The organism is Sinorhizobium fredii USDA 205 (assembly GCF_001461695.1).
Lineage (GTDB): Bacteria > Pseudomonadota > Alphaproteobacteria > Rhizobiales > Rhizobiaceae > Sinorhizobium > Sinorhizobium fredii.
This window is the reverse complement of sequence record NZ_AUTC01000158.1, coordinates 1-44893: the sequence shown is the minus strand read 5'-3', so window position 1 is coordinate 44893 and position 44893 is coordinate 1. Positions and strand designations below refer to the sequence as shown.

Below are 44893 nucleotides of genomic sequence, written 5' to 3'. Positions count from 1 at the left end.
TCCACTCTATGCGCCCCCGAAATTACACCACCTTCCCGGACGCTATCAGCCGGGGGGCTTGAAACCGGCGCCCCAACCTATCGTCGGGGCTTCCCCCCATCTCTTCTACTGTATCTGTATCGACGAGATGACAGGGCGCGCCGCCGTGGCAGAAGACGCAGGTGGTGGTCCCGCGCCGCGCCCTCTCTGAAATCTGCACCTGTCTGGTCAAGTCTCAATCTTTCCCGCCCGGTCTATGATGCGCAACGGCAGGGGCACGCCTGCCGAGCGGGCAATCGCCCCGAATACAGCCCGCACGAGAACGGGCGCGTCTATGCGTCGCGCGCATGCGTCCCCTTATGGCATGAAGGGATGATTTTCCGGCCCCCGCGCCGCGGCGTTTTACGCTCGTGGGACGCCTGATCACAGAACGCATATGCCGCCGACAGCATGTTTCGTGATTTTCCAGATGGCGACGGGTTCCGCTAACCGAAACCGAGGTGAACGGCGGAATATCGGAGCAATGTCGGGTCTTTGATCGTGGACAAAGCTGGAGCGGCCTTCATGCGCGATGATTAGCGAGCTTGATTTAAGTCTGCGTTCGAAGGTCTGGTTATGAAGACTGCCCTCCTGTTGATCCTTGCATGCGCCGCCCTGACAGGATGCACCAAACCAGCCGCTATGTCAGTCTGCCGGGCTATGCGTACAAAACCGATCCGGCCTGCGAGCGGACCCAGCCGCCGTCGCAATTTGATGAACGTTGCGATTGTCCGAAGCTCGGATTCAAAGGCTTTACGCCGCCTGCCACTTGCGGTGGCGGCATTTGAACTCCTGCGCAACAGCAGGCCCTTTGATCAAAATCAATGTCAGGTCATGCAAGAAGGGAAATGCTTTAAGAGCGCATGCAGCGAAATTGGGGGGAGCCAATGCCTTATACTTCCAACGCCGACCTGCCGCCGGCCGTCAGGCAATCCTTGCCCCGGCACGCACAGGACATTTACCGTGAAGCGTTCAATCACGCATTTGCCGCCCATGTCGGCGATCCGCGTCAGGAAGAGGCATCGCGCCGGATCGCCTGGGCGGCGGTGAAACGCTCTTATTCGAAGATCGGGAACGAATGGGTTGCCTCGGATGGCTGACCAACAGGAGTGGTGAACTATGGCAAGTCGTTTCTTGGCTAAGCCCGAATGGCATTTCTACTTCGAACGGATCGCGGGCGCCCTGGAAGGCAAGCGCGCGCAAGTCGAAGTGACGGGGCTCCGGCTCGGCGACCAGATCGAGGCGAAGTGGGTCCCGCTGCTTGGCATTACCTATGACCAGAAGAATGATCTCGTGGAAATAGCTCTGGAGGGCCTCGATCATCTCGTTCGCAAGCCGAACAGCATAGCCGTTGACGAAGGGCCTGACGGCCTGAATGGCCTGGAGATTGTCGATGCCGATCAGTACCGCCAGATCGTCACATTGGCGAGCCCGCTGAGACTTCCGGCGCCGGACGTTGAGCGCAGTTGAAGGGCCGCCGACAGGCCCGGCCAGCTAGAAGCCTCAAAGTCAGCGACCTGCGTCTCAACCTTGAGCTGCTGAGGCATCATGCCGGGGCGGCGAAGTGGGGCTAAGGCCCGGCCATAGATTTGCTCGCGGGAGTCCTCTCTCCGGTCCTTCCGGAGTCTTGCCGATGAATGTGTTTCGCGCCATTAGCGAAGAAGTCCTCGAGAGCCTCGGGACCAGCGGAGCCGGCCTTTCTTCGAAAGAGGCCGCGAGGCGCTTGGCGGAGTACGGGCCCAACGCCGTCGAAAGGATCCGCGGCAAACCTCTCCACAAGCGTGCCATCGAAACCCTCACGCATCTGTTGGCGCTTTTGCTGTGGTTTGCCGCGGCGATCGCTTTCATCGGGCACCTGATCGAGCCAAACCTCGGAATGGCGACGCTGGGCTATGCGATCGTTGGCGTCATCCTCGTGAACGGGCTCTTTGCCTTTTGGCAAGAATTTCGAGCCGAGCGGACTCTAGCCGAGTTGGCGAAGCTGCTGCCCTCGCAGGTCAAGGTAGTGCGCGGGGAAAGTGTCGCCACTGTCCCCGGCGATGAACTGGTGCCTGGGGGATGTCATCCTGCTGGGGCAGGGTGACATGGTGCCGGCAGATTGCCGTCTGATCGAGGCGTTCGCACTGCGTGTCAGCAATGCCACGGTGACCGGCGAGGCGATGCCGATCGACCGTTCCGCCGCCCCATCCGATGCATCGGATATCCTGCGCAGCACCAACGCCCTGCTTGCCGGCACGTCCGTGCTTGCCGGTGACGGCGTCGCCGTCGTCTTCGCCACGGGCTCGCACACCGAGTTCGGCAAGATCGCGCGACTGGCGCAGAGCGGCACAGAAGTCCGTTCGCCGCTGCTGAACGAAGTCGCCTCCCTCAGCCGCGTCATCGCCGTGCTTGCTTTCGGTCTCGGCCTGGCTTTCTTCGCCATCGGATTTGAGGCAGGACTGTCGATCTGGCAGGCATCGATGTTCGGCATAGGAACGATTGTCGCGAATGTCCCCGAAGGGCTCCTGCCGACGATAACGCTCACATTGGCCATGGGAGCCCGGCGCATGGCGCGCCGCAAGGTTCTTGTCCGCCATCTACCAGCCGCCGAGACCCTCGGTTCGGTCACGGTCATCTGCACCGACAAGACAGGAACACTGACTGAAAATCGCATGGCCATTAGAGAACTCTTTCTGTCGCGCACTTTGGCGCCCGCCTATCCGGCGGACCTCAAGCCGGAGGTGAACAAAGCCGACCGGCGGCTCTGCGAAGTCGCACGATGGTGCCAGACGGTCCAGCGAGCGAAGGACGGCGGGTGGCTGGGCGACCCCATGGAGATGGCTCTGGTCGAGATGGCGGGGCGGGCAGGACTTGCCTCGGCCAGCGTTCAGCTCGTCAGCGAAATTCCCTTCGATGCCGATCGGAAGCGCATGTCGACCCTTCACGAGACCGTAGAGGGGAGGGCTATGTATACAAAGGGCGCACCCGAAACGGTGATCCCCCTCTGCACGGACCTGGAGGCCAATAAAGGGGTTGCGCCTTTGACGCGGAAATTGCGCCAGCGCCTCAAGGAAGCGGAGGAAGCCTTTGCGAAAAAGGGCTTGCGCGTGCTCGCCCTTGCCTACCGGCGCCTGGAGCCAGAGGCGCCCCTGCCGACGAGTGAGGTGGGCCTCGTCTTTCTCGGGCTGGTCGCTTTCGAAGATCCCCCGCGCGAGGGTGTCGCTGAAGCGGTGCGAAGCGCTCGACAGGCAGGCATCAAGATTGTCATCGCGACAGGCGATCATCCCGATACCACCATCGCTATCGGCCGTCAGATCGGGCTGGTCAGGGAAGAGGAGATGCCGCAGGTGGTGACAGGCGAGCGTCTACACGATCTGTCCGACTCACAACTGCGGACCGCTCTCGATGCGCCCTGTCCGATCTTCGCACGCCTCGCTGCCGATCAGAAATTGCGCATTGTTCGCGCTCTGAGAGCCAAGGGGCATGTCACTGCAGTGACCGGCCACGGCGTGAACGACGCGCCGGCGCTCAAGGAGGCGGACATCGGCATTGCCATGGGCAGGACCGGAAGCGATGTCGCCCGCGCAGCAGCCGACATGGTCCTTGTCGACGATAACTTCGTCAGCATTGTCGATGGTATCGAGGAGGGCCGCGCAGTCTTCGACAATGTCCGCAAATTCTTGACCTATGTACTCACCTCGAACGTCGCCGAATTCGTCCCCTATCTCGCCTTCGTTCTCTTTGGCATTCCGCTGCCGCTGACCATCATCCAGATACTCGCCGTCGATCTGGGCACCGATTTGTTGCCTGCACTTGCGCTGGGAGCGGAAAAGCCGCACCCTGATATAATGGCGAGACCGCCGCGCCCCCGTACGGAACGGCTGTTGGATCATCGCTTGCTTCTGCGGGCCTACGGATTCCTGGGCCTGTTCGAGGCGGCGGCGGGAATGACGGCGTACTCCTTTGTCCTCTGGCAAGGAGGTTGGGCGTTTGGCGAGCCGCTGGCAGCTCACGCGGCTCTCTACCTGCAGGCAACGACTGCATGCCTGGTGGCCATCGTCCTTCTACAGATCGTTAACGTGTTTCTCTGTCGGGATGAACGGATCTCGCTGTTTGCACAAACGTCTTTGGGCAATCCGCTGATCTTCGTCGGGATCGCCTTCGAGATCGGGATGATCCTCGCAGTCGTGTACACGCAGCCGGGCAATGCCCTCTTCGGCACTGCGCCTTTGGGATGGCAGGCATGGTTGTTTGTAGGACCGTTTGCGGCGGCCATGCTGGTCAGTGAGGAGGCGCGAAAATGGATTGCTCGATCCCGATCCTCCAGAAAACCATCAGAGAAGGGATAACATAAATGAATAAGTCTCGATCGCGGCGCGCGTAACTCATCCCAATAGCTACGAAACGCCTCTCAGCATGTTTCAATGTTTTGCCTGCATCTTGCGCATCGGATTTGTCTGGACGGGGCCGCCACAAATCGGACGCGGATAGCATTCCTGGATGAATGGCGGCTTCCTCCATGCACGTCCGTGCTTGATTTCCTGTCATCCACCGCGAAACGGGCGCCAGCGCAATTGTTCCTGACTAGAAATAGGACCGAGCGAGCGGCCCGATGTATTCGGTTCTGAAGCCATGCGTCCGCGCCTTCCGGATAAAGGCATTCGCCCCGGCAAGATTTGTCTCGAGGATGCGGGCGTTTTGGCTATCACCAGCGAAATTTGCCTCGAACCAATGGCTCGCGCGTGCAGAGAGCAGGCAGATCCGCCAGTTTTGCGCCTCCTTTCTCTCGACGCGGAAATCCGCATCGCTAGAGGCTGGCTCGCTTAGTTCCACGGTATTTGCCGTGGCAGGCGCAAAAGCTCGATCTGCATGGGCCATATTCACGCTCCTCCTGATTTGTAACCGATTAGAGACTGGTGGTCAGATGTTCCCTTGCCCGAAGGCGCTTGCAGGACGCGGCAAGCCGTGCTTCTTCGAGTATCTCAAAGCGCCGCGGCGTAAGGGCACGGATGATGCCCTCCTCCTGTAACGCCAGAAGCAGATGGGCAAGGCTCGTCGTCGTGATGCCGATGTGTGCTGCCAATGCAGTGCGATTTATCGTCACGACAGCAATCGGATTGCGCTTTATCGAGACGACCGTTCGATCGTGGTCGAACGGACGATAGATGACACGCAGGAGAAAAAAGCCGAGACGATCGATCGGGCGCTCGCTCATGCAAGCGATCTGGTGGAGGCAGCATTGCAACTGCGAGGTTGCGGCGTTCAAAATGGCGTTCGCCAGCTCCGGATCGTTTCGGAGCGCAGCTGTCAGTTGCGCCGGATCGATGCAACGGACTGTCGCCGGGGTCAGCGTCTCGAATTCAATGTCCGGGTGGCGGGAAACCGTTGGATAGACGATGTCATTGGGTCCGAGGATTTGCAGAATGCGGTTGTTGCCGTCTCTGCCTAGCCGACGGATCGCCACCACGCCGTCGACTATTCCGAGGAAGAAGGGCCTCTTGCCATTCCCGGAAAGCACGGAGGCAGCCCCGAAGCGCTTGACGCGCCCGAAGCCCCGCAAATGCCGTTCTATATCAATCGCTGCCAGGTCGGAGCCCAGCGGACTAAATGAAGGGCAATGATTGCGTCTTGCCGCAAAGTTCTTTGTTGCCATGGAACGACCTCGGCTCATCGAAAAATGCAGGTGAATTGATTCCGTGTGAGTCGATGGCCGTCTTTGATGTGAATCAAAGAAGAGAAATAAATATAAGAAATGCTTCGTACTATCGAAGATGTATAGGGGTAATGTCGCCCGTTTGGAGAGTATTTGCCGCCGCCACTCGAGTTCCGGCGTTCACTGTTACAAACTGTTACAATTTCTTAAACACTGTTACTGTGTAGTTATTCTGCAGTCACGCATAGGCGGTCAACTTACCCATTAACCCTAGGGGGAGAGTTACCATGAGCCTTCAGCTAGTTGTCGGTCAGTCGACTAACCCAGCGGCAGCAGCGTCAACCGCGGCAGACAAACCGACACTTTCGTCGCTTTTCTGCAGGCAGTCGATCGAGAGAATCGCTCCGGGTTCCGCCGTTTTCTGGGAGGGCGACGCAGCTAAAAACATCTTTGAGGTCGTTGAAGGCACGCTCAGGGCTTACAGGATTCTCAACGACGGCCGCCGCGTCATTCTCGGTTTCGTCCGCGCGGGTGATCTGCTCGGCGTTTCGCTGAGGGGGCATTACCTTTACACAGTTGAGGCGATCACGCCCGTCGAAGTCCGTCGCCTACCGAAACACCGCTTCGACAGCCTGAGCGAGCGCGAACCGCACCTCAATGAGCAGCTCTTCTCGAAACTCTGCGACGAGATGGCTGCGGCCCAGGATCAGATGGTGCTGCTTTCGCGAAGGAGTGCAGAGGAAAAGCTAGCCGGCTTTTTCTTGCTGATGGCGCGCGGCCAAGTGCAGAAGCGCGGCATGATCATCGAACTACCGATGACGAGGCTGGATATAGCCGACTATCTCGGCATGACGATCGAGACCGTCTCACGGACCATCACCAAGCTCGCTGGCTGCGGTGTTATCGCGACGGTCGGGCGTCATTCCATTGCTCTCCTGACCATGAACGCGCTGGTCGCGCTTGCCGGTGGCGAACTGGAGAACCCGTCGTTTCAGGAAGCGTACCGCCGTCGCCACGCCATGGCGTAACGACTGCGACTTTCACGTCTCGGGCCTCTGCTAGCGGGGCCGGCGGGGACACGTGTCTTGGAGCGTTCTCATTTGCATAATCGTACGAACAAGGCCGAGCTTGGTGGTGGAACGCGGAGCCTGTCGCCGAGACCACGCACGATGGATTTACACCAGATTGCCCATTCTCCGGGAGCGTCTATGACGGCGGTAATGGAACTGCCGTTTTCCCGGCATCGAATCCGGCGCCCTATGATGTCCTGTGGCTCGGCGCCGCCTCAAAGGAGCAAGCCATGGAATTGAGGATCCCTGAACCGCTCAAGACGGAGCACTCGGCACTTCACTCGGAACTGGTCGACGCGACAAAACAAGGCGGCCGTGTCGGGGCGGCGGCAAAAGAAGTCGCAAGACTCTTGCACCCGCATTTCATTCGCGAAGAAGAATTCGCACTCCCACCGCTCAGCCTGCTTGGAGCGTTGGCGAAGGGAACGTTAATTCCCGGGATGACTGACGTCGTCACTCTGACGGACAGGCTGGAGGCCGAACTGCCATCAATGCTGGCCGAGCACCAGCAGATCGTAGCAGCGCTCGGCGAGCTGGTCGCGGCGGCGAAGGCCGAAAACAAGCCGAAATATGTGGACTTCGCCGAGAAGCTGATCCTGCACGCCAGGACTGAAGAGGAAGTCCTCTATCCGGCCGCGCTTATCGTCGGGCGCTATATCAAGCTGTTGCTTGGCAAATAGCCTCGGATGGCAGGACCTTTCTTGCGTCCGAACGGATCAGCATCTATCCGGTGGCCAAGTGGCATGTGCATATTGAGGCGCCGAATGACGGTCTTGCGCGACATCAATTTCGACAGACGATTTTTCGGCTAAAGGAATGGAGCGCTAACGTCGCGCGTGGCGGAAGGTCTTCATTATGAACAAATCCGAGCTGAAACGCGCCATCGCGACCGGTGTCTATCGTTCACCCGTTGCGCGCTTCGTTTCGATCCTGGGGCGGGAAAGGCCCGCTTCCGCCTTCTTTCTGATCTTCGCGGCGGCTCTCGTGCTCCCGGTCTTGCTGTTCGGTACCCTGACCGCCTGGACGTATGTGCAGGCCGAAAAAGAGCGGGCCGTCGAGAGGGCGCAGGCACTGGCGCACGAACTGTCGGCTGCGGTCGACCGCGAACTGGCCGGACCACGCCTGGTTATGGAAGCATTGGCTACCTCGGAGGAGCTGCGAAGAGGAGATTTGCAGGCATTCCACCCTACCGCAGCAGCCGTTGCCGACTCGCTTGGCCTCACGATCGTCGTGCGGGCTCCTGGACAGCCGCGACAGCTGCTCAATACTTCCGTGCCCTGGGGAACGCCATTGCCGCGCCCGAATCCTGCGATCGCTGAATTCGATCAGCGGGTGCCTCAGCAAAAAAGGCCCGTCATAACGAACATCATCGTGGGCCAGCAGAAGCGTCTGCTTGCCACGGTGATTGTACCAGTCTTGCGAGAAGACGAGGTGATCTATCTGCTCGCCGTCGGCATACCGGTCGAAAGACTGCAACCCGTGTTCAGCGATGTGAGCCTTGACGAGGGATGGCTGGCAGCCATTGTCGACTCGAGGGGTATGATTGCAGCACGTTCGGTTGACCCAGAGGCTTTTGTCGGGAAACAGGCACCCTCCGATTGGATATCGCAGGTTACCGGCCCGGAAGGCCTTTGGCGAGGCCACAACCTGCAGAACGTTGAGGTCGTTGCTGCCTACGCCCGCCCCGGCGACACGAATTGGTTCGCCACCGTGACAGTCCCTATTTCGCTTCTTAACGCGCCGATCTGGAAGGCGCTTGCAACGCTTTCGGCGATTGGGGTCCTACTTCTGTCTTTATCGGTCGCTCTCGCATCTTGGGCGGCGTCTCATCTCACGCGCGCCGTCGGCGCCCTCCAAAACGCCGGCCTCGAACTCGAGAAAAATGAACATGTCTCGCCCGTGGCCACGCCGGTACGCGAGATCAACTCGGTCGGGCGAGTTCTCGCGGCAGCAGCCACCGAGGCGCAGCGGCGTGAGGCTCACCTACGCTCCATTCTGGCAACCGTGCCAAGCGCAATGGTGGTGATCGACAGCCGAGGAAGAATACAGTCGTTCAGCGCCACGGCGGAGAAGCTCTTTGGTTTCACCGCGAGTGAAGTCTCCGGGAAGAACGTCAACGTTCTGATGCCGGAGCCGGACCGAAGCGCTCATGACAGTTACCTACGGCACTACCTCGACACCGGGGAGCGGCGCATCATTGGAAAAGGACGCGTCGACGGTAAAGGCCGTAACCGGTGGGACCCGCCTCATAGCCGATCCTCCAACCGTCAGTCATTGAGGAATATCAAGGCGGCGGACGGTGTCCTCAGCCGAGAGACCGAGCGGCCGCGAGCCCTTGGGCAGTATGGAGTTTCTGCAATCAGCTTCCGCATCCGAGGCTCCTTGCCAGCACTCGGCACGCATCAACCGGGTTTCCGAGCTGAGAGCGCGCGTGACCGTTCTTCCATGCCCTGCAGTATAGCGGTGGGCACACATGGAGACAGCGGAGCGGCCGACTCTTTTCCGGCAGGGGTACGCCTGCCGAGCGGGCGATCACCCGTATGCAGCGCTCAGCCACGCACGTATTGCACGAGTTGCTCGATGTCGAATTCCCGATCAGCGATCACAGATTTCGTAAGGTCGCCGATGGAGATAATGCCGACCAGGCATCCGTTTTCCAGGACAGGCAGGTGCCTGATATGTTTCTCGGTCATAAGCGCCATACAAGACGTCCGCCGTTTGAACCATTATTCAACCGCAAAAAGCACCTGTCGTTGCGCGGGGTCAATGCGGCGCCGGTCAACTGCAGGCAGGCTTGTGGTTGGAATAAACTTTAAGGGCAGGAACCATGGAAATCATCCCTCAAATCCGGTTTCGCGGAATGGAACCATCCGCCTCGGTGGAGGCTGCGGTGCGCGAGCGGATCGCGCGGCTCGAGCGTTTCCACAAAAGAATCACCTCCTGCAACGTGATCGTCGAGGCACCCCATCGCCACGGCCGCAAAGGCTCCATCTACCATGTCCGCGTCGACATCACCGTGCCAGGACGCGAGATCGTCGTCGGGCGAGAGCGGGAGGAAAATCACGCCCATGAAGATGTGCTCGTGGCGATCCGCGACAGTTTCAACGCTGCGCAACGGCGGCTTGAGGATGCCGTGCGCGAGATGAGCGGCTACCGGGTGAAACCGCATCCGGAGACGCTCCACGGCGAGGTCGCGCGGCTCGTGCCCGAGGAAGGCTTCGGTTTCATCACGACAGCGGACGGGCGCGAGTTCTTCTTCCGCCGCGAAGGCATGGGGTCCGACGATCAGTGGAAGCAGTTGAAAGTCGGGACGGAGGTGCGCTTTGCCGAGCACGAAGGCGAGAAAGGGCCCTATGCCTCTGGGGTGTCTATCGCCTGATGCCTTGGCGATCGCGTGGCTTAGAGCGAGATGGAGTGTGCGATTTTCCGTCCCATCTTCAACTGCGGAATCTAGAGGCGGACCATCTCATATTCCTGGCAGGACTCGCCGAATTGTGCCATGGCTTCCTCCAGATAGTCCGCCAATAAAGGTGTACCGAGCAGGTATGACGTGGTCCGGTCATTGTGGGCAGCAGCGGCTTCGGCGCGAATGCTCTCCCAGTCGTCGACGTTGCCATCGCCACGGCCGAGCCAGGACAGCGCCACGAGGTCGATCTGCTCGTCCTCGTTCAGGTCCGAGATCAGGCTCTCGAGCTCAACTTCCACAGGGTCGTCCGGCTGATCTTCAAGCACCGATACCATCATGTCGTCGCTGGCATTGGATGCCGGATCGGGCTCCGTGACCGCATCTTTGGCATCGAACTCGCGTGCCTTGATGATGAGGTAGCATACTTTCTCGGGCGAGATCGACAGGTTCCAAGCCTCACTCATCTCGGTTCTCCAGATTCCATTGGTTCGCTCTGCGGGACCATTCGGAAAGTCGCGCACCCGCGATCATACCAACATCTGTGTCGATACTCGTTGATTCGCATCAATGAGGTCCTACCCGATGGATGGAATTCATCATGTTTGAGGTCTGCAGCGGAGGCAGGTGGACGAATGCGTGCGACATTTGCCTGACGGCCCTCACCGATCTTGTCTGCGACCTTTCTCTACATGGGAGACAGATCGTGGCGCGACCTCGAATTGCTGCGATGGCAATCGACAGATCGCCTCGAATGAGGCGATAGGAGTCTGTCTCCTGCGGATGCTCGCCCCGGATGACATTGGCGCGCGGCTGTTTTCACGGACTCAGGCGTTCCTGAGCGTCGGCCACGCTCAGATGATCCTCGACGGCGGTCACTCCAGGCGCCGACCAAGCGGCGCGTTCCACCATCACCCGTACCCGCAGGCTCTGCACCTTTCCGCGTAATGTCACATGACCGCCGGAAACGTCGACGTCGATATTCTCGGCCTCAATCTCGGCGTTGCGTTCGAGTGCCTCTTCGATGCCGTGCCGGAGGTCAGAGACATCCACGCGGGCAGGCCGGATCTTGAGCTGGTTGATTATGCCCTTCACGCCGGAGAGTTCCCGCACCGCGCTTTCCGCCGCCGAACGTTGAAAACGCCGGTCGACCACACCACTCAGGGTGACAAGCCCCTTCCGCACCTTGACCCTGAATCTCGTTCGGAGGCGCGCCAGGCGAGGATTTTCAGGACGGGCTGGCAATTTCATCGTCAGCGGTCTTCCTGTGTTCCGGCAGTCGTACCTCGATATCCTCCGCGATAGCCCGCACGCCCTTTATCCTTTGGACTACGGGCTCCGCGGCGTGTTTTTCCGCATAGCTGAGCACATGACCCATTAAGGTCACGATGCCGTCCTCGATAATGACACCGATGTTTGCAGCATCTATGGTCGGCTTGTACTCAAGTTCGTTCAGGATGTCCTGGCGCGGTCGCATGTCATCGATCATCATCTCCTCCCGTGACGCAAGGCATCTGAAAGACCGCAGCCGTAGTATCGCCGATCATTCGATCGTCGGTCATTGGGGACATCAAGGCAGTGTGTGCCGCCGGCTGAAGGCGAGCATGCGGCGCGCCTGTTGCACGGCACTGGCTGGAAGGCTCATGGCGTCTCCCTGCCTTTGATCCAGACCGAAGAATTTGAACGCTGTGCGGCGACGGATGTGTTACAATTCGTTCGATTTTGGAACCGACTGTAACTGCGTTGGCTGAAGCGTCTCGAGGGACTGCATGGCCAAGCCGCCCGAACATATCCTCGTCGTCGACGATGACCCGAGAATCCAAGAGATGCTCGCTCGGTATTTCGAAGAAGAGGGATACTGTGTCAACGTGGCAGGCGATGGCCAGCAGATGCGCAGTTGCCTGTAGAAGTTGCCAATCGACATCATTCTGCTCGATCTAGTCCTACCCGGAGAGGACGGCTTGGCACTTGCGCGCGACATAAGGGCCTCCTCTGACATACCGATTATCATCTGACCGGGCGCAACGACGTCGTCGATCGGATCGTCGGGCTGGAGCTCGGCGCCGACGACTACATCACGAAGCCTTTCCATCTTCGCGAGGTATTGGCGCGCCTGAAATGCGCCCTTCGGCGCCGGCAGCCAGGAGCATCGCTGAACCGCAGCAGCGAGCCGCAAACGGAAATCTACAGCTTCGAGGGGTGGCGTCTTGACGTCGGTCGCCGACAATTGCTGGCTGACGACGGGAAGGAGATCTCTCTGACGACGGGCGAGTTCGATATGCTCTGTGTGCTTGTGAACCATGCTGGCCGTGTGTTGCAGCGCGAGCTATTGATGGATCTCACCCGAGGCCGGAACCTCGAAGCCTTCGATCGAACCATCGATGCCCAGATCGCCCGGCCGCGCCGCAAGATCGAGCGAGACCCTGGCAACCCGGCGCTCATAAAAACCGTGAGAGGCGTCGGATATGTCTTCAGCGCAAGGGCGATTCGGCAGGACGTCTAGGCATTTTCGACGCCCCGCATTGACCTTAGATTAGGATCAATGGTTCATTGCACCGGTATGAGGATTCCGCGGTCCTGCCGCCGCGGTCCGCCGGGCGGGCCGGGCCAATTGGCAGGGTCAGGACTTGCGACGCGAATGAAGCCGCACTGTTTGTCGCAAGCCGCCGTCGTCAAATATTCGAGAAGGGCATCACAGACGCCCGGCGTGTCTCCGGCACTTATGATGATGAAGACCGGCACGTCGAGAAGCCGTCCGTACAATACGTGGTGTGTGGTGCGCATCAGGCAGACACCTGCGATGTAACCGCGTGAGTTTTCGACCGTTATGATCTCCTCGGAGTAGGGCGTTATATATTTTCTCGCAAAAGTCGTCGCACAGAGTTCACGCCATCCGGCCACGTCGACCCCGTAGCCGACGGCTTCTATCAATCGATAGGTTTGGTCGACCTGAGGGGGCTTGATGAGGTTGACGGAATAGGCCATGGCCATGCTCGCTCCGGCGGATCATGTGCTCAGGCATTCGCGGTGCGCATCTCGAGCTCGCTGGGTTACCGCGCCGCTGCGGCGATCCCTCCAAGAAGGTCCAATCCCTGAACGCAGATTGGCATTTGAAGCGTACATTCCGCTAAGCGTCGCAAGGTGTCTTTGATGCCCGTCAAAATCGGGCCGATCCGCCGTGTTGCCAGCGCCGCCGGGCTGCCGCAGAAGCCCGAATTGATGCGGGTCAATGCATTGGAATGCAAAGGCGGCTGAAATCCTGGCGCTGGTTGGAGCGCGAACATGCAAGAGATCTCAAGGCTGCTGGTGATTGCCGTTATATTCGGTGCCATTGGCCCTCCCGCTGAAGCGGTCGGAAGTGAACCGGGCCTGAGTGCGCCCGTTAATCCCGGGAGCTCGGGCGGCGCGCTCGTCAACTCCTCCGGTGAGATCATAGGCATCACGCGCGGAATTCCCGCGCCCAGCGAAGCAAGCACCGGCATAGCCTTCGCGATCCCCTTGGACATAGCAGTGCAAATCGTGCGCGAGCTGATCGCTTACGGAGAATACAAGCGTGGTCGGCTCGACCTTTCCGTGACGACCGCGATGGACGCCGAGGGCGGAGGGACCGCTGAGGCGCTAAGGCTTGTCGTGAACGAGCTCGCTTGCGACTCGGCCGCGGAACGGCAAGCCCTGCGGCTTGGCGACTTCATCGTGGCGCTCGATGGCCGTACGCTCCGGACGGAGGCCGCCTTCAGGAACGCAATCAGCTTGCTTCCGGCCGGCGCCCGCATCACGCTCGATATCCGCCGTGGAGAAAAGTCGCAGATGCTCAATTTGACGTCTTCCGATCCAGGCGAAGACGATCGACTTAGCGTAGACGAGGGCATCCTCGAGTCAGTTACCATTGGCTTCCCATCACCGACGGTCTCAGCGGCTTGCGCGCCGACAGGGCCGGTCTTGGTCGACGTTGCGACTGGCAGTCTCGCCCACTTAATCGGCCTGAGGACGGGCGATTATCTGACGGCGATCAACGGCGGGGCCGCCACATCTGCCTGTCAAATCCGAGACGTGCTGGAAGTTGCCGAGGGGGTATCCGTCGATATCCTGCGCGCAGGAATTTTGAAGTCGAATAAAAGCAAGAACCGCTTGCGTGTCGGGCGACCTGCCCGTTTCGTGCCCGTCGCACGTCATGGGTCAACGGGCTTCCGCTGCTTCGGTCATCAGCGAGTGAGATGACATGGAATGGTCAGTGAAGCTTGGGACTGTCGCGGGAACCGAAATCCGTGTGCATATGACGTTCGTGCTCCTGCTCATCTGGGTCTGGCTGATGCACTACCAGATCGGTGGGGCGCCCGCAGCCTGGGAAGGCGTCGCATTCATCGTCAGCGTCTTCGCATGCGTGGTCCTGCACGAATTCGGGCACATCGCCGCTGCGCGCCGATACGGCATCAAGACGCCTGACATAACTCTCTTGCCGATCGGCGGCGTGGCGCGACTGGAGCGCAATCCGAGCAAGCCATCCCAGGAACTGGTGATTGCGATCGCAGGTCCCCTGGTCAATGTCGTGATCGCCGCCTTGCTCATCATGGTCATTGGAGGCGCCGTCGGCCTCGATGAACTTGCCAAGCCACAGGACCCCCGCGTCGACTTCTTTGCGAGGCTTGCCGGCGTCAATATCTTCATCGTTCTGTTCAACATGATCCCGGCCTTTCCAATGGATGGTGGCCGCGTCTTGCGCGCTGTTCTGGCCTGGCGCTGGTCCAGGGTGCGCGCCACGAGAGTTGCCGCCGCGATCGGGCAGGCAGCCGCCTTCGCGATGGGCCTTGCTGGGCTGTTCTACAATCCGCTGCTCATCCTCATTGCGATCTTCGTCTATCTCGCGGCGGAAGCGGAAGCGCAGAGCAGCGAGTTACAGGCGATTTCCGGCGGCGTCACTGTGGGCGACGTGATGGTGACGGAATTTACGGTGCTTGATACAGCAGCGCGCGTCGACGAGGCGGTCGAGATGCTGCTTGCGACCAGCCAGAATGAATTTCCGGTGGTCGACCGGGATGGGCAGTTCGAGGGGCTGCTGACACGTGACGGAATCATCGGTGCCATGAAGGAAAACGGTCCGGAAACACCCGTGCGGACCGTCATGCGCAAGGACATCCCGACAATTGACGAAGGGACCCCGGTCGATGAGAGCTTGCGCATTATGCAGAGCGGAAATGCGCCTGCCGCGGCAGTCATCAACCGTGACCGACGCCTCGTGGGCATGATGAACTACGAGACGATCGGGGAGATGCTGATGCTCCGCGCGGCCGTCGAAGACTTTCGTTTCGCCAGCCTGCGCCAATACCGGTCGAGGCAACGTTGAGGCCGGTGCCGGCTTTGTGAGGCCTCGCCGAGATCGCGACGACCCTCACTCGCCTGGCGCAAATCTCATGCCGAGAGATAGTGCTCGATTTCCGGAATCGGGAACTTTACCAGATCCCTTGCCACTTCGGCGCTTACCGCGGCACGTGTCGATGGGTCCAAGCGCTTGCGCAGGATGCCGAGCACGCGCGGCGGCGCAACGAGAACAAGTTTGGTAACGCCATTGTCGCGCATCGAATCGCCCAGTTGCCCGGCGATCTGCGCAAGAAATGCTTTCTCGGCCTGATCGTGCCAGTCCGTTTCCTGCATCGCGCTTCGCGCACCGCCTTGCGCCTGATAGCGACCCTGACGATCCGTTCCGAGATCCCGCGTCGGCGGTTGATGCTCGGACAGGACGTCGACCGGAACAAGATTGAGCAGTTCTGCATCGCCCTGGTTGCGCAGGATGAGGGCCTTGGCCCCATCGCAAATCAGGAACCAACTGCCATGGGGAATTCTCGTCGCCACCATGATGTCCACCTTTCTTGAATCTACGATGTTTTCGATCGTGTCGCGCTCACCGCGCCATCAAAACGGGGTTCTCGCGTCGTCGAGCATCGATCTCGTGCTCCCCATGATGCGCCTTATTGATCCGCGTCAAAAGCGAAGGCGGGTTGAGAAACTGCCCGTCTTCGTTTTTACGACGGCCAGCGCACTGGTCTATGCTTCTCGTGGCGCGCGGCGGTCATCGGTCTCGGTAACGATGAAGGTGTCCGTGGACCCCAGAATGACGAAGCCCAGCAAATCCCGCGTCATCGCGCTGATGATTGCGTCGCTCCTCAGCGACCTCCTGAGCAAGAGCAGTGCGCTCACCGGCAGGCAGACGAGTACTGAGTTTCGGCCATAGCGTGCCGGCTGCGCATGAAGTGCCACTTGTAGTGTGAAAAAAGCGGCGCTGAAGCGTGCTTGCGCGGACTAGCTCTCGAATTGTAAAGCGATACGTCGCGCATCTCAGCCTCTCTGCCGGGAGAGCGCCATCGCTGCGCCCCGTAATATGGCGTCTTCGCTGCGAATGAGGAAAGCCGGTATCCCCTCCAGCCAGGGTAAGCGTTTTCCTTTGGCGACGAAGGCGGCGCGGAAGTGATCGTGCCTGAGCACACTTTCCATTCTCCGCAGGATGGGCCCCCAGAGATAGATGCCGCCGCGGGCGTCGTAGATCAGCGCGACGTCGCTTGCAAACCTGCCAAGCCAGGTTGTGAAGTGGTTCAGCGCGTCCGCGGCAATGGTGTCGCCCTCACCGGCGGCATCGACGATTTCTGTCGCCGGAATGGAACGCGCAATCTGGCCGGAAATTTCGAGCAGTAGTTCATAGAGATGGCTGAGCCCCGGGGCCGACAGCAGATGTTCGACCGAAACATAATCCGTATTGCCCCGGATTCGCTTGAGAATATCGAGCTCCTCTTGCGTCTGAGGCGCAAAGGATATGTTTCCTGCATGACCGTGGAATGCCGCCCAGGCGCCATTGGCTTGGCTCGCAGTCGCAACCCCGAGCGCGTTGCCGACACTGATGACGGCCTTCGGTGCGCCGACATCGGCATTTTCTCCGCCGATGCGTTCGATGTCGTGCGGACCCAAATCGGGTAGCGCGAGTGAAAGCGCATCGAGCGGGTCGACGATTGTGACGCGCGGTGTGACATCGCTTTTGATGCGTGTGGCAATCAGTGTGCGCTCGAGCTCGGCGCTAAGGGTCGGTGCGCCGTTGGTAATTGCGATGGCAAGCGCCGGGGGAGAGCTGGGAATGGACTTGAGGTACGCAGTCAGAGCTTGGGCCACGGAGGCAAACGCATAGTTGACGAACTGCACATAATGGTCAATCGACAGCTTGTCGCTATTGGCGACAGCAAAGCGCATATGCGTCTCACCTATATCTGCGACGACCGCGTCGTGTGTAGATTTGCTCACCACGTCCTCCTAGCTCTCCCTGCTTACCGCACTGTGCAGCATCTTTGCGCTTTCCACTTTGATGAACATCAACGTTGCGTCGTCCGAGTGGGCAAAAGGTGCTGGGCGAGATCGTGCGCCAAGTGCTCGTGTGTTCGGCGAACGTACGCGGGATATCGCCGGTACACTTTTTGACATCGAAACAACCTGCGGGATCATGGCCTATACGGAGGGGGAGATCTTGCCATGATGGGCTGCCCAAGGTGTCTGTTCGGGACGGTTTCATGCGACCACTGTTGCCCCTGTGCGATCAATTGCAGATCTCGAAGGCCAATGGACGGGCCTGGAAGCATACGAAACCGGAAGAGCCGACGAACTCGAGGCGGACTCTTCAACGTCGGCTGCCGCCGGGACCTGGCAAAAGAGACGATTTCTCGGGGCCGTTCGGTTGATCGAGGTCTGACACGCGAATGCGCGACCTGCGTTGACGCACATCAATGCAAGTTGACTGCACCGGTTGCATTTTTTCCCTACCATTATCCGGCCAAGCAAGAACCGGCCGATGAGGTAACACACCATCTCCGGCGAAATCGACAGGTTCCAGGCCTCACTCATCTCCAAGTCTCCAATTCTCCATTCTGAATCTCCGGACTTCGCTGTCCGATGGGCACGATTGGCTAATCGCGAGAGCAGCCGGACAAACACTCATCTTACCGTCACCGCACCCCCATTCGTTGATTCGCATCAATGAAGCGGTATCTGATGGGATTCATGATGATCAAAATTCGGTAAAGAACTGGCACAGTCGAAGTGGCAGCAATTCGAGTTCGCGAGGCAATGTCCCCACGCCAAGAACGATGAGGCGAGAACATGCTTGCCGAAGATCAATCGGAGGTCATCACGTTTCTGCAGGACCTTCGCGGTGCTACTGCGGTCGAGAGGATCGAGACGCACATCTCCTATGTTTTCCTGATCGGTGACCGTGCATTTAAGATGAAGCGCGCGGTGGCCGTTGACGGTCGTCTTACCGCCGAGCTCATAACCCGAGCAGCCCGCATGATCGCCCGTTTTCATCGCGGTGCTCCGACCATTCACCAGGGCTCCGGTTCTGCGAACATTGCCGGCGTACTTCGCATCAACGCTGCCGGCTTTGCAACCAGCCGGGTCTTCGGAGCCCACGAGCTTGAGGATTTCAACCGTGCGTTCGAGAAGAGGCTCACGGCTGACGCATCGCTGCTCGATGCTCGCGAGGTCGCCGGCAAGGTCAGGAGGTGCCATGGCGATCTGCATCTGCGCAACATTTGCATGATCAACCACGAGCCCCGGCTCTTCGACTGCATCGAGTTCAACGATCAGATCGCCACCGTCGATACGCTTTACGACCTTGCCTTTCTTCTCATGGACCTGTGGCACCGTGGCTTCCCCGAGTTCGCAAATCTGGTGGCCAACCGATATCTTGATGCAACGGATGACGATGAGGGCTTCGTGCTGTTGCCCTATTTTATGGCCATACGCGCGGCGGTGAGGGCCCACGTCATCGCCACGCAGGTCGAGGAAAGCAGCGCCGCGGCCACGGACAAACTTGCCGCCGAGGCGCGCTCCTATTTCGACCTCGCTCGTTCTCTGATCGTGATGAAGCCGGCGCGTTTGATCGTGATCGGCGGCCTCAGCGGTTCAGGCAAAACGACGGTGGCAGAGATGTTGGCCCCACGTTCTGGGTCGCCACCTGGAGCGCGGATCGTCGAAAGCGACGGCATTCGCAAGGCAATGCACGGCGTTCAAGCCGAGGAAAGGCTTGGGCCAGCCGCCTATCGCCCGGAAGTCTCAGAGAAAGTTTATGGCGAGATGGCGCGCCGCACCCTCGCGATTCTGCGCGCCGGCGGCTCAGTCGTCGCCGATGCGGTGTTCGACAGAGAGGCCAACCGGGCGCGCATAGAGGCCGTCGCGCGTGAAGCCGGCGTGCCATGCACGGCGGTCTGGCTCGACGCGAAAGCGTCACTACTGCGCCGGCGCGTGGCCTCAAGGACTGTCAGTCCCTCCGATGCCGACTTGGAGGTACTCGCGCGACAGCTTGTCGCCGACACGGACGGCATCACATGGCAACGGATCGATGCTGATCGAGATGCGCATGAGATTGCCCGCGTGATACTCGAGCTGCAGAGTGATTTAAAGAGACAGGAGGCCAGGCTCCTTGGGTTGTGGTTCGGATGGGCGGGGGGGCGCCGTCGCCGCGTTCGGCCCTAATGGCGCGTGGGGCGATCGTTCGCATCGATATTTCTCAGGTTTTGCGACAGGGATGTCACAGTGTCTATCGCCTGCCGGTCCAGCAATTGATGCGCGTCAATGCGTGAAATCTCGACGCCGCTACGATTGGGACGTCAAGTCGCCAAGAGGAGGTTACGACATGGACGACATCATTTTGAGACAAGACATCATTGATGAACTCGAATTCGAGCCGAGCATCGATGCCGCCAATATCGGCGTCGCTGTCGAAGACGGGGTCGTCACACTCACGGGACACGTGCCGACCTATGCCCAGAGGGCCACCGCCGAAGATGTCGTCCGAAGGGTCAAGGGGGTCAGAGGCATCGCCCAGGAAATTGAGGTCCGGCCCTTCGGCGCCAATAGGACAGCCGACGACGAGATCGCGAAGCGGGCGCTCAACACCATCAGCTGGAACACCGCGGTGCCGAAAGACTCCGTGCAGGTAAAGGTCCGGCAGGGATGGGTCACGTTGACGGGGAAGGTCGGCTGGCACTACCAAAGGACCGCGGCTGCGGATGCCGTGCGTAACCTCGCAGGCGTCGTCGGCGTAAACAATAGCATCGAAGTAAAGCCACCTGCGTCAGCCTCGGATGTGAAGAAGCGCATCGAAGATGCATTGAAGCGCAATGCCGAACTTGAGGCTCAAGCGATCCGCGTCGACGTCCTCAACGACAAAGTCATTCTGAAGGGCAAGGTGAATGCCTGGGTTGAGCGCAGTGCGGCCGAGCGGGCGGCGTGGTCGGCGCCGGGGGTCAGGGAGGTCGAAGATCAGCTAACGGTGTCATAGGATCGGGGCGGCTGGACCGCTTCATTCTGCGCCACGCAGCCGCTACTGTTTCCTTCGGCGGCGAGCATGCGAATCGCACCACCCCGTGAATTCATCGCTTCGCATCAATGAATGCCAGAGCGATCTGGAGAGACTGAGTTGGTGCCGCAAGGAATCCTCATTCTTGCGACTGCCCGAAAAGACGAGGAGAGAACCGTCCGGGCGAAGCACCACTCAGTCGTCGCATGGGCCTTGGAACACCGGCCTCAATAATCTTGTCAGCCATTCCTCTCCGACAATCACTGCAGCTTGACAACCACAGCTTTCCCAGCCCGGACCGGATGACTACCCAATGAAATCTCACATTCAGTTGCCGACCACGCTCAACTGATCATCGACGGCAGTCACACCGGGCGCCGACCAAGCGGCTCGTTTCGCCATCACCTGCGCCCGCAGATTCTGCACCCTTCCGCGCAATGTGACGTGACCGTCTGAAACATCCACCTCGATATTCTCAGCCTCGATCTCGGCATTGCGTTTGAACGCCTCTTCTATGCCGCGCCTGATCTCAGAGGCCTCCACGCGAGGGGGGCGGAGCTTGAGCTGGTTGACTATGCCCGTCACCCCGGAGAGTTCACGCACCGCCTTCTCGGCCGCCGAACGCTGGAAGTGCCGGTCGACCATGCCGCTCAAAGTGACCAGGCCCTTTCGCACCTTGACCTGGATCTCGTTCGGCTCTGTGATAGATGCTCGCCAGGCGAGGATTTTCAGGACGCGGCTGGCGATCTCGTCGTCGGCAGTCTTCTTGTGTTCCGGCAGCCGTACCTCGATATCGTCCGCGATAGCGCGCACGCCCCTTATCCTCTGGACTGCCTCGACCGCGGCTTGCCTTTCCGAATAGCTGAGCACGTGACCCGTTAAGGTCACGATGCCATCCTCGGCAATGACACCGATATTCGCGGCATCTAGGCTCGGTTCGTATTCAAGTTCGTTCAGAATGTCCTGACGCAGACGGATGTCGTCGTTCATCGTCTCCCCCTTGGCGCAAACGCGCCCTTCGAAAACTCGCAGGTTTATTATCGGCGATCTTCCGACCGTCAGTCATTGAGGAATATCAAGACGGGCGGGGACGGAGGTCGGCGTGCTCATCCGAGAGACCGAAAGCAGCCGCGAGTTCCTCGGCAGTATGGGGATTGTGCAATTCATCTTCCGCATCCGCGGTTCCTTTTCGGCACACCTCAGTCGGCGTTTCCGCGACCGATCTTCCATGCCCTGCACGTTGGCCGCCCTGGCGGTGACAGTAGCGAAAGATCTTGTCAGGCAAGGAAGGCTAATTCGTCCATTTTACTATCGCTTCCGATTGAGCCGCATCAATTTCTCCGTCGACCCGCGTGATACACACTACAATCGTTTGGAAAATAGATATGCTCTTCATGATAGACCGCCTCGGGAGGACGCGTTGCTTTGGTCGAGCCGCAAGTTGGACGAGCAGCCGCATTCAACCTCTGTCTCCTCAATGCGCAGCTTCTGGGGATTGATGTTCGCCTATTGGCGTTCCGACCGATGGCAGGAGGCTTGGGGGCTGGCGGCGATCATTGTCGTGCTTACCGCCTTGTCGGCAATGGCCAGCGTCTGGTTCGCCGAAGCGTCGGGCGAACTTGTGAGCGCGATCGCCTTTCTTCATCATCCGGAAAACCCGACGACGCTTAAGACCATTCTGTCGAGCGCGGCAAGCTTGGCCACGATCGTCGTGGTCAGGGAAGTGGGATTCACTGCTTTCCGCCACTTGTTCTCGACGACCTTGCATCGCAAGTGGCGCGCGTGGCTCGATCGGCGCTTCAACGATGCGCTGCTCGATAGCAATCACACGCATTTTCACCTCCAGCAGGGTGCGGCGGAGGCCGTCCCGACGAAGGTTGCCGTGCCAGACAATATCGATCAGCGCATCCAGGAGTCGATCAAAGGGATGACCGGAGGCGCTATCGGCCTCGCCATAGGTGTCGCCGGCGTGGCCCTGTCGCTGTTCTTTGTCGGCGGCAAGATCATCGAGACCTCGACCGAGGTCAGCGGATTGGAGTTCCTCGGCAGTTATGGCAGCGCCTGTCTGACTGTTGCTGCCGTCGTCGCCTACGTCCCCATCAGCACGTTGCTGGCAGCGAAGCTCGGAGAGATCCAACAGAGGCTGGATGTCAGAATGCAATCGGCGGAGGGCAGTTACCGTCGCGACCTGGCGACGCTTCTCCACCGCAGCTTCCACGTCGCTGCAGCCAAGGGGGAGGGAGCACAAAGAGGTCTCCATCGGCGGCGCTACCTCGACGTCGACCACACCTGGGCGAATCTCAACATCCTGACGGCGATCTATATGGGTTTCGAGCTTGTCTACAACTTCTTCGGCTCGCGCCTCGTCGCCTACGCGCCCGGGCTTCTCCCCTATGTAGAGAACAGGATCAGCCTACAGGCCTACATCACCGGCGCCGAGCTGGCCAACGCGATCATCAACGATTGCTCGTGGTTCATACACGTCATGCCGGACATCGCGAGACTGAGGGCAAACGCAACACGCATAACCGACCTGGCAAAGGCGATCGAAGACGCGCAGCAACCGCGCGAGTTCTATGCCCGTACCGGCCACTCCGAGTTGCGTTACGACCAGCAGGATCCACAGTTCGGTTTGACGATCCAGCAGCTTGAACTTATGCACCCCGGCGATGACGAACCCTTCGTCACCGCCGGGAACCTCCACGTCAAATGCGGCGAATGGACTCTTCTCGTTGGCGACTCGGGGAGCGGCAAGTCATCGTTGCTCAAAGCTATCAACGGTCTCTGGCCGCATGGCCGTGGCGCGATCGTGATGCCGAGGAACGTGCGAACGCTCTATGCCGCGCAAGATATTCATCTGCCGCCAGTATCGCTGAAGGCACTGATATGCCTGTCCGATGCCATTGAAGCTCATTCGGAAGCGGAAGCCGCCGCAGCGCTGAGTAGAGCCGGCCTTGCGGATTTCGTCAGCGACCTCGCCATGGAGGGGCGGGACAATCAAAGCTGGGACCAGCTTCTTTCTGGCGGTCAGAAGCAACGGCTCGTTCTGGCACGGATCCTTCTGCTGCGCCCAGGGCTTTTGTTTCTGGACGAGCCGACCAGCGCCCTCGATGGCGAGGCGACGGTCGCGTTTCACCAAGCCATCCGAGATCATTGTCGCGGCGCCACAGTGATCAGTGTCATGCACGATGCCACGCCTCCGAAATCTGCAAGCGGCGAAGAGTTCTACGACAGCGTGCTCGTTATTGCAGACGGTGCTGTTACAAAAACTCCTTTGGCAAATCTGACAACTCGGCCCGTCGGTCCCGCGCGTGTGAAACCGCGCCCATAAATTGAGGCAGGTCTTTGAGGGCAAGCATCGCTGACGCATTTCACACAAGCGATCCTGCGGCCGACTCGCGCGGTGACGCGAGAACCCGAATTTGCCATTAACTCCAAGTCTCCCGATTGCAGCCTCTATCGAGTGCTTATCCAGACTCTTCAGTTCGCCGCGCGGGCAGACCTCCGGTTATCGCTGGTTCAGCCGCACGACGCATCTGTCATCGGCCCATCTGCATGGCGATATTCCTTATAGCATAGCCGCCTCGCGCGTGCGCTCCGCGATAATACATTTGGCCAATGCTACTCCGAGAGATAGCGCTCGATCTCCGGAATTGGAAACTTTACCAGATCCTTGGCCACTTCGGTGGCTACTGCTGCACGTGTCGAGGGATCCAATCGCTTCCGCAGGATTCCAAGCACGCGCGGCGGGGCGACAAGAACCACGTTCGCGATATCTTTATGGCGCACCAAGCCACTCAATTTTTCGGCGACCTGCACCAGAAACGTCACTTCGGCCTCGTCGTGCCAGTCCGTTTCCTGCATCGAGCTTCGCGCGCCGCCTTGCGACTGGTAGACGCGGCCTTGGCGGTCCGTTCCGAGATCCCGCGTCGGCGGTTGATGTCCGGAAAAGATCTCGACCGGAACGAGATTGAGCAGTTCTTGATCACCCTTGTTGCGAAGGATCAGGGCCTTGGCTCCGTCGCACACAAGAACCCAGCTGTTGTGCGCAATTGTTGCTGTTGACATGATCGTCTACCTCGCTTTCATCGTCTGGAACTTTCCTCGGTCAGGGGATTGGAAACGGGCAATCTCGCCTGTCGCTCGGAATCGATCGACGCCAGCGCCTTTGCTGCGAGAGATCGCGTCCGTGCGGCAACAAAGCCCCGATTTATAAGGCTGCCGCAATAGACGAGCGGAGAACCGTTTGGACGAAGCACCACGCCACCGGTAGCTTCGATCAAAGCCTGACCAGCGGCACTGTCCCATATCATCGTTGGTGAAAGTCGAGGGTAAACATCGGCCTCACCGGCGGCGATTAAGGCAAATTTGAGGGAAGAGCCTAGCTGCTTGATAATACAGGGTTGCCATTGAGCAACGAGCGCCGCGGTCTGTTCATCCAAATGAGAACGGCTGGCGAGAACAATCGGATGAGAGTGATCGTGGGGCATTCCGTCGAGCCTGATGCGGCGGCCGTTCTCATCGATCATGAACGCCATGCGCGGACCAGCGGCAACATATAGCCGATCAAGGGCTGGGGCGAAGATCACACCGGCCGTCGCTACGCCGTTTTCAACGAGCGCTATGTTGACTGTAAATTCGCTACGCCCGGCGATGAACTCCTTGGTGCCATCCAGTGGATCGACGAGGAAGCAGAGGGGTGGAATCTCAAAGCTCGATTCGAGAGCGGGCGCCCGCTCTTCACTGATCATCGGAATAGCCGGGAAAAGAAGAGAGCAGCCCCGTCGGATGACTGCTTCGCTTCCGATGTCCGCGGATGTAACGGGCGACTTGTCGTGCTTGAGGTGTGTTGCCAGACCCGCGTTTCGCGATCTCAGGACGGCAGCTCCGGCCGTCCTCACAAGGGGCAACAGTCCTTCGACGAGATCTCTGCGTGCAGTATCATCCACAGTCCGTGCCTCAATCTTCGGTTACTTCGCAATTGCACTGATTTTACGCGCAACCCGCTTGCGCTTGTTGATCGGCATCAATGAACTTCGACATGGCCGGGAACTAGTCGGCGGAATGATGAAGCCTCAAAGGCCTCTTCTCGACAGCAGCTTCTTAAGCTCTCCCCAGGAGCGCGTGTTCAGGACGTCGTCCGCCTCGATCCAGCCTCGCCGCGCCTGGTCGACGCCGTAGCGCATTGCGCGAAGACCCATGGTCGAGTGCGCATCCGTGGAGATCGCCAGCTTCACGCCGATCTGCTTGGCTTGCCGGCAATGGACGTCATCAAGGTCGAGGCGCGTCGGATGCGCGTTGACCTCAAGAAAGCAGCCGCGCTCCCTGGCGGCCGAGATGATGCGGTCCATATCCACCGCATAGCCCGGCCGTTCTCCGAGCAGCCGCCCGGTCGGATGTGCGAGGATATTGAAATAGCGGTTGTCCATCGCACGGAGAATTCTCTGCGTCTGTTCCTCGATGCCAAGGTTGAACTGGTAGTGAACGGCGCAGACAGTGAAGTCGAGTCGTTTCAGGATACTATCTGGCAGGTCGAGCTTGCCGTCGGCGAGAATGTCGACCTCGCAAGACTTCAGCAGCCGGAAACCATCATATCCGTCATTGAGCTTGTCAATCTCATCGAGTTGAGCCGCCAGGCGTTTCGGATCGAGCCCGTGTGCCACGGTGGCATGTCTGGAATGGTCGCTGACGGCCAGATATTCGTAGCCGAGGGCCTGAGCGGCCGCGGCCATTTCGGCAAGCTCGCTCTTGCCATCCGAGGCGCGCGTATGGGTGTGCAGGTCGCCTTTGATGTCCTGCAGCCAGACCAGGCGGGGCAATTTGCCGGCAAGGGCCGCCTCGATCTCGCCGCGGTCTTCGCGCAGTTCGGGCTCGATATAGGGCAGGTCGGCAGCCCGGAAAACTTCCTCTTCGGTGCGGCCGCCAATTCTCTTCTCACCGTCGAAGATGCCATATTCGTTCAGCTTCCAGCCTTTATCCTGGATCCTCTTCCGCACGGCGATATTGTGGGCTTTCGAGCCGGTGAAATAGTGCAAGGCCGCTCCATAGCTTTCCTCTGCAACAACCCTCAGGTCGACCTGAATGCCGGCCTTCAGGAGCACTGTCGATCGGGTTGGGCCCTTCGACAGCACCGTCTCGACCTCGTCGTAAGCTACGAAGTGCTCGATCGCGGCTGGACCATCGGCACAGGTGGCGAGGACGTCGAGATCGCCGACGGTCTCCTTCCGGCGTCGAAAGCTGCCGGCCACTAAGGTCTGGGTGATGCCCAGAGCGGACCTCAGGTAATCTACCAAGCCTCTCGCGAAATCCTCGGCGGTCGAGATCTTGAAGCGCTTTTCGGCGGTTCGGTGCTTTGCAATCTCATCGAGGATCTTGGTTTCGATAGCAGCGCTGAAGCGGGGTAGTTCTCTGACCCTGTGCTCCCGTGCCGCCTTTGCCAGTTGCTCGAGTGTCGTAATTCCGAGGCTTTGATGCAGCACATGCACTCGCTTGGGACCGAGGCCGGGTATCGCCGTCAATGCGGCAAGAGCTGAGGGCGTGCGTGCCTCGACCTCCTCCAGCGATTTCAAATGGCCGGTCTCCACGAACTCGGCGATCTTGCCGGCAAGGTCTTCGCCGATGCCGGGCAGGTCCGAGAGGGAGCGTCCTTCCGCCATCATCTGTGCGACATTCTCAGGAAGGTCCTCGATGGTGGACGCCGCCCGCCTGTAGGCGCGGATACGGAACGGATTGGCAGCCTCGATTTCGAGCAGGTCTGCCATTCGATTGAACAGAGCAGCGATATCGGCGTTGTGGACCGTCATTGTATGAAGATGATCCGGGGCCGGCTTTCCAGCCTTGAGGCAAATCAAAGTCCGACTTTGAAATGCATCAATGCGAAGCCAGCGCGTTAGGCTATTGTCCTTGTCCATGGAAACTGGGCAGCCTTTAGCCCCCGCCTCAGTTGAGGAGCAGGGTTCGCGCACTCGCGATGTAATCGCGATCGTGGCTGACCTTGCACGCGAATTGTATCCTCAGCGTGCCAGATTCATCAACGTTCGCGCCACCAGTAGCATCGAACGCGATCTCGGTATCGACAGCCTCGGCCGCACTGAGCTGGCCTTGCGGATCGAGCGGGCGTTCCGCGTCAGACTATCCGCTCAAACTGTCGCCGAGGCCGAAACCGTTCTTGATCTTGCGGAGGCCCTAGAGCGGGCTCAACCTATGGCGGAACGGGTCCTCCCCGGCGCCCGGGCGGCTGCAATTCTGCCTGCCGTTCCGGCCGCCACTGAGGCGCGGACGCTGGTGGAGGCCCTCGAGTGGCATGCGGCACGACATCCCGACCGCGTGCATCTGACCGTACTGCAGGATGAAGTGACCAGCCTAAGCGCGCAAGCCTGGCTGTGGGCGATACACAACTACCGGGCGACCTTCTCCGCTTCTCCCAATTTCGGTTTCGAAATCTGTCTCAACAAGATTGCCGATGCTGACGTCGAGGGGCTCGATCTCAGCTCGCTACGGATGGTCGCCAATGGTGCTGAGCCGGTGAGCGCGAGAACCCTGTGGAGGTTCGTCGAGCGGTTCGGCCGCTACGGCTTTCCTGCAACCGCGATGGCTCCAGTCTATGGACTTGCGGAATGTTCAGTTGGTCTCGCGTTTCCGCCTCTGGGGCGGCCGCCTCTCATCGACGGCGTGGCCGAGATCGCCACCCCCCAAGACGCCATGGCGCTTGAAATCGTCGCCTGTGGCCAGCCATTGCCCGGCCACGAGATCCGTATCGTCGACGACGCGGGGCATGAGTGCGGCGACCGACGCGAGGGAAGACTTGAATTCCGTGGTCCCTCGACAACGGCCGGCTATTTCCGCAACGATGAAAAGACCCGCGCGCTCTTCCATGACGGCTGGCTGGATAGTGGCGATCGCGCGTACATGGCCAAAGGTGATGTTTTCGTGACCGGACGCGTCAAGGACATCATTATTCGAGCTGGTCGCCATCTCTATGCGCACGAGATCGAGCAGGCAGTTGCCCTTGTCCCTGGAATCCGCAGGGGAGGGGTCGTCGCCTTCGGCACGTCGGATCGGGTCTCGGGCACCGAGCGCATCGTCGTCGTTGCAGAGACCCTACAGACCGACCCGGTTTCGCGAGCATCACTGCAGGCACGAATTATCGAGGTGACGTCAGACATTGCCGGCACGCCGGCCGATGAAGTCGTGCTGGTGCCGCCACGCTCGGTGCCAAAAACATCGAGCGGCAAGATCCGTCGCAGCGCCGCGAAAGCGCTCTACGAGAGCGGCCGCATGGGCTCTGCTCGGCCCACCGTTCCGTTGCAATACACGCGGCTCATGCTCTTGAGTGCCAGCACGCAGGCGCGACGCCTGGCACGAGTCTTCCGGGAGACGCTGTATGCGGCTTGGTGGTGGACGGTTCTCAGTGTTGCATGTCTGGCCGGGTCTCTCGCTGTGCTCATCGTCCCGCGCCTTTCTTGGCGTTGGCGAGTCGTCAGATGGATCGCGCGTGCGGCGCTTGCCGCCATGGGCGTGTCGGTCTCCACAGACGGAGTGGAGCGCATCCCCGGCAGAGGCGCGATGCTCGTCTTCAATCATTCGAGTTACGTGGATGCGCTCCTCCTCGCTGCCGTTCTTCCGGGCGAGCCGGCGATCGTTGCCAAGAGAGAGTTGGCCGAGCAATTCATCGCAGGGCCGCTGTTGCGGCGCCTCGGTATTCCGTTCGTGGAACGCTACGACGTTACAGGTAGCCTGCAGGACGCCGAGGCATTGACGGAGCTTGCGCGTAAGGGCCGGGTGCTGGTTTTCTTTCCAGAGGGCACCTTCACCCGTAGAGCCGGCCTCTCAGGCTTCTACCTCGGGGCGTTCAAGGTGGCGGCGGAAGACGGTCTGGCGATTCTGCCCGGCGCTATCCGCGGAACAAGATCGATGCTTCGCGCCGACCAATGGTTTCCAAGACATTTGCCGCTGAGCATCGAGATCGGCGAGCCGATTGCGCCATCGGGTTCGGGATTCGAGTCCATTCTACGGCTGCGCGACGCAGTACGCATCTCCATGCTTGCCCGCTGCGGAGAGCCGGATCTCGGTGAGCTGGTAAAGCCGGAACCGCCAAGGAGCGTAGCCTGGGAAGGTCACGAGCGGCGAATTCACTCCACGGTGTCCCGCTCCTTCAGGGACTCACGACAAACGACGGCGGCAGCTCGCGTATAAGCTGAATGGATTGCTCCAATTCCGTGGCGGCCCAGATTTCCGTCGTCGCGTGGCCGAAGGTAGTCGCGACCTTGGTTGCAGTGGCGTTATCGGGTGCCGCGAAGATGTCGAGGTAGTCAGCGGGGCCGAGGACGATACAATTTGCCTTCCAAGGCACCTGAGGGCATTCGCGGCGGATATGCTCGGCGATCTGGTGACTCAGGCTCTCGAGCAATTTCGGCGACTGCATCGCTTGATGGCTGAGGCGCGTCAACATGATGAACGCTGCCATAGCGGCACTTCCCTCGTTTTCTCGCTGTCGGCAGGATATGCCGCAGCGCGCAACCGGCATTGAGTGGCGTCAATTGCCGCTTTCGAGCGCTCCTCTCGAAAGCCTTCGGGGAGTGTCGGCTGGCGAGAGCCGGATAACCGACGCGAAGTTCGCGCGAAACGGAACACAGGCGGCCTGGCTCATATTGGAGCGCCCCCGGTCCTTAATATGAATCAATGTTTGGTCTCCGTGTCGCCGAGCGCCAAGAAGCTCACGTCCGTTGGCGGGAAAAACGCGGCGTTGATCCGCGTCAATGTGATTGCGCCACGATCGGCGTTTCATCAGTCATTGCCGGCCGGTACCGTCCGGCGGCGAGTGGTTGCCACCATGCACCGGGAGGAGTTCACTATGGCCAAAATTGAAACCAAGTTGCCCGTGAAGACCGAAAAGAGGGAGCCCGCTGCCAGAGAGGATATGTGGTCGCCCTTGGAAAGTCTGCGCCGCGAGATCGACAAGCTGTTCGAGACTTTTCGGCCGGCCGCGTGGAGTGTTCCTTTCAGTCGCTCGTTGCTCGGATTCGAGATGCCGTCACTCACAGGGAAAGAGTGGCAGATCGCACCGGCCGTCGATCTCGTCGAAAAGGATACGGAATACGAGATATCTGCCGAGTTGCCGGGGCTGGAAGAGAAGAATATCGAGGTCAAGCTGTCAAACGGAACGCTGACGATCAAGGGCGAAAAGAAGGAGGAAAAGGAGGAACGGGAAAAGGACTATTATCTTTCCGAACGCCGTTTCGGCTCTTTCCAACGGCGATTCCAGCTTCCTCATGGCGTCGATCCCGACAAGATCGAGGCAACTTTCACCAAAGGCGTGCTGAAGCTCAAGCTTCCGAAGACACCGGAGGCTCAAAAGAGTGAAAAGAAGATCGCCGTGAGAGCAGTCTAGTGCCGCATCGATTTCGTTGAGGTTGGTCGCGCATCGCCTTCAGGCGGTGCGCGATTGCACCAAAGCCGTGACATCTTCTACGTGGTGAAGCAGATAGACCAATCTACCCTCGGTATCGAAAATCGGCCTGTTGACCGGTTTCCCAGAATTTCGTCACGAATGAGCCTTCCGGGTTCCGCGCGTCGTAGCGCTGGATAGGCATTGCGTCGACAATGCCGCGTTCAGCGACCTTCGTTAGTGATGCGAAGAGATGGCTGACGCCGTCAGCCATCGGGTCTTCAGGGGTATCCGGAAAGACGCGAACAGGGGAGAGCCAGCAATCTTCGCTGAGGATGTCATGGTGGCCGCTCCATAAGCCTCGTTGATGTCGACGATGTGCAGGCCTTTGCGAGGGTCGAATAGCAAATACGGCTCCCGAGAGGCGGCAAACCTTGTCTCGAAAAATCATACGTTGGACGGCTGCTTGCGTGAGGTCCAGGTCGGCTTGGAAGCCTTCGTGCTGTGACTCAAGAACAGCCTGATCGCGCAAAGCCTTCGCCAACAGTTCCCTAAGGATGCGACGATCAGCTTCGTGACCTTCCTTTTCGAGGAGTGCTTTAAATCGCGCGATGTTGTGGCGCAAGATAAAGGCGTGCATGGCAACCCCATCGAGGCGCTCTTTCGAAGCTGGTCATACTGAGCGCCGATCGGGAAGGCGTCAACACAAGTATTGCGGCTTTGGTGGTTGGTGTGGAAACAACCGCGAGGCAGCAAGACGACGGCGCGTCTGCGTTTCATGGTCGGCGAGATCGCTGCTGATGTGAATCGAGTAGGGAGGCGCGGCCCGCTCCAGCGCACGCAAGGCTGGCGGAAGCTCGCAGACTCGAATGCGGGTTTCATCCACCAGGGCTGCCAATGACTTGCGCGCGCTAATTCGCCGGCCTCCCGTCATGACAGGCGCAAGAAGCCGTCGTCCGCTCAAGTCCTCATAGCTGCGGCCAATGGTGTCTCCAACCGCGGCGCCGTTGCGTATGTGACGAAAGGCCTGCTTGCGCCCGGGGAGCGTGACCTTGTTCGCAGAAAGCTTCATGCGGCCAAAGCCGGCATATTCCGTCAACTTGTAGGCGATATCGAGGGCGGCCGCGTCTGGCGACACCATCATGTCCGTGCCGACACCAAACGCGTTGATCGGCGCGCCGGCACGCAAGAGACCTTCGATGCTCCATTCATCGAGGCCACCACTGGCGAAGATCTGCACGTGTTGCAGCCCGCCCTCATCTAGGAGTTGTCTTGATTGTCGGGACAGTTCGAGCAGGTCGCCGGAATCCAGTCTTATGGCCTGCACCTTGAAAGTAGACTTCATGCTCTTGGCAAGGTCCACGACAGTCCGGACGCCAGCGATCGTGTCGTAGGTGTCAACGAGCAATGTTGTCTGAGGAAAGAGCTCGGCCAAGCACCGAAACGACTCCATCTCGTTTGGGAAAGCCTGAACGAAACTATGGGCGACCGTACCAGCGACCGGTATGCCGTAGCGCCGGCCTGCCTCCACATTCGATGTGGCCGACACTCCGGCAAGATAGGCAGCACGTGCTCCCTTGACGGCGGCGTCCACACCATGGGCGCGCCGGCTTCCGAAGTCCACGACGGCCCGACCGTTCGCGGCCTCGACGATCCTAGCTGCTTTCGACGCGATCACGGTCTGAAAACCGATCTGATTGAGGATGAGCGTTTCGAGCAACTGTCCCTCCGCGATCGGGGCGATGACCTCCAGGATCGGCTCCTTGGCAAATACGGGGGTGCCCTCAGCTACAGCAAAAATCTCGCCACTGAAGCGAAAGGACCTTAGCCAATTCAGGAACTCCGGCCTGAACCTGCCAAGTGAAGCGAGATGGGCGATATCATCCTCGTCGAAGCGCAATCCCTCGATGTCATCCAGAAGCTCTTCGACCCCGCAGGCGACAAGGAAATTTCTCTCCGGTGGAAGCTTTCTCACGAACAGGCTGAAGACGGCAATCTCGTCCATGCCAAGCGAATGATAGGCGTCCGACATTGTCAGTTCATAGAGATCGGTGAAAAGCGCGGTTACCGGCATGATACGAAGCTCTTCATAACTTTGCGGTCAGTCGCTCGACGGAGCCATGGCTATGGCTTCGTGATCGTTTTCCAACTTCCAGGGCCTGGTCGGGATGTTCAGCGTACCACCATGACGGAACAATGTGCATGCTGGATGATCTTTTGCGACACGCTTCCGACCAGCATACCCCTCAACCGCCCGAGCCCACGGCTTCCGACGACGATCATGTCCGCACCGACGTCCTCAGCGACCTTAAGGATTGTTTCAGCGTAGACGCCGGGCTCGACGCGCGTCTCCACGCTGCTGACGCCGATCCTTCGGGCAATATCCGCAGCATCCTCGGCAATACGGTCACCCAAGACCGAAACCATTTCTCCGATGTCGCCTTGCGAGGCACGGAAAAACTCGCCCATCGAGCTGGGAACTCGCTCCAATTGCGGCATAGTCACGGCCGACACACAGCGGACGAGATGCTCTGGCTCGGCGAGGCGGCTCGCCTCCTCGGCCCTCAGCCCATGCAGGATGACGTGAAGGATCGTGAGTCTTGCTCCGAGAGCTTTGGCTATGTTCGCCGCCATCGCCACGGCTTCTCGGGCTTTGTCGGATCCATCGGTTGCGACAAGAATGTGCTTGGTCATGGCACTTGCTCCATTTTGGCAAAGTCTCGGCCAATTCTCGGTGGAAGGCCTTGACGCTCGTCAAAGAGCTCTGCGACCCAGATCCAGTTTGCGCCGTGTCCATAGTTTGACGCGGGTCAAGGCGGCGCGCGGTAAGGCATGAAAGGCTCGTTTGCATCGAACGAAACCGGAAGCCGGCCGATGAATAGGAAATGGGTTTTCAATCTCGGCTATGTGCTCGTCGCACTCTTGTTGATCGGAACCTTTGAATTCTGGCTGAGCTATCGCGACGTCGCGCAGCTCAGCTATTCCGATGCCTTGCAGGCGGCGCAGGACGGCAGGATCGCGTCGGTCGTCGTGACAGAGTCCTTGATTGAGGGAGAGTTCAAGCAGCCGGAGGAGGGGAAGAAGTACTTCGTCGCGCATCGTGTCGATCCTTCGCTGGCCGAGGTCTTCGAGAAGGCCGGTGCAAAGGTGTCCGGCGGGACCGACAGCAATTGGGCGATGACGCTGCTTTCCTGGATCTTCCCGTTGTTTGTCTTCCTGGGACTTTGGTTCGTGCTCTTTCAGGGCGTCGCCGAGCGTGGCGGCCTCGTCAATATCGGAAAGTCAAGGGCCAAGGTCTATCTCGAGCGGCAGACGGGTGTGACCTTTGACGATGTGGCTGGCGTCGACGAGGCGAAGGCTGAGTTGCAGGAGGTGGTCGCCTTCCTGAAGGACCAGGCGAAATACAGCCGCCTCGGCGCGCATATTCCCAAAGGGATCCTCCTCGTCGGGCCACCCGGCACGGGCAAAACGCTGATGGCGCGCGCGGTTGCAGGCGAGGCCGGGGTGCCTTTCTTCTCGATTTCCGGCTCGGAATTCGTCGAGCTCTTCGTTGGCGTCGGCGCCGCCCGCGTGCGGGACCTTTTCGACCAGGCGCGACAGGCCGCTCCCTGCATCATCTTCATTGACGAACTCGATGCGCTCGGTCGCACCCGCAGCCCCTTCGCCGGCTATGGCGGCGGCGACGAGAAGGAGCAGACGCTCAATCAATTGCTGGCCGAGCTCGACGGCTTCGACCCGCGCGTCGGCATCGTGCTTCTGGCTGCCACCAATCGTCCGGAGATCCTTGATCCAGCCCTTCTGCGCGCAGGCCGCTTCGACCGGCAGGTGGTCATTGATCGCCCGGATCGAAACGGCAGGGCAGCAATCCTTAAGGTCCATATGGCTACTATCGCGATCGCGGACGGTGTGCTTGTGGAGGAGATCGCCGGCATGACGCCGGGATTCACCGGCGCCGATCTTGCCAACCTGGTGAACGAAGCCGCGATCGTCGCGACGCGACGCGGCGCCGAGCGGGTGGCGATCGAGGACTTCAACAACGCGGTCGAGCGCATCGTCGCCGGTTCGGAACGCAAGAGCCGCGTGCTGAAGCCCGACGAACGCGAGCGGGTCGCCTATCACGAAATGGGTCACGCATTGGTCGCCTCGAAGCTCTCGAAGACCGATCCGGTGCAGAAAGTGTCGATCATTCCCCGCTCGATTGGGGCGCTTGGCTACACATTGCAGCGCCCCACCGATGACCGCTTCCTCATCACGTCGAGTGAACTTAAGGAGCGCATGGCAGCCCTGCTCGCCGGCCGGGCGGCTGAAGAGCTTATTTATGGTGAGGTCTCGACCGGTGCGGCGGATGACCTTGCCAAGGCCACCGATGTGGCGCGGCAAAGCGTCGTGCGCTTTGGCATGAGCCCGCAGGTTGGTCAGGTTGTGCTCGAAGAGCAAAGGCTGCAATGGCTTGGCGATGGTCCCGTTGCGCCACGGCAGAAGGATTATTCCGAAGCGACCGCGCGCGAAATCGATCTTGCGGTGCGTTTCATGATCGACGACGCCTACCAAGGAGCCAAGGCGATACTGCAGGGGTGCATGGGGGAGCTCAAGGCCGGAGCAATGCTGCTGCTCGAGCACGAAACCATCACTGCGCAGGACTTTCCCCCGCTACTTCGGACGGGTGGCCAGACAGCCAGGACGACCACGGATGGTGAGACCGCGTCTTCCCGTCGCACGGCTGAATCGCAAGCCGGCGGGCGAATGCTCGATCGCCGTTGACGCACATCAATGCGGCGCGGCGGCATTCGTTGCATCCTGACCCTTGTCGCTCCGAAAAGGGCGGCGGGCATATGATCCGAGCCATTGTCTGGACCGGCCCGATGACAGCACGCCAATCCTGGGGCAAAGGAGGAACTCATGGCAAGCGGACATCCGAGCTTCGATCATACGATCCAGGAAGGCAATATGTGGCTGAAGGCAGTGGCTGAACGCCTGCATTTCGAAGGACGGCGACACGCTTACAGCGCGCTCAGGGCTACGCTTCACGCGATGCGCGACAGGCTGGCCCCGGAGGATGCCGTCCATCTCGGCGCGCAGTTCCCGATGGTCATTCGTGGACTCTATTTCGAAGGCTGGCGACTGGCGGGAAAGCCGACGGACGAGCACTCCATTGACGAATTTTGCGAGCGTATAGCCCGGGAGCTTCCTCCTCAGTTCGGGATGGATGCCAAAACCGTCGCGACGGGCGTTTTCGATGTGATCTTCAAGGAACTCGACCCCGGCGCGGTTGCAAAGGTGATCGATCAACTGCCAGTGCCCTTGAGGAGCCTGTGGCCGCAAGGCGCGCGACGTGATTAAGACGGGATGAAGTACGTACGGCTTGCCGAACGCGTCCCGGTCTAACCAATCGAGCGATCAGCTGCACGCTACCCTGCTGCCACGCTCCTGATTACAGGTGGACGGAACAATGTTGACGGTCTTGAACCTTTCCCAGGTGCGCTTCATCGCCCTGCTGGCCAAAGCCGCTCGCACAGAGAGTGACGCGCTGCTTGGCAACGTCCCCGAGGAGGATTTCGCTGAGCCAAAGCCGTCGCGCGGCGACCACGACACATTGGCGAGCCTCGGCCTGGAGGACCTTCCCGTTGGTACGTCGCAACGCGATTTTCTCAAGGCTGCGATCAACCGGCTTCCGGGGGCGGCGCTCTATGAGCTCTACGCGCTGATGCGCGTCGGGCAGGGGAACCTCTCGGCGAAGACCTTCGAGCGCGGCCTGTCGGATGCTGAATCGCGCGACATCGCCGAATTGGTCGCAATGATCGTGGAAAATCCGGATCTGCATGATCAGCTCGTCAAGGCCCTCTATGAATGCCGTCTCGAAAGCTGAGGATTTGACGTCCGACGAGCTGGGGCGCGCGAGGACGAGCGCTGAACCGGGAGGATGCCATGGAGAATTCGGAGCTGGTCCGGCGTGCGCTTGCCGCCTTGCGCAGCGAACCGCGCCTCGGTCCCACTTTCAAGCTCGACCTCATTCGGATGGAGCCGGATGGGGCGGCACTCCTTGAGGGAGAGGTCGAAACGGTGGCGCAGAAGCGGCTAGCGCTCGAGCGCGTTGCAGCGATACCCGACCTCAACGGCCTCGTCGACCGGATTCGCGTGCGGCCTGCGGTCCCGATGAGCGACAACGGCATTCGCGATCACCTGCGAAAGGTGTTGGTACGGGAGCCAGCTTTCGAGGGGCTGCGCATCACCGAGTGGGATGGCAAGGGCGCCAGGGAGGTCCGCGGCGCCACGAGAGACGGCGAGATCGCGTTCGAGGTCCAGGATGGCGTCGTCACGCTCAACGGGCGCTCGCAAGCCTCGCCTCGAAGCGGCTCGCGGGCGTGTTGGCATGGTGGATCCCGGGTAGTCGCGACGTCATCAACGGAATTGCCGTCACGCCGCCGGAACAGGATGCACCGATCCTCGTCGAAGAGGCCGTGCGTCTGGCGCTGGAGAAGGACCCTCTGGTCGATGCTGCGCAGGTCCGGGTCGGCGTTCGCCGCCGCGTCGTTCGCCTGACCGGATGGACGAAAACTGAAGCGATCCGCGCCGCCGCCGAGGCGGATGCCTGGTTCGTATTCAGTGTCGATGACGTCATCAACGAGATCGAGGTCGGATCGTAGCGCTTGTCGGCGGCTTGGATTCGTTTGTTTGCCGCAGGTTCTGATCGCAAAACCGTGGGACACTTTATGGAACCTGCTCAGCTTTGAGCCGCATCATTGAGCCTTGCCCGAGGCCTGCTACCGTTTTGAAGATGTCTCATAGGGGAGGTGGCAAATGCTACAGGAGTTGGGAACGACCCCGTCGCAAAACCCCCGCTTGATTGGAGGATATCGGAGATGGAGCCCTATGCCGTCGATATCGACCCGGAGCAGATCGTCCGCTGGATCACTGACGAGGATCACGCCACACCGTGCAAGTTCCGGATCGCCGCCAGCCGGACGTCCGAGCACCGGGCGATCCCTCTTGACGACGCGCGCCTTGGAGATGAGGAGCGCGAGGACCTGACCGAAATCGCAACTGTTGCCACGCTCGAAATCGCTCCGGTACCGGCCTCCGACGGCTGGGTCTTGACCGTAACCGTCGAGGATGAAATCGGGCCTCGGCCGGCCAGGGCAGGCATGCGCGAGATTGACTTGGCGTCATTTTACGATCAGTTCGTTCGTACCGGGCGAGGGACCGCCAGCGTGGCCGCCGAGGTTGACGGGCCGGAAGGGGAGGTGCGGCTCTCGCGCCTGCTCGATGCCGTTGCGACAACCGGCACCCGACTGCGTAGAACGCCCAGGATTTGTCAAAAACGATTGGCGTGCCAGTGCAGGCTGGAACCGGATCACGGCAGCCTCTGACGCAGAAAGGCCACCGCGCCCGAAAGCGTTTGCAGGTCCGGATAATCCTGTTCGAGGATCTCGACGCCTGTCGCCTTGTGCAGACCGATGACGAAGTTCAGGAAGTCCATCGAGTCGATCTCGAATTGCGCACGAAACGACTTGTTCGGATCTATGGGCTCGCCTTCGACATCCGGAGCAACTGCATAGAGGGACCTCGCCACGAGGTCGGAGAGCTCGGCATCGGTCATAGACCCTCCGGATGTGCAAGGAGTTCGGACAGGCGGGTGAGGAACTGAGCCGCATGCCGACCGTGGCTCACTCTGTGATCGCCGGCGAGCGTCACCTGGATTACTTGGCGAATGGCTACGGCATTGCCGACGACCCAGGGGCGAGGGCATGCTGTCCCGCAGCCGACAATCGCCACCTGGTTCGGGTAGATGAGCGGAAAGACACTGTCGGCATTACCTTCGCCGAGATTGCTCAGGGTGACCGTGCCGTCGGTCATCTCGGAGCTGCGCAGCCGGCCGAGCCGAGCCCGAGGCACAAGCTCGGCGATCACGTCCATCAGTTCGTCGACGGTTCTTGAATCGGCGTCGCGGATCGCCGGTGCGATCAGCCCGCCGCCGCGCAACGCGGTCGCAAGCCCCATATGCACAGCTGGCGACGGCCGGAAGACGCCATCCTTATAATGACCATTAAGCTCCGGCACTTGCTTCAGCGCCAGTGCCACTGCCTTCATCAGCGGTGCGATGTAAAGGAGCCGTCTTTCCATCGGACGAATGGCGTTCTGTGTCTCGAGCCATTCGAAGAGCGGGGTGGCGTCGATCGCGTGCATGACCCAGTAATGCGGAATATCGCGGTGGGAGCGGACCATGGCAGCACCGATCGCCTTGCGCATCTCGTCGAGGTCGAGGCCTGCCCCACGGCGGTGCGCTCGTTCAGGACCCGTGGGCACCTGTGCAAGTCCGATGATGCCGTCAGACCCGGGGGCCAAGCTCTCTGGCGATATGCCGAGGGCGGCGGCTCGCCGACGTGCGGCGGGCGTGATCCGCAAGGAAGGCGGTGTTGCCGGGGCCGGCGCCTCTTCAGCTCTCGTGAGTCGCTCTTGTGGTCTCGGTTCGACCGGCTTGGTCGTCTTCACGGCGGGAATAGATGCTTCCTCTTCCGCGGGGCCAACGATCGTTGCAAGCACGGTGCCGACAGGAACCTTTCGTCCCGGCTGAATCCGCTGCTCGCCGATGATGCCCTCATTGAAGACCTCGATCTCGATCGCGCCCTTCTGCGTCTCGACGAGCGCGATGATGTCGCCCCGTTCGACGCGATCGCCCGGCGCTTTGAACCATTCGACCAGTGTTGCGGCTTCCATATCGGCGCCAAGCGACGGCATCTTGAACTCGATCATCGTCGCATCGCCTTTCTGACGGCAGCGGCGATCGACTGCGGCTGAGGAAGCGCCGCGAGTTCGAGATGCCTCGGATAGGGGATCGGCACCTCTGCGCCGCAGACCCGCGCCACCGGGGCATCGAGATCGTAGAAGGCCTGCTCTGTGATGCGGCTGGAAATCTCCGCCGCAAGACTGCCGCTGCGCCAGGCTTCGTCGACGATGATGGCGCGATGCGTCTTCCTGACCGAGGCGATGATTGTCTCATCATCGAGCGGACGCAGGATTCTAAGGTCGATCACCTCGCAATTAATGCCTTCGCTGGCGAGCATGTCCGCGGCGTCCAGTGCTTTCTTGACGCAGGCGCTGTGGGCGATCACGGTCGCATCGGCGCCCTCGCGTCGCTTCGCCGCCTTGCCGATATCGACGGACATGTCACCTTCGGTCGGGAGTTCGTCTTCTTCATTGTAGAGCGTCGCATGTTCCATGATGACCACGGGATCGGGATTCATCAGGGCGGGCCAGAGCATGCCGCGCGCGTCGGCGACGGTCGCCGGCGCCAGAACCCGGATGCCGGGAATGTGGCCGTACCAGCCCTCCAGGCTATGCGAGTGCTGCGCCGCAAGCTGGCGTCCGGCACCCGTCGCCATGCGGATGACGATCGGCACCGAGAATTGTCCGCCCGACATATGCCGGAGCGTCGCGGCGCTGTTGACGATCTGGTCGAGCGCCAGCAGGCTGAAATTGATCGTCATGATTTCCACGATCGGGCGCATGCCACCGAGAGCGGCTCCGATACCAGCGCCGACGAAAGCGGATTCCGAGAGCGGCGCATCGCGAATGCGCTCGTCGCCGAACTCGGCGGGCAGACCGAGCGAACAGGCATAGGCGCCGCCATAGCGGTTGACGTCCTCGCCCATGAGAAAGACGCGCTTGTCCCTGGTGAGGGACTCTCGCAGCGCTTCCCGCACGGCTTCGCGATAGGTCATGCGGCGTGTGGTCATGGCACGGTCTCCGGCGGCGAGATGACGTCTTTCACAAGGTCCTCGACCGGCTCCCAATCCGCCGCTTCGGCGAAAGCGACGGCAGCGTCGATTTCCTGCGCGACACCCGCCTCGATCTCCTGTCGGTCGTCCTGGTGAAGGATACCGGCGGACAAGGCCCAGTCAGCGAACAGCATGATTGGATCCCGCTTCTTCCATTCCTCGATCTCCGCCTTCTCGCGATAGAGATCTGGATCAAACATCGAGTGCGCGCGGAAGCGATAGGTCATGGCTTCGATGAAGCGCGGACCCTCGCCCCGGCGAACAGCATGAACGGCGCGGCGCGCCGCCGCTTCGACATCCACGACATTCATCCCGTCGACCGCTTCCGATTCAATACCGTAGACGGCGGCGCGTTCGCTGATGGAAGGGTTGGATTGCGACCGGGCAAGGGCCGTGCCCATGGCATAGAGATTGTTCTCGCAGACGAAGAGCACCGGTAGGTGCCAAAGGGCTGCGAGGTTCAGCGACTCGTGGAATTCGCCTTCCGCGGCCGCTCCCTCCCCGAAAAAGCAGCAGGTCGCCCGTTCGATTCCCACCATCTTGTCGGCGAGTGCGAGGCCGACGGCGAGCGGCAGCCCGCCTGCGACAATCGCGTTGCCGCCGAAAAAGCGGTGGCGCGCGGAGAAGATATGCATGGAACCGCCGCGGCCGCGGCTGGAGCCGGCCGCCTTTCCGAACATTTCGGCCATCACTTCGTTCATCGGAAGGCCGCGCACCAGGGCATGGCCATGCTCCCGATAGGTTGCGACGATGGCCTCGTCTTCCGAAAGCGTAGAGATCACACCGACGGCATTTGCCTCCTCGCCGATGTAGAGGTGCAAGAAGCCCCGGATTTTCTCCTGCGTATAGAGCTCGGCGCACTTTTCCTCGAAACGGCGGATGCGCGTCATCTGGCGCAACAGCTCGAAGGCATGCTCGCGGGTCAGGTGGACGCGATCATCAGCTATGTTCCTCATTTCTCCACCTCAAGCGTCGAGGTGTCGCCTTCAGGCAGGCCGAGCTCACGAGCCTTCAGGAGCCGCCGCATCACCTTTCCGGACCGGGTCTTCGGAAGGCTGCCGCAGAAGTCGATATAGCGGGGCGCGACGGCAGGCCCGAGCCGCTTGCGGGCATGGGCGAGCAGATTCTTGTGCAAGGTTTCGTCGGGCGTGTAGCCGGGGCGAAGCGCCACGAACGCCTTGACCACCTCCATCGCAACCGGATCCGGAATGCCGATCACGCCGGCCTCGGCCACGGCGGGATGCTCCAGCAAAGCACTTTCGACCTCGAAAGGGCCGATCAGATGTCCGGCGGACTTTATGACGTCGTCCGCGCGACCGACGAACCAGTAATAGCCGTCGGTGTCGCGCTTAACGAGATCGCCCGTGAGATACCAGCCATCGACGAAGCACTTTTTATAGCGTTCCTCCTCATGAAGGTAGCCGGTGAACATCGACGGCCATCCCGCCTTCAGCGCCAGTTCACCCTGCTCGCCCGGCGTTTCGACAAAAGTCACGGCACCGGAGGTCTCACGCCTCACCACAGCCGCTTCAATTCCTGGAACCGGCCGACCCATGGAGCCCGGCCTGATCGGCATCGACAGAAAATTGGAGATCATGATGCCGCCCGTCTCGGTCTGCCACCAGTTGTCGTGGATCGGCCGCTTCAGGACATCGCGCCCCCAGATCACCGCTTGGGGGTTGAGCGGCTCGCCGACGCTGGCGATCAGGCGTAGGCGGCTGAGGTCGTACCGCTGCGGTAGGTCGTTGCCGGCTTTCATGAGCATGCGGACCGCCGTGGGGGCGGTGTACCAGACGGTCACCTGCTCACGCTCGAGATTGACGTACCATCTTTCAGCGTCGAATTCCTCCTCGTCTGAGATGAGCGTAGAGCCGATCAGGAGCGGCGCAATGATGCCGTAGGAGGTGCCCGTCACCCAGCCGGGGTCGGCGGTGCACCAAAAGATGTCGTCCGGTTTCAGGTCCAGCGCGTAGGCCGCCGTCAGCTTGTGGGCGACGGCCGCGCCGTGCACGTGCATTGCTCCCTTCGGCCGCCCCGTGGTGCCGCTGGTGAAATGGATGACTGCGAGATCATTTGCACGGGTTGGGGCGATGTCGCAAGTGTTCGGCTGTCCGGCGAGCGCCAAATCGAAATCCACCCCACCATCGCCGCCGCCGACCAGGATGATCGTCTTCAGGCTCGGCAGGTCACCAAGTACCGGCTTCACCTTACGCTCGAACAGTCGCGCAGTGGTAACAAGCGCCCTCGCTTCCGCTATCTGCATGCGCGCCCTGATCGGCTCCGGGCCGAAGGCGGAGAAAAGGGGACTGAACACGGCACCTCTTTTCCAGGTTCCGAGGGCAGCGATGTAAAGTGCCGGCACGCGACCGAGAAGGGTGAAGACGCGTTCGCCCGGCACAATCCCCAGATCGGCGAGCGCATTGGCAAAACGGGCACTGTCTTCCGCAAGCCTTGCATACGTCAATGTCGTCGCCAGACCTTCCGCAGCGATCGAGCGCACGGCAATACGCCGGCCACGTCCAGCGGCAACATGGTGATCGGTCGCTTCGTAGCCGATATTGAAGCAGCCGGGCGCGTCAACGCGGCGACCGAAAGTCTCCTCCGGCGTGGGCCAGACAAAGCCATGCCGGACTGCGTCATAGTCAGCAAGGTTCGGCGACGACCGCTGTTTGTCACTCCCGATGTCGATACCCGCTGCCATTACCGCCTCCTTCTCCTCAAACCAAGAATGACCGGAATGCGGGCGGGCAGCATTGATTATGGTCAAAGATCGTCTGTCGCGGCTTGCTGAGCGCATCGCTACGACGCGCCGACATGGGCTTGTGCGGCTCTCTCCGTTCCTTGCCCTCGTATTGGCAGCCGTTGCCGACGTGGATTGAGCAGGATCAAAGTCATTCTGCGACGTTGTGCAACACTGCAACTGTTTCTGTGAAGCCATCGCATTTCCTTCTTGAAGAGGCGAGCCATGACATCCGGCACTGCGCAGACAACAATCAACAGATCCGAAGTCATCGATATCGAGATCGCGCCGCACGGCTTGCCGGGTCGCCTTCGCCTTCCGCCAAACCCGCGCGGAGTCATCGTTTTCGCTCATGGCAGTGGTTCCAGCCGCAACAGCGCGCGCAACGTTTATGTTGCGGAAGCGTTGCGGGAGCAGGGGTTTGCAACCGTGGTTTTCGACCTCCTCAGTGAAGAGGAAGCTGAAAATCGCGCCAATGTTTTCGATATCCCGCTTCTGGCCGAGAGGACGGTTAGTGCATGCAAGTGGGCCTCGACTGCCAATTGGACTCGAGGGCTGCCAATCGGTCTTTTCGGCGCGAGCACCGGCGCAGCTGCGGCTCTTCAAGCGGCGGCCGAGCTCGGCGACCAGGTGTCTGCACTGGTCTCGCGAGGCGGTCGCCCGGACCTCGCGGGGGCGCTCGAAGAGGTCAGGATGCCGACGCTCCTAATCGTGGGGGGATCGGATCGTGACATTCTCGGGTTGAACCGGGCAGCCTTGGCGATGCTTGCCGGTTCCAAGAAGCTGCAGATTGTTCCGGGCGCCTCCCACCTGTTCTCGGAACCGGGAGCGCTCGATGCGGTGGCCGCCGCCGCAGCGGAGTGGTTCGGTCACTACTGCCGTCAGCGCGAAGTCGAACAGGAACGGAGATAGGCGCGTGCGTTTCTCGAACCGTACTGAGGCTGGAAAACAGTTGGCGAAGGCGCTCGAACATTTTCGGGGCGAAGACGTCGTTGTGCTCGCGCTGCCACGTGGGCCGTGCCTGTCGCGGCCGAGGTCGCAAGCCATCTCGGCGCGCCCCCTCGACCTTCTGCTAGTTAGTGCGCAAGATCGGGGTACCCCGGGAGCCGGAACTCGCGATGGGGGCAGTGATCGACGGCAGCGAGCCGACCGTCGTGCGCAACCGCGAGACAATCCGCGTCGCCGGCATTGCCGGCGCCGAATTCGATGACATCTGCGACATCTGCAAAAGAGAACGCGTCGAGATCGAACGCCGGCGGCACCGATATCTTGCTGCTCGCGCGCCTGTAAACGTTGCCGGTCGCATCGGAGGAAAAAGATGGAAACCGACACCGTGGAATTGGATCAGGAGGCGGTCGAGATAATCCCGCCTGAGCCCAAAAGATGCGCTGTGAAGGGAAGCATGCGGTGCTCGTATTGTCAGCGCCCAATGGGAGACGACCCCGACGGGTACGGCATCTGCCAGGAATGTGTCGAGTGTCCGTAAGCCCTTGGCGAAGCCGGCAGCAGGAGAACGGTGCCCGCGCGCTTCCAGTGG

At 60.4% G+C, this 44893-nt stretch carries 43 protein-coding genes and 3 pseudogenes; 23 read left to right on the top strand and 23 right to left on the bottom strand.

Annotated elements, in window-relative coordinates:
- Window positions 1–905: 905 nt before the first annotated feature.
- The 4 genes from N181_RS23160 (at window position 906) to N181_RS23145 (ending at window position 4346) form a co-directional block, all read left to right on the top strand.
- Window positions 906–1118, top strand: a complete 213-nt coding sequence (locus tag N181_RS23160; protein ID WP_014857878.1) for a ChaB family protein — start codon at window positions 906–908, stop codon at window positions 1116–1118.
- Window positions 1119–1137: 19 nt separating this feature from the next.
- The gene (locus N181_RS23155) at window positions 1138–1488 is read left to right on the top strand and encodes a DUF5335 family protein (RefSeq protein ID WP_015633524.1); all 351 of its coding nucleotides are present in this window, start codon (window positions 1138–1140) and stop codon (window positions 1486–1488) included.
- Window positions 1489–1651: 163 nt separating this feature from the next.
- Entirely contained in the window at window positions 1652–2101 is a 450-nt protein-coding gene (locus N181_RS34130; protein ID WP_014857875.1) for a cation-transporting P-type ATPase, read from the top strand.
- On the top strand, window positions 2037–4346 hold the full coding sequence (locus tag N181_RS23145) for a cation-translocating P-type ATPase (RefSeq protein WP_202800157.1): 2310 nt from the start codon (window positions 2037–2039) through the stop codon (window positions 4344–4346). Before N181_RS34130 ends, N181_RS23145 begins: the two co-directional genes overlap by 65 nt.
- 235 nt (window positions 4347–4581) lie before the next feature.
- On the opposite strand, the gene N181_RS23140 is transcribed toward N181_RS23145, so the two are convergent.
- Both N181_RS23140 and N181_RS23135 read right to left on the bottom strand, forming a co-directional pair.
- Window positions 4582–4875 carry a hypothetical protein gene (locus N181_RS23140; RefSeq protein WP_014857872.1) on the bottom strand — a complete coding sequence of 98 codons (294 nt, stop codon included), beginning with the start codon at window positions 4873–4875 and terminating at the stop codon, window positions 4582–4584.
- Between the two features lie 28 nt (window positions 4876–4903).
- Window positions 4904–5557 (bottom strand): Crp/Fnr family transcriptional regulator, encoded by a 654-nt coding sequence (locus tag N181_RS23135; RefSeq protein ID WP_245290988.1) that lies wholly within the window; start codon window positions 5555–5557, stop codon window positions 4904–4906.
- Between the two features lie 380 nt (window positions 5558–5937).
- Here N181_RS23135 and N181_RS23130 point away from each other — a divergent pair, with 380 nt between their 5' ends.
- Both N181_RS23130 and N181_RS23125 read left to right on the top strand, forming a co-directional pair.
- Window positions 5938–6678 carry a Crp/Fnr family transcriptional regulator gene (locus N181_RS23130; protein WP_014857870.1) on the top strand — a complete coding sequence of 247 codons (741 nt, stop codon included), beginning with the start codon at window positions 5938–5940 and terminating at the stop codon, window positions 6676–6678.
- A gap of 272 nt (window positions 6679–6950) precedes the next feature.
- Window positions 6951–7400, top strand: a complete 450-nt coding sequence (locus tag N181_RS23125) for a hemerythrin domain-containing protein (protein ID WP_014857869.1) — start codon at window positions 6951–6953, stop codon at window positions 7398–7400.
- A 223-nt stretch (window positions 7401–7623) separates the two neighbouring features.
- On the opposite strand, the gene N181_RS23120 is transcribed toward N181_RS23125, so the two are convergent.
- Window positions 7624–8196: a hypothetical protein gene (locus N181_RS23120; protein ID WP_037456699.1), complete on the bottom strand. Its 573-nt coding sequence runs from the start codon at window positions 8194–8196 to the stop codon at window positions 7624–7626.
- Between the two features lie 444 nt (window positions 8197–8640).
- Here N181_RS23120 and N181_RS35605 point away from each other — a divergent pair.
- A pseudogene (locus N181_RS35605) lies at window positions 8641–8934 on the top strand (PAS domain S-box protein); the annotation flags it as partial.
- A gap of 335 nt (window positions 8935–9269) precedes the next feature.
- Here the strand turns inward: N181_RS35605 and N181_RS32235 are convergent.
- Window positions 9270–9422, bottom strand: a complete 153-nt coding sequence (locus tag N181_RS32235) for a CBS domain-containing protein (protein WP_080579810.1) — start codon at window positions 9420–9422, stop codon at window positions 9270–9272.
- A gap of 125 nt (window positions 9423–9547) precedes the next feature.
- On the opposite strand from N181_RS32235, the gene N181_RS23115 reads away from it, so the two are divergent.
- Window positions 9548–10099, top strand: coding sequence for an HPF/RaiA family ribosome-associated protein (locus N181_RS23115; RefSeq protein WP_014857866.1), 552 nt, complete (start codon window positions 9548–9550; stop codon window positions 10097–10099).
- A gap of 71 nt (window positions 10100–10170) precedes the next feature.
- Here N181_RS23115 and N181_RS23110 read toward each other — a convergent pair whose 3' ends face one another.
- Together N181_RS23110 and N181_RS32230 are read right to left on the bottom strand one after the other, a co-directional pair.
- Entirely contained in the window at window positions 10171–10590 is a 420-nt protein-coding gene (locus tag N181_RS23110; RefSeq protein ID WP_014857865.1) for a DUF3775 domain-containing protein, read from the bottom strand.
- A gap of 352 nt (window positions 10591–10942) precedes the next feature.
- A pseudogene (locus N181_RS32230) lies at window positions 10943–11612 on the bottom strand (BON domain-containing protein).
- Between the two features lie 280 nt (window positions 11613–11892).
- On the opposite strand from N181_RS32230, the pseudogene N181_RS23090 reads away from it, so the two are divergent.
- Window positions 11893–12626, top strand: a pseudogene (locus tag N181_RS23090) (response regulator).
- Window positions 12627–12670: 44 nt separating this feature from the next.
- Here the strand turns inward: N181_RS23090 and N181_RS23085 are convergent.
- Window positions 12671–13114 (bottom strand): hypothetical protein, encoded by a 444-nt coding sequence (locus tag N181_RS23085; RefSeq protein WP_014857858.1) that lies wholly within the window; start codon window positions 13112–13114, stop codon window positions 12671–12673.
- Window positions 13115–13405: 291 nt separating this feature from the next.
- Here N181_RS23085 and N181_RS23080 point away from each other — a divergent pair, with 291 nt between their 5' ends.
- The gene (locus tag N181_RS23080; protein WP_014857856.1) at window positions 13406–14341 is read left to right on the top strand and encodes a PDZ domain-containing protein; all 936 of its coding nucleotides are present in this window, start codon (window positions 13406–13408) and stop codon (window positions 14339–14341) included.
- Window position 14342: 1 nt separating this feature from the next.
- Window positions 14343–15464 carry a site-2 protease family protein gene (locus N181_RS23075; protein WP_014857855.1) on the top strand — a complete coding sequence of 374 codons (1122 nt, stop codon included), beginning with the start codon at window positions 14343–14345 and terminating at the stop codon, window positions 15462–15464.
- 65 nt (window positions 15465–15529) lie between these two features.
- On the opposite strand, the gene N181_RS23070 is transcribed toward N181_RS23075, so the two are convergent.
- A complete protein-coding gene (locus tag N181_RS23070; protein ID WP_014857854.1) occupies window positions 15530–15973 on the bottom strand; it encodes a host attachment protein in 444 nt (147 codons plus the stop codon).
- 25 nt (window positions 15974–15998) lie between these two features.
- On the opposite strand from N181_RS23070, the gene N181_RS33375 reads away from it, so the two are divergent.
- Complete coding sequence (locus tag N181_RS33375; protein ID WP_141322181.1) at window positions 15999–16349, top strand: hypothetical protein; 351 nt, start codon at window positions 15999–16001, stop codon at window positions 16347–16349.
- Between the two features lie 104 nt (window positions 16350–16453).
- On the opposite strand, the gene N181_RS23060 is transcribed toward N181_RS33375, so the two are convergent.
- Complete coding sequence (locus N181_RS23060; protein ID WP_037456676.1) at window positions 16454–17353, bottom strand: glucokinase; 900 nt, start codon at window positions 17351–17353, stop codon at window positions 16454–16456.
- Window positions 17354–18253: 900 nt separating this feature from the next.
- Here N181_RS23060 and N181_RS23055 point away from each other — a divergent pair.
- Together N181_RS23055 and N181_RS23050 are read left to right on the top strand one after the other, a co-directional pair.
- Window positions 18254–19627, top strand: coding sequence for a bifunctional aminoglycoside phosphotransferase/ATP-binding protein (locus N181_RS23055; RefSeq protein WP_014857849.1), 1374 nt, complete (start codon window positions 18254–18256; stop codon window positions 19625–19627).
- Between the two features lie 160 nt (window positions 19628–19787).
- Window positions 19788–20435 carry a BON domain-containing protein gene (locus tag N181_RS23050; RefSeq protein WP_037456673.1) on the top strand — a complete coding sequence of 216 codons (648 nt, stop codon included), beginning with the start codon at window positions 19788–19790 and terminating at the stop codon, window positions 20433–20435.
- A gap of 345 nt (window positions 20436–20780) precedes the next feature.
- On the opposite strand, the gene N181_RS23045 is transcribed toward N181_RS23050, so the two are convergent.
- A complete protein-coding gene (locus tag N181_RS23045; RefSeq protein ID WP_014857846.1) occupies window positions 20781–21443 on the bottom strand; it encodes a BON domain-containing protein in 663 nt (220 codons plus the stop codon).
- 112 nt (window positions 21444–21555) lie between these two features.
- On the opposite strand from N181_RS23045, the gene N181_RS23040 reads away from it, so the two are divergent.
- A complete protein-coding gene (locus N181_RS23040) occupies window positions 21556–23784 on the top strand; it encodes an ABC transporter ATP-binding protein/permease (protein WP_014857845.1) in 2229 nt (742 codons plus the stop codon).
- A gap of 290 nt (window positions 23785–24074) precedes the next feature.
- Here N181_RS23040 and N181_RS23035 read toward each other — a convergent pair whose 3' ends face one another.
- The 3 genes from N181_RS23035 to polX all read right to left on the bottom strand — a co-directional run bounded on the left by N181_RS23035 (window position 24075) and on the right by polX (window position 27256).
- A complete protein-coding gene (locus N181_RS23035) occupies window positions 24075–24521 on the bottom strand; it encodes a host attachment protein (protein WP_014857844.1) in 447 nt (148 codons plus the stop codon).
- Between the two features lie 17 nt (window positions 24522–24538).
- The gene (locus N181_RS23030; RefSeq protein ID WP_015633515.1) at window positions 24539–25354 is read right to left on the bottom strand and encodes a 3'(2'),5'-bisphosphate nucleotidase CysQ family protein; all 816 of its coding nucleotides are present in this window, start codon (window positions 25352–25354) and stop codon (window positions 24539–24541) included.
- Window positions 25355–25528: 174 nt separating this feature from the next.
- A complete protein-coding gene (polX, locus tag N181_RS23025; protein WP_037456668.1) occupies window positions 25529–27256 on the bottom strand; it encodes a DNA polymerase/3'-5' exonuclease PolX in 1728 nt (575 codons plus the stop codon).
- A gap of 106 nt (window positions 27257–27362) precedes the next feature.
- Here polX and N181_RS23020 point away from each other — a divergent pair, with 106 nt between their 5' ends.
- Window positions 27363–29648 carry a 1-acyl-sn-glycerol-3-phosphate acyltransferase gene (locus N181_RS23020; protein ID WP_234885936.1) on the top strand — a complete coding sequence of 762 codons (2286 nt, stop codon included), beginning with the start codon at window positions 27363–27365 and terminating at the stop codon, window positions 29646–29648.
- Here N181_RS23020 and N181_RS23015 read toward each other — a convergent pair.
- Window positions 29608–29919 carry a GYD domain-containing protein gene (locus N181_RS23015; RefSeq protein ID WP_015633514.1) on the bottom strand — a complete coding sequence of 104 codons (312 nt, stop codon included), beginning with the start codon at window positions 29917–29919 and terminating at the stop codon, window positions 29608–29610. The genes N181_RS23020 and N181_RS23015 overlap by 41 nt on opposite strands.
- A gap of 387 nt (window positions 29920–30306) precedes the next feature.
- Between N181_RS23015 and N181_RS23010 the strand changes: the two genes are divergently transcribed.
- On the top strand, window positions 30307–30843 hold the full coding sequence (locus N181_RS23010) for an Hsp20/alpha crystallin family protein (protein WP_014857839.1): 537 nt from the start codon (window positions 30307–30309) through the stop codon (window positions 30841–30843).
- Between the two features lie 103 nt (window positions 30844–30946).
- Here the strand turns inward: N181_RS23010 and N181_RS34975 are convergent, their stop codons facing one another.
- The 3 genes from N181_RS34975 to N181_RS22995 all read right to left on the bottom strand — a co-directional run bounded on the left by N181_RS34975 (window position 30947) and on the right by N181_RS22995 (window position 33534).
- Window positions 30947–31480 carry a hypothetical protein gene (locus N181_RS34975; RefSeq protein ID WP_234885935.1) on the bottom strand — a complete coding sequence of 178 codons (534 nt, stop codon included), beginning with the start codon at window positions 31478–31480 and terminating at the stop codon, window positions 30947–30949.
- 60 nt (window positions 31481–31540) lie between these two features.
- The gene (locus tag N181_RS23000) at window positions 31541–32914 is read right to left on the bottom strand and encodes a nicotinate phosphoribosyltransferase (protein WP_015633509.1); all 1374 of its coding nucleotides are present in this window, start codon (window positions 32912–32914) and stop codon (window positions 31541–31543) included.
- A gap of 98 nt (window positions 32915–33012) precedes the next feature.
- A complete protein-coding gene (locus tag N181_RS22995) occupies window positions 33013–33534 on the bottom strand; it encodes a universal stress protein (RefSeq protein WP_014857837.1) in 522 nt (173 codons plus the stop codon).
- 180 nt (window positions 33535–33714) lie between these two features.
- Here N181_RS22995 and ftsH point away from each other — a divergent pair, with 180 nt between their 5' ends.
- From ftsH to N181_RS22980, 3 genes are all read left to right on the top strand, one after another.
- Window positions 33715–35601, top strand: coding sequence for an ATP-dependent zinc metalloprotease FtsH (gene ftsH, locus N181_RS22990; RefSeq protein WP_080579809.1), 1887 nt, complete (start codon window positions 33715–33717; stop codon window positions 35599–35601).
- Window positions 35602–35739: 138 nt separating this feature from the next.
- Window positions 35740–36180 carry a DUF2267 domain-containing protein gene (locus tag N181_RS22985; protein WP_014857833.1) on the top strand — a complete coding sequence of 147 codons (441 nt, stop codon included), beginning with the start codon at window positions 35740–35742 and terminating at the stop codon, window positions 36178–36180.
- Between the two features lie 109 nt (window positions 36181–36289).
- A complete protein-coding gene (locus tag N181_RS22980) occupies window positions 36290–36706 on the top strand; it encodes a DUF3775 domain-containing protein (RefSeq protein WP_014857832.1) in 417 nt (138 codons plus the stop codon).
- A gap of 209 nt (window positions 36707–36915) precedes the next feature.
- Here N181_RS22980 and N181_RS34970 read toward each other — a convergent pair whose 3' ends face one another.
- On the bottom strand, window positions 36916–37176 hold the full coding sequence (locus tag N181_RS34970) for a hypothetical protein (RefSeq protein ID WP_048655418.1): 261 nt from the start codon (window positions 37174–37176) through the stop codon (window positions 36916–36918).
- Window positions 37177–37205: 29 nt separating this feature from the next.
- On the opposite strand from N181_RS34970, the gene N181_RS34125 reads away from it, so the two are divergent.
- Both N181_RS34125 and N181_RS22965 read left to right on the top strand, forming a co-directional pair.
- Window positions 37206–37484, top strand: coding sequence for a BON domain-containing protein (locus tag N181_RS34125; protein ID WP_048655417.1), 279 nt, complete (start codon window positions 37206–37208; stop codon window positions 37482–37484).
- A 216-nt stretch (window positions 37485–37700) separates the two neighbouring features.
- Window positions 37701–38207, top strand: coding sequence for a hypothetical protein (locus N181_RS22965; RefSeq protein WP_014857830.1), 507 nt, complete (start codon window positions 37701–37703; stop codon window positions 38205–38207).
- Here the strand turns inward: N181_RS22965 and N181_RS22960 are convergent.
- From N181_RS22960 to acsA, 5 genes are read right to left on the bottom strand one after another with little or no spacing between them, the layout of a single operon-like run.
- Window positions 38192–38437 (bottom strand): acyl carrier protein, encoded by a 246-nt coding sequence (locus N181_RS22960; RefSeq protein ID WP_014857829.1) that lies wholly within the window; start codon window positions 38435–38437, stop codon window positions 38192–38194. The genes N181_RS22965 and N181_RS22960 overlap by 16 nt on opposite strands.
- On the bottom strand, window positions 38434–39591 hold the full coding sequence (locus N181_RS22955) for a dihydrolipoamide acetyltransferase family protein (RefSeq protein WP_014857828.1): 1158 nt from the start codon (window positions 39589–39591) through the stop codon (window positions 38434–38436). Before N181_RS22955 ends, N181_RS22960 begins: the two co-directional genes overlap by 4 nt.
- Window positions 39588–40574, bottom strand: a complete 987-nt coding sequence (locus N181_RS22950) for an alpha-ketoacid dehydrogenase subunit beta (RefSeq protein ID WP_014857827.1) — start codon at window positions 40572–40574, stop codon at window positions 39588–39590. Before N181_RS22950 ends, N181_RS22955 begins: the two co-directional genes overlap by 4 nt.
- Window positions 40571–41572, bottom strand: coding sequence for a pyruvate dehydrogenase (acetyl-transferring) E1 component subunit alpha (gene pdhA, locus N181_RS22945; protein WP_014857826.1), 1002 nt, complete (start codon window positions 41570–41572; stop codon window positions 40571–40573). Before pdhA ends, N181_RS22950 begins: the two co-directional genes overlap by 4 nt.
- Window positions 41569–43317 (bottom strand): acetate--CoA ligase, encoded by a 1749-nt coding sequence (gene acsA / locus N181_RS22940; RefSeq protein ID WP_014857825.1) that lies wholly within the window; start codon window positions 43315–43317, stop codon window positions 41569–41571. Before acsA ends, pdhA begins: the two co-directional genes overlap by 4 nt.
- Window positions 43318–43581: 264 nt before the next feature.
- Here acsA and N181_RS22935 point away from each other — a divergent pair, with 264 nt between their 5' ends.
- Window positions 43582–44268 carry a dienelactone hydrolase family protein gene (locus N181_RS22935; RefSeq protein ID WP_014857823.1) on the top strand — a complete coding sequence of 229 codons (687 nt, stop codon included), beginning with the start codon at window positions 43582–43584 and terminating at the stop codon, window positions 44266–44268.
- Window positions 44269–44893 lie beyond the last annotated feature (625 nt).

Coding starts and splice junctions, on each gene's coding strand:
- N181_RS23160 (WP_014857878.1), top strand. CDS start 906: ATGCCTTATACTTCCAACGCCGACCTGCCGCCGGCCGTCAGGCAATCC.
- N181_RS23155 (WP_015633524.1), top strand. CDS start 1,138: ATGGCAAGTCGTTTCTTGGCTAAGCCCGAATGGCATTTCTACTTCGAA.
- N181_RS34130 (WP_014857875.1), top strand. CDS start 1,652: ATGAATGTGTTTCGCGCCATTAGCGAAGAAGTCCTCGAGAGCCTCGGG.
- N181_RS23140 (WP_014857872.1), bottom strand. CDS start 4,875: ATGGCCCATGCAGATCGAGCTTTTGCGCCTGCCACGGCAAATACCGTG.
- N181_RS23130 (WP_014857870.1), top strand. CDS start 5,938: ATGAGCCTTCAGCTAGTTGTCGGTCAGTCGACTAACCCAGCGGCAGCA.
- N181_RS23125 (WP_014857869.1), top strand. CDS start 6,951: ATGGAATTGAGGATCCCTGAACCGCTCAAGACGGAGCACTCGGCACTT.
- N181_RS32235 (WP_080579810.1), bottom strand. CDS start 9,422: ATGGCGCTTATGACCGAGAAACATATCAGGCACCTGCCTGTCCTGGAA.
- N181_RS23115 (WP_014857866.1), top strand. CDS start 9,548: ATGGAAATCATCCCTCAAATCCGGTTTCGCGGAATGGAACCATCCGCC.
- N181_RS23110 (WP_014857865.1), bottom strand. CDS start 10,590: ATGAGTGAGGCTTGGAACCTGTCGATCTCGCCCGAGAAAGTATGCTAC.
- N181_RS23085 (WP_014857858.1), bottom strand. CDS start 13,114: ATGGCCATGGCCTATTCCGTCAACCTCATCAAGCCCCCTCAGGTCGAC.
- N181_RS23080 (WP_014857856.1), top strand. CDS start 13,406: ATGCAAGAGATCTCAAGGCTGCTGGTGATTGCCGTTATATTCGGTGCC.
- N181_RS23075 (WP_014857855.1), top strand. CDS start 14,343: ATGGAATGGTCAGTGAAGCTTGGGACTGTCGCGGGAACCGAAATCCGT.
- N181_RS23070 (WP_014857854.1), bottom strand. CDS start 15,973: ATGGTGGCGACGAGAATTCCCCATGGCAGTTGGTTCCTGATTTGCGAT.
- N181_RS33375 (WP_141322181.1), top strand. CDS start 15,999: ATGTTTTCGATCGTGTCGCGCTCACCGCGCCATCAAAACGGGGTTCTC.
- N181_RS23060 (WP_037456676.1), bottom strand. CDS start 17,353: ATGCGCTTTGCTGTCGCCAATAGCGACAAGCTGTCGATTGACCATTAT.
- N181_RS23055 (WP_014857849.1), top strand. CDS start 18,254: ATGCTTGCCGAAGATCAATCGGAGGTCATCACGTTTCTGCAGGACCTT.
- N181_RS23050 (WP_037456673.1), top strand. CDS start 19,788: ATGGACGACATCATTTTGAGACAAGACATCATTGATGAACTCGAATTC.
- N181_RS23045 (WP_014857846.1), bottom strand. CDS start 21,443: ATGAACGACGACATCCGTCTGCGTCAGGACATTCTGAACGAACTTGAA.
- N181_RS23035 (WP_014857844.1), bottom strand. CDS start 24,521: ATGTCAACAGCAACAATTGCGCACAACAGCTGGGTTCTTGTGTGCGAC.
- polX (WP_037456668.1), bottom strand. CDS start 27,256: ATGACGGTCCACAACGCCGATATCGCTGCTCTGTTCAATCGAATGGCA.
- N181_RS23020 (WP_234885936.1), top strand. CDS start 27,363: ATGGAAACTGGGCAGCCTTTAGCCCCCGCCTCAGTTGAGGAGCAGGGT.
- N181_RS23015 (WP_015633514.1), bottom strand. CDS start 29,919: ATGGCAGCGTTCATCATGTTGACGCGCCTCAGCCATCAAGCGATGCAG.
- N181_RS23010 (WP_014857839.1), top strand. CDS start 30,307: ATGGCCAAAATTGAAACCAAGTTGCCCGTGAAGACCGAAAAGAGGGAG.
- N181_RS34975 (WP_234885935.1), bottom strand. CDS start 31,480: ATGCACGCCTTTATCTTGCGCCACAACATCGCGCGATTTAAAGCACTC.
- N181_RS23000 (WP_015633509.1), bottom strand. CDS start 32,914: ATGCCGGTAACCGCGCTTTTCACCGATCTCTATGAACTGACAATGTCG.
- N181_RS22995 (WP_014857837.1), bottom strand. CDS start 33,534: ATGACCAAGCACATTCTTGTCGCAACCGATGGATCCGACAAAGCCCGA.
- ftsH (WP_080579809.1), top strand. CDS start 33,715: ATGAATAGGAAATGGGTTTTCAATCTCGGCTATGTGCTCGTCGCACTC.
- N181_RS22985 (WP_014857833.1), top strand. CDS start 35,740: ATGGCAAGCGGACATCCGAGCTTCGATCATACGATCCAGGAAGGCAAT.
- N181_RS22980 (WP_014857832.1), top strand. CDS start 36,290: ATGTTGACGGTCTTGAACCTTTCCCAGGTGCGCTTCATCGCCCTGCTG.
- N181_RS22965 (WP_014857830.1), top strand. CDS start 37,701: ATGGAGCCCTATGCCGTCGATATCGACCCGGAGCAGATCGTCCGCTGG.
- N181_RS22960 (WP_014857829.1), bottom strand. CDS start 38,437: ATGACCGATGCCGAGCTCTCCGACCTCGTGGCGAGGTCCCTCTATGCA.
- N181_RS22955 (WP_014857828.1), bottom strand. CDS start 39,591: ATGATCGAGTTCAAGATGCCGTCGCTTGGCGCCGATATGGAAGCCGCA.
- N181_RS22950 (WP_014857827.1), bottom strand. CDS start 40,574: ATGACCACACGCCGCATGACCTATCGCGAAGCCGTGCGGGAAGCGCTG.
- pdhA (WP_014857826.1), bottom strand. CDS start 41,572: ATGAGGAACATAGCTGATGATCGCGTCCACCTGACCCGCGAGCATGCC.
- acsA (WP_014857825.1), bottom strand. CDS start 43,317: ATGGCAGCGGGTATCGACATCGGGAGTGACAAACAGCGGTCGTCGCCG.
- N181_RS22935 (WP_014857823.1), top strand. CDS start 43,582: ATGACATCCGGCACTGCGCAGACAACAATCAACAGATCCGAAGTCATC.